This window comes from Providencia sp. PROV201, assembly GCF_028479545.1.
Lineage (GTDB): Bacteria > Pseudomonadota > Gammaproteobacteria > Enterobacterales > Enterobacteriaceae > Providencia > Providencia huaxiensis.
On sequence record NZ_JAMPNW010000026.1, the window covers coordinates 1 to 57671 of the forward strand.

General features: G+C 40.0%; 47 protein-coding genes, 1 pseudogene and 1 other annotated feature (1 of these 49 running past the window's edge). Of the genes and pseudogenes, 18 read left to right on the plus strand and 30 right to left on the minus strand.

From position 1 onward, the window contains the following. Window positions 1-268: 268 nt before the first annotated feature. Together PR809_RS17330 and mak are read right to left on the minus strand one after the other, a co-directional pair. Window positions 269-2218, minus strand: coding sequence for a bifunctional 2',3'-cyclic-nucleotide 2'-phosphodiesterase/3'-nucleotidase (locus tag PR809_RS17330; protein WP_102139001.1), 1950 nt, complete (start codon window positions 2216-2218; stop codon window positions 269-271). A gap of 797 nt (window positions 2219-3015) precedes the next feature. Next, window positions 3016-3921 carry a fructokinase gene (mak, locus tag PR809_RS17335; RefSeq protein WP_166266667.1) on the minus strand — a complete coding sequence of 302 codons (906 nt, stop codon included), beginning with the start codon at window positions 3919-3921 and terminating at the stop codon, window positions 3016-3018. A gap of 203 nt (window positions 3922-4124) precedes the next feature. On the opposite strand from mak, the gene rdgC reads away from it, so the two are divergent. Further along, entirely contained in the window at window positions 4125-5030 is a 906-nt protein-coding gene (rdgC, locus tag PR809_RS17340; protein WP_206277094.1) for a recombination-associated protein RdgC, read from the plus strand. 237 nt (window positions 5031-5267) lie between these two features. Beyond that, on the plus strand, window positions 5268-5783 hold the full coding sequence (locus PR809_RS17345) for a GNAT family N-acetyltransferase (protein ID WP_102138998.1): 516 nt from the start codon (window positions 5268-5270) through the stop codon (window positions 5781-5783). A 139-nt stretch (window positions 5784-5922) separates the two neighbouring features. On the opposite strand, the gene yedF is transcribed toward PR809_RS17345, so the two are convergent. The 4 genes from yedF to exbB form a co-directional block, all read right to left on the minus strand. Then, window positions 5923-6162, minus strand: coding sequence for a sulfurtransferase-like selenium metabolism protein YedF (yedF, locus tag PR809_RS17350; protein WP_004914660.1), 240 nt, complete (start codon window positions 6160-6162; stop codon window positions 5923-5925). Next, complete coding sequence (yedE, locus tag PR809_RS17355) at window positions 6159-7373, minus strand: selenium metabolism membrane protein YedE/FdhT (protein ID WP_102138995.1); 1215 nt, start codon at window positions 7371-7373, stop codon at window positions 6159-6161. Before yedE ends, yedF begins: the two co-directional genes overlap by 4 nt. A 1522-nt stretch (window positions 7374-8895) precedes the next feature. Next, the gene (gene exbD / locus PR809_RS17360; RefSeq protein WP_102138994.1) at window positions 8896-9321 is read right to left on the minus strand and encodes a TonB system transport protein ExbD; all 426 of its coding nucleotides are present in this window, start codon (window positions 9319-9321) and stop codon (window positions 8896-8898) included. A 5-nt stretch (window positions 9322-9326) separates the two neighbouring features. Next, complete coding sequence (gene exbB, locus PR809_RS17365; RefSeq protein ID WP_102138993.1) at window positions 9327-10268, minus strand: tonB-system energizer ExbB; 942 nt, start codon at window positions 10266-10268, stop codon at window positions 9327-9329. Between the two features lie 412 nt (window positions 10269-10680). On the opposite strand from exbB, the gene metC reads away from it, so the two are divergent. Further along, complete coding sequence (metC, locus tag PR809_RS17370; RefSeq protein ID WP_166266661.1) at window positions 10681-11865, plus strand: cystathionine beta-lyase; 1185 nt, start codon at window positions 10681-10683, stop codon at window positions 11863-11865. Between the two features lie 158 nt (window positions 11866-12023). After that, complete coding sequence (locus tag PR809_RS17375) at window positions 12024-12701, plus strand: DedA family protein (protein ID WP_102138991.1); 678 nt, start codon at window positions 12024-12026, stop codon at window positions 12699-12701. 166 nt (window positions 12702-12867) lie between these two features. On the opposite strand, the gene carB is transcribed toward PR809_RS17375, so the two are convergent. The 8 genes from carB to ribF form a co-directional block, all read right to left on the minus strand. Further along, window positions 12868-16089: a carbamoyl-phosphate synthase large subunit gene (carB, locus tag PR809_RS17380; protein WP_166266659.1), complete on the minus strand. Its 3222-nt coding sequence runs from the start codon at window positions 16087-16089 to the stop codon at window positions 12868-12870. A 15-nt stretch (window positions 16090-16104) separates the two neighbouring features. Beyond that, on the minus strand, window positions 16105-17268 hold the full coding sequence (gene carA, locus PR809_RS17385; protein WP_166266657.1) for a glutamine-hydrolyzing carbamoyl-phosphate synthase small subunit: 1164 nt from the start codon (window positions 17266-17268) through the stop codon (window positions 16105-16107). Between the two features lie 444 nt (window positions 17269-17712). After that, entirely contained in the window at window positions 17713-18534 is an 822-nt protein-coding gene (gene dapB / locus PR809_RS17390) for a 4-hydroxy-tetrahydrodipicolinate reductase (RefSeq protein WP_206276842.1), read from the minus strand. 289 nt (window positions 18535-18823) lie between these two features. Then, window positions 18824-19777, minus strand: coding sequence for a 4-hydroxy-3-methylbut-2-enyl diphosphate reductase (ispH, locus tag PR809_RS17395; RefSeq protein ID WP_102138986.1), 954 nt, complete (start codon window positions 19775-19777; stop codon window positions 18824-18826). After that, a complete protein-coding gene (fkpB, locus tag PR809_RS17400; RefSeq protein ID WP_166266644.1) occupies window positions 19758-20228 on the minus strand; it encodes an FKBP-type peptidyl-prolyl cis-trans isomerase in 471 nt (156 codons plus the stop codon). The genes ispH and fkpB overlap by 20 nt, the downstream gene beginning before the upstream one ends. An 82-nt stretch (window positions 20229-20310) precedes the next feature. Continuing rightward, entirely contained in the window at window positions 20311-20814 is a 504-nt protein-coding gene (lspA, locus tag PR809_RS17405) for a signal peptidase II (protein ID WP_102138984.1), read from the minus strand. Next, window positions 20814-23624 carry an isoleucine--tRNA ligase gene (gene ileS / locus PR809_RS17410; protein ID WP_206276841.1) on the minus strand — a complete coding sequence of 937 codons (2811 nt, stop codon included), beginning with the start codon at window positions 23622-23624 and terminating at the stop codon, window positions 20814-20816. Before ileS ends, lspA begins: the two co-directional genes overlap by 1 nt. A gap of 28 nt (window positions 23625-23652) precedes the next feature. After that, window positions 23653-24591 carry a bifunctional riboflavin kinase/FAD synthetase gene (ribF, locus tag PR809_RS17415; protein WP_102138982.1) on the minus strand — a complete coding sequence of 313 codons (939 nt, stop codon included), beginning with the start codon at window positions 24589-24591 and terminating at the stop codon, window positions 23653-23655. 587 nt (window positions 24592-25178) lie between these two features. Between ribF and rpsT the strand changes: the two genes are divergently transcribed. After that, window positions 25179-25439 carry a 30S ribosomal protein S20 gene (gene rpsT, locus PR809_RS17420; protein ID WP_004914688.1) on the plus strand — a complete coding sequence of 87 codons (261 nt, stop codon included), beginning with the start codon at window positions 25179-25181 and terminating at the stop codon, window positions 25437-25439. Between the two features lie 53 nt (window positions 25440-25492). Here rpsT and nhaR read toward each other — a convergent pair whose 3' ends face one another. Next, window positions 25493-26416 (minus strand): transcriptional activator NhaR, encoded by a 924-nt coding sequence (gene nhaR / locus PR809_RS17425; protein WP_102138981.1) that lies wholly within the window; start codon window positions 26414-26416, stop codon window positions 25493-25495. A gap of 194 nt (window positions 26417-26610) precedes the next feature. After that, the gene (gene nhaA, locus PR809_RS17430; protein WP_102138980.1) at window positions 26611-27786 is read right to left on the minus strand and encodes a Na+/H+ antiporter NhaA; all 1176 of its coding nucleotides are present in this window, start codon (window positions 27784-27786) and stop codon (window positions 26611-26613) included. 388 nt (window positions 27787-28174) lie between these two features. Here nhaA and PR809_RS17435 point away from each other — a divergent pair, with 388 nt between their 5' ends. Both PR809_RS17435 and PR809_RS17440 read left to right on the plus strand, forming a co-directional pair. Beyond that, the gene (locus PR809_RS17435) at window positions 28175-29023 is read left to right on the plus strand and encodes an EamA family transporter (protein WP_102138979.1); all 849 of its coding nucleotides are present in this window, start codon (window positions 28175-28177) and stop codon (window positions 29021-29023) included. Window positions 29024-29137: 114 nt separating this feature from the next. Beyond that, window positions 29138-30538 (plus strand): amidohydrolase, encoded by a 1401-nt coding sequence (locus tag PR809_RS17440; RefSeq protein ID WP_206276124.1) that lies wholly within the window; start codon window positions 29138-29140, stop codon window positions 30536-30538. A gap of 67 nt (window positions 30539-30605) precedes the next feature. Here the strand turns inward: PR809_RS17440 and dnaJ are convergent, their stop codons facing one another. Both dnaJ and dnaK read right to left on the minus strand, forming a co-directional pair. After that, complete coding sequence (gene dnaJ / locus PR809_RS17445) at window positions 30606-31739, minus strand: molecular chaperone DnaJ (RefSeq protein ID WP_102138977.1); 1134 nt, start codon at window positions 31737-31739, stop codon at window positions 30606-30608. Between the two features lie 110 nt (window positions 31740-31849). Beyond that, window positions 31850-33760 carry a molecular chaperone DnaK gene (gene dnaK, locus PR809_RS17450; protein ID WP_102138976.1) on the minus strand — a complete coding sequence of 637 codons (1911 nt, stop codon included), beginning with the start codon at window positions 33758-33760 and terminating at the stop codon, window positions 31850-31852. A gap of 335 nt (window positions 33761-34095) precedes the next feature. Between dnaK and satP the strand changes: the two genes are divergently transcribed. Beyond that, the gene (satP, locus tag PR809_RS17455; protein WP_004905651.1) at window positions 34096-34662 is read left to right on the plus strand and encodes an acetate uptake transporter; all 567 of its coding nucleotides are present in this window, start codon (window positions 34096-34098) and stop codon (window positions 34660-34662) included. A gap of 79 nt (window positions 34663-34741) precedes the next feature. Here satP and mog read toward each other — a convergent pair whose 3' ends face one another. Continuing rightward, window positions 34742-35323: a molybdopterin adenylyltransferase gene (mog, locus tag PR809_RS17460; protein ID WP_181489286.1), complete on the minus strand. Its 582-nt coding sequence runs from the start codon at window positions 35321-35323 to the stop codon at window positions 34742-34744. A 190-nt stretch (window positions 35324-35513) separates the two neighbouring features. Continuing rightward, entirely contained in the window at window positions 35514-36467 is a 954-nt protein-coding gene (tal, locus tag PR809_RS17465; protein WP_102138974.1) for a transaldolase, read from the minus strand. Between the two features lie 282 nt (window positions 36468-36749). On the opposite strand from tal, the gene yaaA reads away from it, so the two are divergent. Then, window positions 36750-37526, plus strand: coding sequence for a peroxide stress protein YaaA (yaaA, locus tag PR809_RS17470; protein ID WP_206276125.1), 777 nt, complete (start codon window positions 36750-36752; stop codon window positions 37524-37526). 199 nt (window positions 37527-37725) lie between these two features. Then, a pseudogene (locus PR809_RS17475) lies at window positions 37726-38717 on the plus strand (aldo/keto reductase). Between the two features lie 48 nt (window positions 38718-38765). On the opposite strand, the gene PR809_RS17480 reads toward PR809_RS17475, so the two are convergent. Genes PR809_RS17480 through PR809_RS17500 form a run of 5 tightly spaced genes read right to left on the minus strand, consistent with a single transcriptional unit; the run spans window position 38766 to window position 45420 of the window. Beyond that, window positions 38766-39188 carry a DUF411 domain-containing protein gene (locus tag PR809_RS17480; protein WP_102138971.1) on the minus strand — a complete coding sequence of 141 codons (423 nt, stop codon included), beginning with the start codon at window positions 39186-39188 and terminating at the stop codon, window positions 38766-38768. A 45-nt stretch (window positions 39189-39233) separates the two neighbouring features. Then, a complete protein-coding gene (locus PR809_RS17485; RefSeq protein ID WP_166266632.1) occupies window positions 39234-42371 on the minus strand; it encodes an efflux RND transporter permease subunit in 3138 nt (1045 codons plus the stop codon). Between the two features lie 3 nt (window positions 42372-42374). After that, window positions 42375-43643: an efflux RND transporter periplasmic adaptor subunit gene (locus tag PR809_RS17490; protein ID WP_166266630.1), complete on the minus strand. Its 1269-nt coding sequence runs from the start codon at window positions 43641-43643 to the stop codon at window positions 42375-42377. 17 nt (window positions 43644-43660) lie between these two features. Then, window positions 43661-44002 carry a copper-binding protein gene (locus tag PR809_RS17495; protein ID WP_229597530.1) on the minus strand — a complete coding sequence of 114 codons (342 nt, stop codon included), beginning with the start codon at window positions 44000-44002 and terminating at the stop codon, window positions 43661-43663. An 8-nt stretch (window positions 44003-44010) separates the two neighbouring features. Next, window positions 44011-45420, minus strand: a complete 1410-nt coding sequence (locus PR809_RS17500) for an efflux transporter outer membrane subunit (protein WP_206276126.1) — start codon at window positions 45418-45420, stop codon at window positions 44011-44013. A 154-nt stretch (window positions 45421-45574) separates the two neighbouring features. Here PR809_RS17500 and PR809_RS17505 point away from each other — a divergent pair, with 154 nt between their 5' ends. The 6 genes from PR809_RS17505 (at window position 45575) to PR809_RS17530 (ending at window position 49996) form a co-directional block, all read left to right on the plus strand. Beyond that, window positions 45575-46258: a heavy metal response regulator transcription factor gene (locus tag PR809_RS17505; RefSeq protein ID WP_102138966.1), complete on the plus strand. Its 684-nt coding sequence runs from the start codon at window positions 45575-45577 to the stop codon at window positions 46256-46258. Then, window positions 46251-47642, plus strand: coding sequence for a Cu(+)/Ag(+) sensor histidine kinase (locus PR809_RS17510; RefSeq protein ID WP_102138965.1), 1392 nt, complete (start codon window positions 46251-46253; stop codon window positions 47640-47642). The genes PR809_RS17505 and PR809_RS17510 overlap by 8 nt, the downstream gene beginning before the upstream one ends. Window positions 47643-47749: 107 nt before the next feature. Beyond that, the gene (locus PR809_RS17515; RefSeq protein ID WP_206276127.1) at window positions 47750-48214 is read left to right on the plus strand and encodes a hypothetical protein; all 465 of its coding nucleotides are present in this window, start codon (window positions 47750-47752) and stop codon (window positions 48212-48214) included. 204 nt (window positions 48215-48418) lie between these two features. After that, complete coding sequence (locus tag PR809_RS17520; RefSeq protein WP_102138963.1) at window positions 48419-48613, plus strand: hypothetical protein; 195 nt, start codon at window positions 48419-48421, stop codon at window positions 48611-48613. Between the two features lie 446 nt (window positions 48614-49059). After that, the gene (locus tag PR809_RS17525) at window positions 49060-49281 is read left to right on the plus strand and encodes a hypothetical protein (protein ID WP_102138962.1); all 222 of its coding nucleotides are present in this window, start codon (window positions 49060-49062) and stop codon (window positions 49279-49281) included. Window positions 49282-49342: 61 nt separating this feature from the next. Next, window positions 49343-49996: a hypothetical protein gene (locus PR809_RS17530; RefSeq protein ID WP_102138961.1), complete on the plus strand. Its 654-nt coding sequence runs from the start codon at window positions 49343-49345 to the stop codon at window positions 49994-49996. Window positions 49997-50122: 126 nt separating this feature from the next. Here the strand turns inward: PR809_RS17530 and thrC are convergent, their stop codons facing one another. The 4 genes from thrC to thrL form a co-directional block, all read right to left on the minus strand. After that, entirely contained in the window at window positions 50123-51418 is a 1296-nt protein-coding gene (gene thrC / locus PR809_RS17535; protein ID WP_206276128.1) for a threonine synthase, read from the minus strand. 3 nt (window positions 51419-51421) lie between these two features. Next, window positions 51422-52351, minus strand: coding sequence for a homoserine kinase (gene thrB / locus PR809_RS17540; protein ID WP_102138959.1), 930 nt, complete (start codon window positions 52349-52351; stop codon window positions 51422-51424). Window positions 52352-52354: 3 nt separating this feature from the next. Further along, the gene (thrA, locus tag PR809_RS17545; RefSeq protein WP_166266620.1) at window positions 52355-54814 is read right to left on the minus strand and encodes a bifunctional aspartate kinase/homoserine dehydrogenase I; all 2460 of its coding nucleotides are present in this window, start codon (window positions 54812-54814) and stop codon (window positions 52355-52357) included. Window positions 54815-54838: 24 nt separating this feature from the next. Continuing rightward, window positions 54839-54960: a sequence feature (Thr leader region), on the minus strand. Then, window positions 54899-54967 carry a thr operon leader peptide gene (gene thrL / locus PR809_RS20145; RefSeq protein WP_071548816.1) on the minus strand — a complete coding sequence of 23 codons (69 nt, stop codon included), beginning with the start codon at window positions 54965-54967 and terminating at the stop codon, window positions 54899-54901. (Overlaps the previous feature by 62 nt.) A gap of 1089 nt (window positions 54968-56056) precedes the next feature. Here thrL and arcA point away from each other — a divergent pair. Then, window positions 56057-56773: a two-component system response regulator ArcA gene (arcA, locus tag PR809_RS17550; RefSeq protein ID WP_004905684.1), complete on the plus strand. Its 717-nt coding sequence runs from the start codon at window positions 56057-56059 to the stop codon at window positions 56771-56773. Between the two features lie 112 nt (window positions 56774-56885). Here the strand turns inward: arcA and creA are convergent, their stop codons facing one another. Then, window positions 56886-57362 carry a protein CreA gene (gene creA, locus PR809_RS17555; protein ID WP_102138958.1) on the minus strand — a complete coding sequence of 159 codons (477 nt, stop codon included), beginning with the start codon at window positions 57360-57362 and terminating at the stop codon, window positions 56886-56888. 185 nt (window positions 57363-57547) lie between these two features. Here creA and robA point away from each other — a divergent pair, with 185 nt between their 5' ends. Beyond that, window positions 57548-57671: the 5' end (the start) of an MDR efflux pump AcrAB transcriptional activator RobA gene (gene robA, locus PR809_RS17560; protein WP_195698193.1), read on the plus strand. The gene runs 791 nt beyond the window's last position; the window shows 124 of its 915 coding nt (coding positions 1-124); its start codon is at window positions 57548-57550; the stop codon falls past the right edge of the window.

The following is a 57671-nucleotide window of genomic DNA, read 5'->3' on the forward strand; positions in this document are numbered from 1 at the left end:
AGTAGAGTCTGAGTATGTAAAAGTTGAGTATGATAAACACACTAAGTTACCTATGTTAAATGTCTTTTATGAGTAGATCCATAATGTTTACCTTAATCATAACCGCTCGGAATATTTAATGTAAAAATTGTCTTAATATTCCGAGCGCTATTTCCTTAACACCCCTCTTACTTTGCATTCTCACCTCTAAAATTACTTATCAAACTAATTATTTAGCCACTAAAAAGCCCACCCGTAGGTAGGCTTGAATGATATCAATATGTTTAGATTACTTCTCGGTTAAATCTATTTGATAAATAGCGAAACCAATTTCATCGGTACCGACTTGTTTCATCGGATACTGTGCATTCTCTTTGATGAATTTTGCTGCTTTTTCACTTGGCGCAGTTTCAAAGCGAACATCCAGTTTTTTGTCTGTTTTAATTGGAGTGAATGACCAATTATTCGCGGCTTTAGTCGCAATTTGTCCTTTATCTTTAGACTCTTTAGCAATATAAGCCGCTAAAATAGAACGGTTTTCATCTGGAGATGCAAATGCGACATTATTATCACCTGTTCCCGCAAATTTACCGCCGTAGCCACGGTAGTTATTCGTTGCCACTAAGAAGGTTGCTTTTGGATCAATCGGCTTACCTTGGTAGGTTACATTTTTGATTCGGTTAGCATCTTTGTTGACTGTTTGGCAATCAACATCGTATTTCGCGGGTTGAGTCAGGTCGATTTGGTAATTTACACCACTAATTGTATCGAAGTTATAAGTTCTGAAACCATTCCAATTCAATAAGCTTTGTGGTGCTGTTGATTGTGGATTGATTTGATTGAACATTCCCGCAGAACATTCTAACCATTCAACAACATCGGCGCCTGTCGCTTTCACTACAACTAACGTATTTGGATATAAATATAAGTCAGCGGCATTACGGAAAGTTAAATCACCTTTTTCAACTTCAATAAATTCAGTTGGTGAGTTTTTACGTCCACCAGCTTTAAATGGTGCAGCGGCTGCAAGAACAGGTAAATCAGCCAGATCTGGGTCACCTTGAATAAAGTTTTTGGTGTAATCGACTTGAGCATCATTCACGATTTGTACAGTTGGGTCACTTTGAACCAATGCTAAGAAGCTGTACATGTTTTCGGACGCTTTACCGATATGTTTTCCAACAAACTTGCGGGTATCCTGGTGTTCTTGTTCAATAATTTTCGCCAGTTCGCCATCACGCTCAACCAAGGCTTTCTTATTTGGCTTATCGTAGACAGGGCGTGCGTGAGCGGTTGCATCAACTACTTTCCATGCACCATCATCATTATTGACGACTAAATCAACCACACCTAAATGGTCACCCCACTGCCCTGGCATGACAGCTGGTACGCCATTCACTGTCCCTTTTGCAACATCAACACCTTTGATATCACTGAAATCTTTGCTAGGGAACACGCCGTGTGAGTGACCAAACATGATAGCGTCGATACCCGGAACTTCGCTGAGGTAATAAACTGAGTTTTCAGCCATTGCTTTATATGGCTCTTGAGAGAAACCAGAGTGAGGGATAGCAACAACTAAATCTGCACCCTCTTTTTTCATTTGCGGTACAAATTTTTTCGCAGTTTCAGTGATATCGTTAACTAAAACTTTGCCTTCTAAGTTTGGTTTATCCCAAATAAGGATTTGTGGGGGAACAAAACCAATATAACCAATCTTGATAGTGTGCGTTTTGCCGTCTCTATCTTTAACCGGTGTATCGACAATAATGTATGGGTTAAAGTAGTTTTCACCCGTTTTCGCATCAATAATATTAGCGTTAATGTATGGGAATTTTGCGCCATCAATGGCTTTATGTAAGAATTCTAATCCAAAGTTAAACTCATGGTTACCGAAGTTACCTACAGTGTAACCCATAGTATTTAAAAGTTTATGTGCTGGGTGAGATTCACCGTCTTTTAAACCTTCACCTACTATGTAGTCTGCTAATGGGCTACCTTGGATTAAATCTCCGTTGTCCACTAATACTGAGTTTGTTGCTTCTTGTTTAGCGGCTTTAATTAATGTTGCAGTACGTACATAACCAAATTGCTCTGTCGGCTTGTCTCTATAATAATCAAAGTCAACGAGGTTGCTGTGAACATCTGATGTTTCCATTACGCGTAAATCAACCGTTGCTGCGTTCGCATTAAATGCGACTAACATAGCAAGTGTTGAAAGTTTTAATACTTTATTCATGTAATCCCCTTAGTTGCCATTATTGAGAGAAAATTGCCTCTCAAATCTGAGTACCCATCTTGTAAAATTGAACAAATAAACAACAAAAATAGCATTAAAATTTTACACTATGTGCATGATGTCAATTTTTAATGATAATACACTGCAAACAGTAACCATTTTTTGTGACTAAATCACGGTTTTCATCTTTTTATTGGGCTTGATTTTTATATAGCTCACAAAAATGAATTAATGATGACAAATTCACCTTAATTAACTCCCATTATTCCATTCAGGATTGATGAATATTTTTCGAAGGAAAAAAAGAACTGTGATTTATATCACTTAGCATTACAGAATTTTATTTAACTTAAATCCCCATATTTTATTTCACCAATAAAACACAGGAATTTTTCTTATCCATTTTTATTTTATAAATCCATCTATCAAATTATTTTCAATTAATCTAAATTTAATTTAAGAAATAAAAGATGATTATTTAATCATTAGTTTTCTAAAGATTTCTCACTTGATTAGAAACCAAATATTTTTCCTAAAGAACCTTTATTTGATTAGAAACTAAGTATTTTTTCTAAATAATTCGAGTTGTGGCAAGGCGGCAAAAGAGGGTATCTCGGGGAGCATACACAAATATGTGACCCGAGTAACCGAATGAAGCCAACACCGCTACCATCCCATTGGCTCTATTTTCTAACTAATTTACGCTGTCGCTAGGCAGCAAAAGAGGGTATCTCGGGGAGCATACACAAGTATGTGACCCGAGTAACCGAATGAAGCCAACACCGCGACAGCGTAAATTAGGACGAAAACAACCAAGCAGCTCCGCGAACCCCGCTCGAATCGCCATGCACCGCTTTACGAATTGGTGTATCACACTCCCCACCAAACACCCATTGACGGATCCTTTCAGGCAGCGCCTCATATAAGTAATCAACATTACTCATTCCGCCCCCTAGCACTATCACATCTGGGTCTAACATATTAATGGCTTGCCCGAGGGCTTTTGCGAGGCGATTAAGGTAGTTTTCGAGTGCGATGACGGCATGTTCATCCCCTATTTGCGCTAATTCAACGATTTCCATTCCCGTTTTTTTGCACCCTGACAGTTTCGTGTAGTCAGCCATAAAACCTGTGCCTGAGACAAATAATTCAGTACACCCCGTCAGCCCACAATAACAGCTTTCTGATGCTAGAAATTGCCTATCTTGCTCATCTTGCCATGGTAAAGGGTTATGCCCCCATTCCCCTGCAACGCCATTTCCCCCTGAATGCACCTGACCATTTATCGCAATCCCTGCGCCACAACCGGTTCCGATAATAACAGCAAACACGACTTTCTCGCCTGCTCCTGCGCCATCAACCGCTTCTGAGACAGCTAGGCAATTAGCGTCATTCGCCATTTTTATTTCACGATTTAATAAATAGCTCAAATCAGCATCGAACGGTTTGCCATTAAGCCATGTGGAATTGGCGTTTTTAACTTTTCCTGTCACTGGAGACAAGGTTCCAGGGATCCCAATACCAACACTACCTGACAACCCCGTCGCGGTTTCTGCATCCGCCACTAAACTCGCTATCGCTTTGAGTGTCGCATCATAGTCACCACGAGGTGTTGGAATACGTTTACGAAACAAAGTATTGCCACTGTCATCCAATGCAATAACTTCAATTTTGGTTCCACCAAGATCAATACCGATTCTCATTATGATGTTCTCTACTATTCAGGGTTTTTATATCAGGGTTTCTATCGTTATGATGGCTTGTTTTGAGGCGAATTATCAATAGCTAACTCATCAAATGATAGCAACGCTCAACAACAACGTATTTTTTTTCGCTTAATAACAGACAATTCGCTATCATAGCCCCCTGCTCTAACTGGCTATTTATCAACAAAGGTAGGTTTTTCATGTGGTTCAAGAATATATTAGTCTATCGCCTAAATCGGGATTTGGCACTCTCCGCAGATGATTTAGAGAAACAGCTTGCCGCCCTCGCCTATCACCCTTGTGGTAGCCAAGATATGATGCAAACGGGTTGGTTTTCACCGATGAATGGGGGAGATGCCCTGACGCATGCAGCGGGTAACCAAATTCTTATTTGTGCCAAAAAAGAAGAAAAAATGCTGCCATCTCCTGTAATAAAACAAGAATTACAGGATAAAATTGAAAAATTAGAAGCTGAGCAAGGCCGTAAGCTGAAGAAAACTGAAAAAGATTCATTAAAAGATGAAGTCGTTCATGCTCTCCTTCCTCGCGCATTCAGTAAATTTAGCAAAACCTACATTTGGATTGATACTGTAAATCAATTAATTATTGTTGATGCTGCAAGCGCAAAACGCGCAGAAGACAATTTAGCCTTACTACGCAAAAGTTTAGGTTCTTTACCCGTCGTCCCTCTTACATTTAAAGACCCCATTGAGCTAACACTCACGGAGTGGATCCGTTCTGGTTCATTACCACAAGGTTTTGCAGTTATGGATGAAGCGGAGCTAAAAGCCATCTTAGAAGAAGGTGGTATTATCCGCTGTAAGAAGCAAGAGCTAATTTCTGATGAAATCGCCACCCACATTGAAGCAGGTAAACTCGTAACCAAACTGGCCTTAGATTGGGAAGAACGTATCCAGTTTATGTTATCTGACGATGGTTCTCTAAAACGCCTCAAATTTAGTGATACATTAAAAGACCAAAATGATGACATCGCTAAAGAAGACTATGCTCAAAAATTTGATGCAGATTACGTCTTAATGACAGGTGAACTTAGTGCATTAATCGCTCGCTTGATTGATGTATTAGGTGGCGAAGCCGAACACTAAATTTTTCTTCATATCCCCTATTGCTCTCACAATGGCAACTGACACTTAAGTAAGTTGCCATCACTTTTTAGACCCCGCTTACATAGCCACAATTAAGTCATTGACTGGTCGTGAAATCTCTGGTTGATTGATTTATATCCATATCGCAAATTTCTAATATTTAATTATGTTTAACAACAATAATAAAAATAGCCCATCACTGATGATTATGGTCAATATTCTGTCGAAGGAAATGTTATGAAAGAGCTCATCGAACCCGAATTAGATGAAAATTCACTGGTTACCCTACAAAAAGTCACCGCAGATAATTTTTCTGAAATTTGCTTACTAAGTCATACACTTAGTGAAGCACAGCGTAATATGGTGGCTGACAATGCCTATTCCATGGTGGAAGCCCAGTTTTCTGATTGTGCATGGTACCGAGGCATTTACGCTGATGATGTCCCTGTCGGTTTCATCATGCTCCATTCAGGGCTAGATGATGATGAATTAGAATATGATGGCATTATGCTTTGGCGTTTCATGATTGCAGAGCCCTACCAAAAGCTAGGATTTGGCCGAGAAGCCTTGGTACAAGTCATTCAGTATTTAAAAAGAAAAGGTTATCCACGCCTTTATAATAGCTGTGGTGAAGGGGAAGAGAGCCCATTTGAATTCTACAAGAAGCTGGGTTTTGTCCCAACAGGCGCTTATATGGATGATGAATGTGAGCTAGTTCTAGATATCACTAATTGGCAAGAACAAGAAGAGTAAGTGTATTACCAATACGCTAAATAGCTTGTGCTGTCGCAAGGCGGCGAATGCGTTAGACCCTAGGAGCAAACACAAGTATGTGACTAGGGCTAATGCATGAAGCCAACACCGCGACAGTGCAAAATATGACGCGTATCCGTTATTTTTGGATAAGATAGCGAATAGTCGGCCCATCTTGCTGAATATCCAACACCGTATAACCGTAGTTTTTGGCATCTAGAGGAATATTATTAATCGATTGCGGGCAATCACTTACCACCTCTAAAATTTCGCCTTTTTTCAACGATGGCATCGCTTCTAGTGTCGCGACTGCGGGATATGGGCACGGTTCTCCAACCATATCTAAACGATAATCAGGGATAATGTCTTTCTTACTCATACTACCTCCACGGATACATTAGATGCTTTTTGAGAACGTTTACGGAAAAAGTGTTTTTCCCAGACCAACATCAACACGAATGCTACCGCTAGTAATCCATAAGTGACCAGTAACCCACCTTCTGGCCCAAAGGTTTCCAGTAGATTGACTTTGTCGAAATCAGTCGCTAGCCAAGGGCCTAAATCATCCCAATAATAAGCCAGTACCGTAGCGCCAATAATATTACCAAAACCGACCCACCAATAATGGACTTGGCCCTCTACCGCGCGGTACATCCAGCCCGTTTCACAACCACCAGCGAGCACAATACCAAAGCCAAACAGTAATCCACCAATGACCGCATTCGGCCCAGCCCATAAAATTTTTGGCGTTGCACCTAGCTGGACATAGCTAAAAATACCAATCGCACTGACTGCCATACCTATAATGATAGCTTTCGCCATATGTGTGCGTCCGGTGATCCACAAGTCACGAAATGCAGAGGTAAAACAAATTTGTGCTCTTTCAATTAATAGCCCGAAGCCAATACCACATAAAATGGCGAAGCCCATCACAGGGGAATCTAATAAAGTATAAAAGCCCCAAGCCAGCGCTAATGTGAAAATCACCATTCCCAGTTTAAAGCGTCTTTTTGCCGCATCATGATTTTGTGTTAATGGTGATGCGGTGCTAACTTTTTTCAATTTCACTGGAATGCGGAACATTGGCATTAGTGTGAATTTCGCACCAAAATATGACCCTGCCGCAGTAGCAACAGCAAAATACCACGCGTGTAATGAGAATTGAGGGATCCCAGTAAAGAATGCGGCTAAATTACACCCCATTGCTAAACGAGCACCAAATCCAGCGATAATACCGCCCAAAATAGCTTGAAAAATCCGGATCCTATGCTGAGGCATTCGTAATTTAATATTATTGGCCCATAATGCCGCGGCAAAACAGCCAGCAAACATGCCAATAATCATCACACCATCAATGCGATCTAGTGGTGTACCTTCGAAACCAATAACTTTGAAATAGCCCCATGTCTCTGGTTCAGCGCCAAATAATTGCATGATGTGCCCGCCCCAACGCGTAAACTCACCCGTAACTGCCCAAAACGTGCCAGTCAAACCAAAGTAATAGGTTGATAAGATACCTGCGGCAATAACTGCAGGTAATGGTTTCCAAAAACCGATGAGATAGCGAGATTTAAAATCAGACCAAGTCATTGTTACTTCCAATTCATTCACGCCAGACCTTGGCAGAGAAGCTCGCCGTTGTATAATTATCGTTATAAGTATTTATATCGATCCCCACAGCGAAGAGGCACATCATACTCCGATAAATTTTTTCGTGAAGTTATTTCATCATAAAACGAGAGACAGATTGACCTTGTGCTACTCAAGATCCAAATAGGTAGATTAGAATAAAAAAAAAAGCGTTATCTCAATGATAACGCTGGAAGTGTAGTCTTATTTTATCTATAAAAAAGTATAATATGAAATTGCCGTATTACGGCGACGCTTGCTATGCGTAGTCTGTAGTCAGCCCATTTGACTCCAGTAATAACACTTATATCACGGTATAAATACACTCACTGAGTTACCTGTTAAGTAATTATATCTATTTTTAATTCAAAGACCTAAATATTCACTAACTTTGTATTATTTCCAAATTAGTATTGGCCTTATTGATTCCCTAGCTAAGTAAATTATAAAAATAGATAACTCAATATAATAAAGTATTTAAAAGTGTTTCTAAATGTTATTGATTGCATTATAGCGAAACACCTTTGTTGCGCAAGTGTTTTTTTATTTTCACTTAACAATGCAGAGTTAAATACAAAGTCCATTAAAATCAATAATATAAGGTTAAACCACAAAAAGACAGCAAAATATTTAACCTATCATTAAGTTATTACAAACAATTTACATTGTTCCTAAAAAATAATTCATTTTAATCTTGAAAATAAATTTAATATTAATTGAATATACTAAGTAATTTTACAAATATATTTTCTGAATATAATAAAACCACTTTAACATTAATAATGTTTACATATTATTTAATTATAATTATTAGTGGTATTTACTTAATTTAATTTTATTATTCTAAAAAATCAAAGCCAAAATAACCAGCTCTATGATAAACAATCACTTTTTGATTAATATTCCCACACAAAATAACCACAAAATAAATAATGGAATACACTAAATCGATTAAAAATGATATTTTTTATAAATCCTTATTAGAAACATGGTTTATTTTTCATTAAGTTTCCCATCTTATTGCATCGTTATTGATAAAATAATCAGTATTTATATGCTATTTAACTCGCATTTTAGAACGAAAAAACCAGCGAAATAAATTAATCTAACTAATATATACATAAATAAAAAGGTAATATCCATAGAAGAAACCATGGTGAAAAATGAATAACACACAGCTATTGATTATAAAAATTAATATGATTCATCATTATTTATAGGAAATACAAACAAAAGTATCCAAAATAGTGTGAAAAAATGAATACAATAGCCAACTCATCTTATCAAATAACGAATAAAGAGCGTCAAATAAGAATAAAATTCTTTAAAAAAAATTTAATTAGGTAAATAAATGCGATGGAATATCCAAAAAGAGTGCCGAAAGAGAGTTTAAAAAACGACAGATATAACTTTGGGTACCATTAGATAATAAAAAACGCGTTTTACCCTTAATGATAAAACGCGCTTATAGGATTTAATTAGCTTATTTTGAGGACGTTGCTTCCATTCCGACTAAACCAATCTTCAAGTACCCTGATTGACGCAATGCATTCATTACATCCATCATCGTTTCATAATCAACACTCTTGTCCGCTTGGAAAAAGATTGTTGTTTCCTTATTAGAACTTGTTGCTTGGTCAAGTGTAGAAGCAAGCTGTTCTTTTGTCACAGCTTGGTCACCAATAAAAAGCTGGCTGTCCGATTTCACCGTTAAAAATACAGGTTTTTCTGGACGTGGTTGCGGCTTCGCTGTCGAGGCGGGTAAGTCGACTTTAATATCAACTGTTGCCAATGGTGCTGCAACCATAAAGATAATCAATAAAACCAACATAACATCAATAAAAGGTGTTACGTTAATTTCATGCATTTCACCGCTATCGTCTTGTTCGTCACCTAAACGCATTGCCATAATAATTACCTTGCTTTGCTATTTGCCAGATCAAGATCACGCCCCAGCAACAACGCAGACTGAGCAGCGACATCCCCTACTTGACCACGATAGTTATTAATCATACGAGCAAAAATATTATAAATCACAACCGCAGGGATAGCGGCAATAAGACCAATTGCTGTCGCCAATAACGCTTCTGCAATACCTGGCGCAACAACCGCAAGGTTAGTCGTTTGTGAGTGAGCAATCCCGATAAAGCTGTTCATGATCCCCCAGACAGTTCCAAATAAACCGACGAATGGAGAAATCGCACCAATAGTAGCTAAATAACCATTTCCACGCCCCATATAACGACTAATAGCAGCAACTGCCCTTTCTAGACGGAATGATGTGCGCTCTTTTGTGCCTGATAAATCAGAGCTATTTGCTGATAACGCTCGCTCAGTAACGGCTTCGTTTAATAACATACGAGTAATGCTATTTGCTTTGAAACCTTCTGCGATACTGACAGCTTCATCAAGTGACTTCACCTCAGCAATTGCTTTCGCTTCTGCTTTTAAGCGGCGGCGAGCCACTAAAATCTCTAAACCTTTTGAGAAAAATATTGCCCAAGTAATAACAGAAGCAATCACAAGCCCTATCATGACTGTTTTAACAATGTTATCTGCGCCTTGGTACATTCCCCAAACAGATAAGTCTTGGTCAAAGCCACCCGTTGGTGCTTCTGTTGCAATTTCAATATTTTCATTAACAACAGTTGTGTTCACGGCTTCGCCTTGTGCAGGTTCAGCGGGTACTGATGAAACTTCAGCACTTGGTGTTGTTGTTGGTGCAGCCGGATTTGCTGCTGGTTGTGTTGATGGTGTATTTTGAGACGCAGCTGGTGTTGTTGCAGGTGTGGTTTCAGCGACTGCCGTACCCATCAAGCCGAACGCCAATAGAATAGAAGCTGTTAGTTTACGCATCAGTTGGCCTTTACTCTCTTTTTAGTGTTGTATAAAAAAATTCATATCGATGATTGTGCCATTCATCGACTAACCTTTAAAAGCGAAATTTGACTCGCGCTGTCCGTCTCTTTTCAAAAAGACGGTGCTGATGATATCAAACACAGCGCGAATTGATAGTAATTATCATTAGTATTCGCGATTTTTTTATATTTTTTTGCGTTTAGACAAACATGACCTTCTCTACTATGCGGTTATTTTCCTTAATAATTCGCGGTTCAATTAAATGTTCATTCCCAATCTTACAAATAAAATTTACCTACAGTTTGAAAGTTGAAGAATACTCAAGTTACATTTCTATCAGGATCATTTAACGTCTTAGTATAAATCACCTCTAAGTTTAACCAGTTCATATTCTGTGTAGGGAAAAATCATGGCAGACATAAAACCTGAAACACAATTAGTCCATATTGGGCGGAACCCGAAATACACACAAAAAGGGGTAAACCCTGTTATTCAGCGAGCCTCTTCGATTATTTTTGATTCGCTTGAAGAAAAACGTCATGCAACTCGCCATCGCGCAAATAACGTACTATTTTATGGGCGTCGCGGGACACAAACACATTTCGCTTTTCAAGAAGCAATGACTGAATTAGAAGCGGGTGCAGGGTGTGTCCTTTACCCATCAGGTGCTGCCGCAATTACCAATGCCATTTTGTCCTTTATTTCTGCTGGCGAACATATCCTTGTGACAGGGTCAGCTTATGATCCAACCCAAAATTTTTGCGACAATATCCTTACTAAGCTGAATATCCAAACCACGTATTTTGACCCACTCATCGGAATGAATATTGCTGATTTAATTCAGCCCAATACGCGTATTGTATTTTTAGAGTCTCCCGGGTCTATCACCATGGAAGTCCATGATTTACCTGCAATGGTGAAAGCTATACGCGCTAAATCACCTGAAATTGTGATTATGATTGATAACACTTGGGCAGCAGGTGTTTTACTTAAACCTTTATTATTTGATGTGGATGTGTCAATCCAATCAGCAACTAAATATATCAATGGCCATTCCGACGGAATGCTTGGCCTTGCGGTGGCAAACCAACGCTGTATTGAAACATTACGTGAAAATTCATATCTCTTAGGCCAAACAGCTGACCCAGACACTGTTTATATGGCTAATCGAGGGCTGCACACATTGCCGACTCGATTAAAACAGCATCAAATTAATAGCTTACAAGTTGCGAATTGGCTACAGCAGCGCCCTGAAGTTGAACAGGTTTTTCACCCGGCACTTGAAAATTCTCCAGGTCATGAATTCTTTATTCGTGATTTTACCGGGTCTAATGGCCTTTTCTCTTTCCAGCTAAAATCACGCTTAACCACGGAACAATTTACCGCTTTCCTTGATAATTTTAGCCATTTTAAAATGGGTTATTCATGGGGAGGTTTTGAGTCGCTGATTTTAGGGTACCAAAAAGAAGATTTACTCAATATGCGGCAATATGATTTTTCACCAAAAGAAGGTACCTTCTTCCGAGTGCATATAGGCTTAGAGCACACCGATGATTTAATTCACGACTTACAATTAGCTTTTGAAAGAATTTAAATTAAAAATCAATATATTAATTGCAGGAGCAGCGTTAAATGTTTCCTGCAATTTTTCCACTAAATGATTAATTCTTCAAACAAATCAAACTTGAGCTCTTTTTTTCCTGTAATATAGATGATAAAGAAATTCGCTTTTATGCAGATACAGGAATAATTATGGAAGTCCTACGCGAAATCGTACTGGCGCTTTGGCACCACGATTTCCTTAAACTCTCCAACCCTGAAGTACTTTGGGTTATTTATACCGTACTTTTTGTCGTCATTGTCTTAGAAAATGGCGTTTTGCCCGCTGCTTTCCTACCTGGTGATACCTTGCTGATCCTTTCAGGTGCATTGATTGCTAAGGGAGTCTTACACTTTATTCCGACTATATTGTTACTAACAGTCGCTGCAAGCTTAGGGTGTTGGATAGGTTTTCTACAAGGCCGATGGCTAAGTGAAACTCAGGTTGTGAAGCGCTGGCTTGCCCAAATTCCAGAGGAATATCACACCAAAGCAAACAATATGTTTAACAAGCAAGGCTTATACGCCCTACTTATAGGACGCTTCCTCGCATTTGTAAGAACAATATTGCCTTTACTCGCTGGGTTATCTGAGTTGAGTCATCGCCGTTTCCAGTTTTTTAACTGGCTAAGTGGTTTGCTATGGGTTGGTTTGATTGTCACCTTAGGCTATGCCCTAAACCAAATTCCTTTTGTGAAAGAACACGAGCAAATCGTGATTAGTGCGCTGATGATTATCCCAGTTATCCTACTGATTAGTGGCCTAATTGGTTCAATTGTAATGTATTGGAAACACCGCAAGGCGCTCTCGAGTAGCAAAGAGAAATCATAATATAACCGAGTAATGGCCGCTAATTAGCGGCCATTTGGCTAAAATTCCATCTTATCCATTATATCACCAGATAATTAGCCTCTCGTCAGGAGATGGCTTTAAAGAATGGCCATAAAAAAGCCCCAGTAAATTGGATACTGAGGCTTATATAGATGACGTTAAATAATTACTTAATTAATGCATGCATTTCTTGTACAGAAATCACCGTATCTGTTGGGTCTGCACTGAGCGACATCGTAGTGGCAAACCCGCCATTTAACGTCGTGTCATAATGAACTTTATAACGCAATGCACTGCGGCGAATTAATTTTGAGTCCTCAATGGCTTGGCGGCCAGCAGTAGTATTCACAATGTAGTCATATTCACCATTCTTAATTCTATCTTGAATGTGTGGACGACCTTCATGAACCTTATTGACGAGGCGCGGGTTAATACCAGCCTCTCCTAGCACAATCGCAGTACCGTGAGTGGCATCTAGCTCAAAGCCATGTTTTAACAACTTAGCGGCTAAATCGACAACTTTTGTTTTATCACCTTCACGAACAGACAACAGCGCGCGACCAGATTTTTTCATGGTCGAGCTGCTACCTAACATCGCTTTAGCGAATGCTTCTGCAAATGTCCGGCCGACACCCATGACTTCGCCTGTTGAACGCATTTCAGGCCCAAGAATTGGGTCAACACCAGGGAATTTATTGAATGGCAGTACCACCTCTTTCACAGAGTAATATGGTGGAATAACTTCTTCCGTCACCCCTTGCTGTGTCAAGGTTTGCCCCACCATCACACGCGCGGCAACCTTCGCTAATGGCACACCTGTTGCTTTAGACACGAAAGGTACTGTCCTTGCGGCACGTGGATTGACTTCGATTAAATAAACTTCGTTATTTTTGACGGCAAACTGCACGTTCATCAAGCCACGCACACGTAACTCGAAGGCAAGGTTGCGAACTTGTTCGCGCATCACATCTTGGATTTCTTGGCTAAGTGTATATGCAGGGAGTGAACATGCAGAGTCACCAGAGTGTACGCCAGCTTGCTCAATGTGCTCCATGATACCGCCAATCAGCACCATCTCACCGTCACAAATCGCATCTACGTCAACTTCAATGGCATCGTCTAAAAAGCGGTCAAGTAGTACTGGCGCATCGTTAGAGACACTTACCGCGGTTTGGAAATAGCGACGTAAATCGATTTCGTCATATACAATTTCCATCGCACGACCACCTAACACATAGGATGGGCGAACCACCAGTGGGTAACCGATCCCTGCCGCTTTTTCAACAGCTTGCTCAATCGCTGTGACAGTTGCGTTCTCTGGTTGCTTCAAGTTCAAGCGATTAACGGCTTGCTGGAAACGTTCACGATCTTCTGCGCGGTCAATGGCATCTGGGCTCGTACCAATAACAGGAACACCTGCTGCTTCCAACGCTCTAGCTAATTTTAATGGTGTTTGGCCACCATATTGCACAATCACACCTTTTGGCTGCTCGATACGCACAATTTCCAGCACATCTTCAAGGGTGACAGGTTCGAAATAGAGACGGTCTGAGGTGTCATAGTCAGTTGAAACGGTTTCAGGATTACAGTTGACCATGATGGTTTCATAGCCGTCTTCGCGTAACGCTAAAGATGCATGCACGCAGCAATAGTCAAATTCAATCCCTTGCCCAATCCGGTTTGGCCCACCACCTAATACCATCACCTTCGGTTTAGCATTATTTGGGTTTGACTCGCACTCATCTTCATAAGTGGAATACATATAAGCCGTATCTGTTGCAAATTCTGCCGCACAGGTATCAACACGTTTATATACAGGATGTAAATCATAACCTTGACGTAATTTACGCAGTTCTGCTTCAGAAACCCCTACTAGACTAGCTAAACGGGCATCTGCAAAACCTTTCCGTTTGAGTACACGTAAGAAGTCTTTAGTCAGGCCATTGATACCTAATTCAGCCACTTCTTCTTCTAAACGTACCAGTTCTTCGATTTGTACTAAGAACCAGCGGTCAATATTGGTTAAATTGAAAACACCATCAACAGAAAGACCCGCACGGAATGCATCCGCAACGAACCAAATACGCTCTCCACCTGCATCTTTTAGTTCACGACGGATACGAGTCAGTGCTTCAGGGTCTTCTTGAGCCACTTTCGGGTCGAAGCCTGTTGCCCCCACTTCTAACCCACGTAACGCTTTTTGCATTGATTCTTGGAATGTGCGGCCAATAGCCATCACTTCGCCAACCGATTTCATTTGCGTTGTGAGCCGGTCATTCGTGCCCGCAAATTTTTCAAAGTTAAAGCGCGGAATTTTTGTCACAACGTAGTCAATGGAAGGTTCGAATGATGCAGGGGTACGGCCACCAGTGATGTCATTCATTAACTCATCAAGGGTATAACCGACAGCTAATTTCGCTGCAATTTTAGCGATTGGGAAGCCTGTCGCTTTAGAGGCAAGTGCCGATGAACGTGAAACCCGCGGGTTCATTTCAATAACAATTAAGCGCCCATCTTTAGGGTTAACCGCGAATTGAACGTTAGAGCCACCTGTTTCAACGCCGATTTCACGCAATACGGCCATCGATGCGTCACGCATGATTTGGTATTCTTTATCGGTCAATGTTTGAGCTGGCGCGACGGTGATAGAGTCACCCGTGTGGATCCCCATCGCATCGAAGTTTTCAATGGAACAGACGATAATACAGTTGTCTTTTTTATCGCGGACAACTTCCATTTCATATTCTTTCCAACCAATCAGCGACTCATCAATCAATAATTCGTTAGTCGGGGATAAATCTAAACCGCGAGTACAGATTTCTTCAAACTCTTCGCGGTTATAGGCGATACCGCCACCGGTCCCCCCCATCGTAAATGATGGGCGAATAATACAGGGAAAACCGACCGCATCTGCAACGGCATAAGCTTCTTCCATATTATGTGCGATACCTGAGCGTGCTGTGCCCAAGCCGATTTTTTTCATTGCTTTATCAAAACGTTGGCGATCTTCTGCTTTATCAATTGCATCAGCGGTCGCCCCAATCATGGTCACGCCAAACTCAGCCAAAACACCTTTACGTTCTAATTCAAGCGCACAGTTTAATGCCGTTTGGCCGCCCATAGTCGGTAGAACGGCATCAGGGCGCTCTTTTTCAATGATTTTACGCACAACTTCCCAGTGAATCGGCTCGATGTAAGTTGCATCTGCCATTTCTGGGTCAGTCATAATAGTCGCAGGGTTCGAGTTAACTAAGATTACGCGATAGCCTTCTTCACGCAATGCTTTACACGCTTGAGCACCTGAGTAGTCAAATTCACATGCCTGGCCAATCACAATTGGGCCGGCACCTAAAATCAGAATGCTTTTTATATCAGTACGTTTTGCCATTTCTCTTGCTCCCGATTATTGTGCGTTTTGACGAGGGGTGTTTTGACGGTATTCATTAATTAACTCAATAAAATGGTCGAATAAATTTGCCGCATCATGTGGCCCTGAACTTGCTTCTGGGTGGCCTTGAAAACTAAATGCAGGTTTATCCGTACGGTGAATACCTTGCAATGTTCCATCAAACAGTGACTTGTGAGTCACGCGCAGTGTGTCGGGAAGTGTCGATTCATCAACCGCAAAACCATGGTTTTGCGCCGTGATCATCACCACATCTTTGTCTAAATCTTTAACAGGATGGTTAGCACCATGATGGCCAAACTTCATTTTCATGGTATTGGCTCCGCTAGCCAGAGCAAGTAATTGGTGACCTAAACAAATACCAAATACGGGGATTTCTGTGGTTAAAAAGGTTTCAATTGCTTTGATTGCATAATCACAAGGGGCCGGGTCACCAGGGCCATTCGATAAGAAAATACCATCGGGGTTCATCGCCAATACGGTTTCTGCGGATGTTGTTGCTGGCACCACCGTTAAACGACAGCCGCGGTCAACTAACATACGTAAGATATTACGCTTCGCACCGAAGTCATAAGCGACAACATGTAAAGGGAGTTCTTCCGCGGTTTTCGCGCCTTGCTGGCCATTTTCCAGCGTCCATGAACCTTGGGACCAGTTATAAATCTCTTTAGTGCAGACTTCTTTTGCCAAATCCAACCCATTCAAACCTGAAAAACTACGCGCTTTTTCCAATGCGAGTGCAACATCAGGGTTATCACCCGCAATGATACAACCGTTTTGTGCGCCTTTTTCTCTCAGTAAACGTGTCAATTTACGTGTATCGATATCCGCAATCGCCACGACGTTATGGCGTTTTAGATATTCGGATAACCCTTCTTGCCCGCGGAAGTTACTGTAAACCAATGGTAAGTCACGAATGATTAAGCCTTGCGCATGAACATTTGGAGATTCTTCGTCATCAGCATTAGTGCCGACATTACCAATATGGGGATAAGTGAGAGTAACAATTTGGCGGGAATAGGAAGGGTCTGTAATTATTTCTTGATATCCGGTCATCGACGTGTTGAAAACGACTTCTCCAACAGCAGCGCCTTCTGCACCGATAGCACGCCCGTGGAATTGGGTTCCGTCTTCCAGAACCAATATAGCTGACTTAATCAAAACACCCTCCGGAGAATAATAAATCACGTTTTATGCATATTAATTCAGATTTTGCGATCTAAATCAATGCCAAAATGAGTTTTTAAGCAAATTTTTGGCAAATTGCGCGCATTCTAATGATGAGATGGAGTCTTGTCTAGAAAAAAATGCATTTTTTTCACTTTTATCTTACTTTTTTACTTAACTACCTCATTTTTAGTTGGATGAGCAGTATAAACCATAGTAAAAATGAATAAGTAAACGGTTGCAAAGCAAGATAACTAGTTTATTGATAATAACCCAGCTAGAAGAGGGAGAAAAGGATAATTAACGACCAAAAAAGAAGAGAAAAACACATAAAACATGAATTAATATCGATTTAAAATGAAATAATTTAAATCGATATTAAAAATACAAAAACAAATCACAACTAACTAATTTATAATTGAAAATAAAAATAAAAAACTATAAATCATCCAGATTTAATACATCTTTCATATCATATAACCCACTATTTCTATCGCAAATCCAACCAGATGCCCTGATGGCGCCATTTGCAAAGGTCATACGGCTAGAGGCCTTATGGGTAATTTCTACTCGCTCACCAATATCTGCAAACATTGCGGTATGTTCACCGACAATATCCCCAGCACGAATAGTTGCAAAACCAATGGTTCCAGGTTCTCTCTCCCCTGTATAACCTTCACGGGTATATACCGCACACTCTTTTAAGTCTTTCCCAAGTGCAGTAGCAATAGACTCCCCCATAGCTAGAGCCGTACCTGATGGCGCATCCACTTTATGGCGGTGATGTGCTTCAACAATTTCAATATCAGTGTAATTTCCCATCACTTTTGCTGCTTTTTCCAGTAATTTCAGCACCACATTGACACCAACACTGAAATTTGCCGCAAAGACAATAGGAATGGATTTCGCCGCTTCGGCGATGGCTTGCTTACCTTGCTCATCAAAACCTGTCGTTCCAATTACCATCGCTTTTTGGTTGGCTTTACAAAATGCAAGGTAGTGTAAAGTCCCTTCTGGGCGAGTGAAATCAATGACAACATCAAAATCATTAACAACCTGATTTAGCGAATCAACAATGGAAATACCTAACTTACCGATTCCAGCGAGCTCACCTGCATCTGTCCCGATAAGCGATGAGCCCTCACGCTCAATCGCTGCACCTAATTGAATGCCATCCTGTTGCTGCGCGGCTTGAATTAGCTGGCGTCCCATACGCCCACCTGCACCAACGACTGCAACACGTACCACTGAATTCGCCATGGTTTATCCTTTTTTAATTAATGCAAATAGATAAATTTGAACTGTTGCTTAGGATAAAAAGACTATTTTTACCCACAGTTTAGAAATGATTGTGATACAGATTAACTATCCTGACCATATTCTGCTAGCAAAAATGTATCGTTATTAACAAAAGCGTAGAGAGAGAAAGGATTATCAGTAAAAGTTTTAATTCAGAGGATATTCGAAAGGAACTATTTGAATGGAAAGGTTAAAACAGCCGCGAGATCGGGATCATAAAGCGGCTGTTTCCGTAATTAAAATCAAATGATTAATTAATCTCTTTGACTTCAACCCTTAATTCTTTAGGAACTTCGAAGACGATATTTTCTTCACGGCCTTGCAATTCAACAACAGAATCAGCTCCCAATTCTTTAAGTCTATCAATAACTTGTCGAACTAAAATGTCTGGCGCAGATGCCCCTGCTGTCAAGCCGATAATATTTTTATCCGCTAACCATTCCGTTTTAATATCTTCCGCACCATCAATTAAATAGGCAGGTTTTTGCATACGCGAAGCTAACTCCGCAAGACGGTTTGAGTTCGATGAGTTTTTAGAACCGACGACTAAAACAATGTCAGCACGTTCTGCAAGCTCTCTCGCCGCTTCTTGGCGGTTAGTCGTTGCATAACAAATATCGTCTTTACGAGGCCCAACGATACTTGGAAAGCGAGATGTCAGCGCATCAATGACATCAGAAGTATCATCAACAGAAAGCGTCGTTTGTGTCATGAAAGAGAGATTATTTTCATCTTTCACTTTCAGTTTCCAAACATCTTCTGGGCTTTCAACAAGATACATCCCACCTTCAGGGTTGCTATATTGCCCCATCGTACCTTCGACTTCTGGGTGCCCAGCGTGGCCAATTAAAATGGCTTCTTTGCCTTTGCGGCTCGCTCGTGCAACTTCCATATGAACTTTCGTCACTAAAGGACAAGTCGCATCAAATAACATTGTTAGATCGCGAGAGCGCGCTTCTTGACGAATAGCTTGGGAAACTCCGTGTGCAGAAAAAATCAAGATTGACCCATCAGGGACTTCGGAGATTTCCTCAATAAAGATAGCACCGCGTTGACGTAAATCATCAACAACATAACGGTTATGAACCACTTCGTGACGAACGTAAATTGGAGCGCCATAGATTTCTAATGCCCTTTCTACGATGCTAATTGCGCGGTCTACGCCTGCACAAAACCCACGAGGGTTAGCCATTAATATTTGCATTGTGATTCTCCAATTGCGGATCTACTTCAAGCACTTCGATATCAAAACTAATTTGCTGCTCAGCGAGCGGGTGATTAAAATCAATTGTAATCGACTCGCCTTCAATTGATTTTACTACACCTGGCATTTCACTGCCATTCATCGCTGTGAATAGCATTATCGTACCAATTTCAGGGATGCCCGTTTCTATAAAATCACGCAATGAAAAATATTGAACTAAGTCAGGATTATGTTTCCCAAAAACCGTGTCTCCGGGCAGTGAAAAACTTTTCTTTTCACCTTCACTAAGGCCAATCAATTGGGCTTCCAGTTCTGGCGATAAGGAGTCATTCCCTAAAACAAATAACGCAGGCTTCCCTTGTGCGTGCGAAGAATCAGCCGTAGAGCCATCTTCCAATTTCAATGTGAAATGCAGTAAAACAGAGCTCTGCGTCTGTATTTGAGTAGACATAAAACAAACCTATTTATCATAAAATTCAGCCCAGAAAATCTGGGCTGTGAGTTATTACATTCTAACCTAGTGCGCGACTATGTTATTTGGCTTTTTCTTGCTTTGATTTATCGGGTAAGAAACCTTCAAAAATGACAAGGGCCGCACCAATACATATCGCCATATCTGCTAGGTTGAATGTTGGCCAATGCCAATTACCAACGTAAAAATCAAGATAATCAATAACAAAGCCATGAACTAAACGATCGCTTAAATTACCGATAGCACCACCAATAATCAATGCATAAGCAATATTTGATAGGCGTTTTTGTGCGCTTTGACGATACATCATGACCATTAAGATAATGGATATCCCAATTGCAATACCTGCAAAGAACCAACGTTGCCAGCCACCTTCATCAGCCAAGAAACTAAATGCCGCTCCAAAATTTTGTGCGTACATTATGTTGAAAAATGGCATTATCGGATGTGGCTCGTACAGATTTAGGTCACTAAGCACTAACTGCTTAATGCCTAAATCCGCTACGATGATCACAATGGTCAACCATAACCAACGCAAACCGGTAGAACAAACTGGCGTCTTCATTAAGCAAACTTACGCGTTTCGCCGTTACCGGCTACGTTAGTGACACAGCGACCACAAATTTCTGGTTGCTCGCTCGAAGAGCCAATATCACTTGCGTAGTGCCAGCAGCGAGGACATTTTTCACCCGCAGCTTTACTGAACGCAATTTTCAGACCTTTTAATTCGCTTTCTTGCGCATCTGCAGGAGCTATTGCGATATCAGCGACATGGGCTTGTGATGTCAGTAAAACAAAGCGTAATTCATCACCAAGGCTTTGCAGTTTTTCGGCCAGAGCTTTATCGGCATACAACGTCACAGCAGCTTCTAATGAGCCCCCGATGAGTTTATCAGTACGCGCTTGTTCTAAGACCTTATTCACTTCACCACGAACAGCCAGTAGCTCAGTCCAGAAACTGTTGTTCATTTCATTTGATTCATCTAAACCAAATAAACCGTCATACCACTCTTCTGTAAGAACGAATTGAGCACGTTTTCCTGGTAATTCATTCCAAATTTCATCAGAAGTGAATGACAGAACTGGAGCCATCCAACGCACTAACGCTTCAACAATATGGAATAATGCAGTTTGGCAGCTACGACGCGCTAAGCTATCACTTTTCGCGGTATACTGACGGTCTTTGATGATATCCAGATAGAATGACCCCATTTCAATGGAGCAGAAATGCATTAGTCTCTGGATCACAGACAAGAAGTCGTATTCATCATAAGCTTTAGCAATCTCTTGCTGAGCTTCTAAAGCACGGCTCACCGCCCAGCGGTCTAAAACCACCATATCTTCTGGTTTCACCATGTCGGTTTCAGGATTGAAGCCACTCAGGTTAGCCAGTAAGAAACGCGCGGTATTACGAATACGGCGGTATGAGTCCGCTGCACGTTTTAAAATTTCATCTGAAACTGCGATTTCACCGGTGTAATCCGTTGATGCAACCCATAAACGTAAGATGTCAGCACCCAGTTTATTCATGACATCTTGAGGGCTCACTGTGTTGCCTAAAGATTTAGACATTTTGCGGCCTTGGCCATCAACAGTGAAGCCATGTGTCAATACTTGGCGATAAGGTGCTTTACCTTTCATTGCTGTTGATAACATCAATGATGACATAAACCAGCCGCGGTGTTGGTCCGACCCTTCGAGGTACATATCCGCTGAATTACCATGGAATTCAGGGCGTGCATCCACAACCGCAAAGTGCGTTGAGCCAGAGTCAAACCATACATCTAAGGTGTCAGGTACTTTACGATATGTTTCGGCTTCATCACCCAACAGCTCAGCAGGGTCAAGATCCCACCATGCTTGGATGCCATCCACTTCAACACGCTTAGCCACTTCTTCCATTAATTCTAATGTACGAGGGTGCAGTTCTTCAGTGTCTTTATGAACAAATAACGACATTGGGGTACCCCAAGTACGTTGACGAGAAATACACCAGTCTGGACGGTTTTCAACCATTGACTCAATACGTGCGCGCCCCCAACCCGGGATCCATTGAACAATATCAATTTCTTTCAGAGATTGTTCACGTAAGCCGTTTTTATCCATACCGATAAACCACTGTGGCGTAGCACGGAAGATAACCGGAGTTTTATGGCGCCAGCAGCATGGGTAGCTGTGTTGAATCGCTTGTTTGTATAGTAACGCGCCTTTTTCGTTCAATAATTCAACGATAAGGTCATTCGCTTTGAAAATAAATACGCCATCTAATGTTGGATAAGTATTTGGTAAGAAGCAGCCATCAGGGCCCACAGGGTTCGCTGTTTCTAAACCATATTTTTGGCCAACAACATAGTCTTCAGGACCATGGCCCGGTGCAGTATGAACAGCCCCCGTACCGGCGTCTAATGTCACGTGATCACCCAAAATTGCAGGCACATCAAAGCCCATAAATGGATGCTGGAAACGTAAAAGCTCAAGTGCAGAACCTTCACATTCACCTAAAACGGCCCATGCCTCAACCCCTACCGTTTTCATCACCACTTCGACAAGGTCGGCAGCTAAAATGAGTAACTCACCATTTACTTCGATTAAATCATATTTAAACTCAGGGTTTAAAGAAATCGCACGGTTAGCAGGCAAAGTCCAAGGCGTTGTTGTCCAGATGACTAACGAAGGTGTTTTTTCGCTAACAATGCCAAATTTTTCACACACAGCTTTACCATCTACGGCTGGGAAGCGAACATAGATAGATGGTGAAGTTTTATCATAATATTCAACTTCAGCTTCTGCTAATGAAGAACCACAGGCAGTACACCAGTGAACAGGTTTTGCCCCTTTCACTAAATGGCCGTTTGCAATAGTTTTCGCCAATGCTCGAATGATGTGAGCTTCGGTTTTAAAATCCATTGTTAGATAAGGTTTATCCCACTCACCTAATACACCTAGACGCATGAAATCAGCTTTTTGGCCTTCAATTTGCTCTTTAGCGTATTGACGGCATTGTGCACGAAATTCAGCAGCGGAAACTTTTTCCCCTGGCTTACCAACGATTTGTTCAACTTTGTGTTCAATCGGTAATCCATGGCAGTCCCAACCTGGGATGTATGGGGAGTCATAGCCCGCCAACCCTTTGGACTTAATAATAATGTCTTTGAGAATTTTGTTAACTGAGTGACCAATATGAATACTGCCGTTAGCATATGGAGGGCCATCGTGCAGAATAAAGGTTTTTTTGCCCGATTTTGCTTTACGGATTGCCTGATACAAACCTTCTTTGTACCAGCGCTCTAACATCTGTGGTTCGCGTTTAGCGAGATCGCCACGCATTGGGAACCCTGTTTCTGGTAGATTCAGGGTATTTTTATAGTCACTCATCGATTCTCAGTTCCAATTTTCCGCTAAATTATCTGATTCCTATTGCAGTAAGATACTCTCTCGCTGCAATTACATCATTAGCAATTTGCTCCTTAAGCGCTTCCAACGAAGCAAACCGCTGCTCATCACGTAATTTCTTACGTAACACTACATCGATATGACGCCCATATAAATCCATATTTGCATCAATCAGATGAACTTCTAACTGTGTTCCTTTTCCAGATACAGTCGGACGTGTGCCAATATTTGCCACACCCGGTAAAGGCTTATCACCTAAACCGTAAACTTCTACAGCATACACACCAGTAACGGGTGTGACTAAACGTTTTAACGGTAGGTTTGCTGTCGGAAAACCTATTGTTCTGCCAAGTTGATTACCATGAACCACTCGCCCGCTAATACGATAAGAGTGCCCTAATAGGCTTTCAGCTAATTCAAGATTATTTTCTTGAATTGCCTTACGTATCGCTGTACTGCTGATACGTAGCCCTGAATCACAGAAGCTTTCTGTATCTGCAACTTCAAAACCAAATTCATCACCCGCTTGTTGTAAAAAAGCAAAGTCCCCCATGCGATTTTTCCCAAAGCGGAAATCATCACCTATAGCGAGATACTTTACACCAAGCTTATTGACGAGTAAGTCAGAAACAAACTCAGCAGGTGTTAATGATGCAAAGTGCTGGTTAAATTCAACACATAAGAGGTAATCGATACCACTATCTGCGAGATATTTAACTTTGTCTCGCAGGCGTGTCAAACGCGCAGGCGCCTTGTCACCAATAAAAAATTCAAGGGGCTGTGGCTCAAATATCATCACAACAGTTGGTAGCCCTAACTGAGCCCCCTTAAGTTTCAAATTTTGAAGTAAAACCTGATGCCCACGATGGACACCATCAAAATTACCGATAGTCAGCACGCAACCATGATGGCACGCCCGGATATTCTGTATACCGCGAATTAGCTCCATAACAGGCTCAATACCGAGGAAATTGCAGGATTATACCTTGTACGACGCATAAGGTTAACCTTAGTTCGCAAAAGGTTTCATTAAACCCTATTTTTTTGATCTCTACACGACTTATTCCCCACTATTTTATGCAATTAGTGGGTTATTACGCTCCCCAACAGAGCTATTGCATTCGAACATCAAAAACTTTGGGGTAACCAATGGATTATCAATACAACAAATTTGTTCCAAGGTCTCTAAAAATATTATATTTTTATGTTTTATACTTCAATGGTTATAACCGAACGGTTAAAAAGAACAAAAAACAACCATATCATGATTAATTTTCATACTCGATATTGATTGATAAGCTAAAAATTATTTTTCGTCTTAGTTCTTTTTAAATTTCTGCCATCAATTACGCATTTTTTCACGCGAAGATCTGTATTCTTCTCATATTTGCTGATAGAATCTTGCACCATTCACAGCGCATGAACATCGAAGTACACGATGTTTATTTGCACAAATCCATTGACAAATGAAGGGCGAAAGGGCATATTCCTCGACCTTTGAATTGTCCTCAATAGAATACATTTGGGAGTTGGACCTTGGCTAATATCAAATCAGCTAAGAAACGTGCCGTTCAGTCAGAGAAACGTCGCCAGCATAACGCTAGCCGTCGCTCTATGGTACGTACTTTTATCAAGAAAGTTTACCTTGCTATCGCTGCAGGCGATAAAGAAGCTGCTCAGAAAGCATTCAATGACATGCAACCTATTGTTGATCGCCATGCTACTAAAGGCCTGATCCACAAAAATAAAGCAGCACGTCATAAAGCTAACTTAGTTGCTCAAATCAAAGCAATGTAATTTTGCTTCTTGATTAGCTTAAAAAAACCGGCTTATGCCGGTTTTTTTATTTATTATTGTTTTTTATCTAGGCTATCAAGCGGAACTGAAAATAAATCTGAAAAATCTTTATTACACACTCGCTGTACTGCTGGGTGCTGGATCATTCTCTCTGCAAAAATAACGTAATATTCTTCTTTAACGCTCTCTAAACGCCCTAACTCCACAATATCTTCTCCACCTAAAAGATCAGGTGTATATTGCGAAGGAGCAACAAAAATTGCGTTATAATGCATGCCGAATGCTTTCATAAGTGCGGCATCATCGAATTCACCTAATACTTCAACCTGCAAGTTTTTATTGCGGATCCAAGCGAGTATATGCCTACCTAACAAATATCGCCGACCAGGGATCAATAAGCGACGTTCCTCTAAACATTCAGGAAATGGCTTTTTAGGGATAGGCTGACGGCAAAAGAAACTCATATTACACTCGCCCAATTTCACCGAAAACAAGCCTTCCTGCTGCGATGAGTCAACTGGGCAGTCAGATAAAATCATATCTAATTTATGTTGGCTGAGCTGTTCTAATAGCAATTCATGGGTTGATTCAAAACAACGTAAATGAATCTGTTCATGCTCAACAACCGTAGTTTCTAATATTTTACTTACTAGCTGTTTTGATAGCGTATCCGCAACCCCGACATCAAACAGTAAGTTAGATTCGCGGCTGTAATTGACAATATCAAGCATTTCTTGGCTAAGCATAAACATTTTGTCTGCATAGCGGAAAATTAATTGTCCAAGCTCAGATGGCACTAAACCTCGCCCCTGCCTTTTAAACAATTTGCCACCTAAACGCTCTTCTAGCGCTTTTATTTGCCCTGTAATTGTCTGAGGAGTCAGGTAAAGCGCTTCTGCTGCTCCGACAACAGAGCCCTCTTTACATACATGCCAGAAGTAGTAAAGATGGTTAAAATTAAGATGTGAAACCCGCATATCGATTCCTTTTGTACCGTCGCTAGTCTAGTTATGGTAACTACTATTGACCATACACATTTACCTGTACCCTATATTTTCAGGGCCTTTAAAATGAATACCGTAGTGTATTAATAAACACACTACGGTATATCATAGATTATTAGTTCGGAAATTCTTACTAATAATTTGCAAAACTACACAATAAGCTTGTATTAGATTGGTTCTTTTTGTTTCGGTAACACTACTCTTAACATAAAATACCCTAAAAACGCGGCTAACGTCGAACCAATCAAAATACCTAGGCGTGAATAGGTACTATACACCTCATCAAGCCCATCAAATGCGAGGCCAGTGATAAAAATAGACATAGTAAAACCGATCCCACACAGTACAGAAACTGCAAATACTTGTTTTAAGTTAATCGACTCCGGTAATTTTGCAAACCCAAGTTTTACCGAAACCCAACTAAACAGAAAAATCCCAATAGGCTTACCTAAGATCAAGCCAGCGGCTACCCCTAATGGCAGTGGGCTTAATAAACCGTCAAAAGTCACACCTTGAAGTTGCACACCTGAATTAGCAAATGCAAAAATAGGTAGAATTAAGTAAACAACCCATGGATGTAAGACGTGCTCCAATTCTTCTGAAGGCTTAGTCTGGTTAGTACCACGTAAAGGGATCAAGAAGCCGACAATTACCCCAGCTAATGTGGCATGAACACCAGATTTCAAAATACACACCCACAATATTAACCCAATAACTAAGTAAGCGGCTGTATTCTCTACTCTACGCCAATTCATCATACAAAGGATCGCAATACACAGTGCTGATAACCCCAATGCAACCAAAGAAACTGAGCTGGTATAGAAAAATGCAATAATTACGATAACGCCTAAATCATCAATGATAGCCAATGCCAATAAGAACACTTTTAGCTCTGTGGGTACTCGCTTACCTAGTAACGCCATCACACCTAACGCGAAAGCAATGTCAGTAGCGGCAGGTATTGCCCAACCTTGCTGGGTAACTGCATCTCCACCATTAAATAATAAATAGATTAATGCAGGAGCAATCATTCCACCTAGTGCCGCAATTGCTGGAAATATCGCTTTGTCACGTCCTGCGAGGGATCCTTCCAATAATTCACGTTTTACTTCAAGGCCAACCACCAAAAAGAAAATCGCCATTAAGAAGTCATTAACCCATAATATCAAAGGCTTATCCAAACCAAATTCTGATATTTTAATTGATATAGGGATATCTAAAAATTGCTGATAAGCCCCCTGCAATGGCGAATTTGCCATCACTAAAGCGACTATGGCAGCAATAATCAGAAGTAAGCCCCCTGCTGCTTCTAACCTTAAAAATTTACGAATAATTGCTGTCATATATTTAACCTCAATGTTTTTTTGAATGTTAATACTATGCTAATTATTAATTCGTAAAAAATCGTTTATTTATCGCTTAACACTCGAAATTACCGATCAATTTAGGTTAGAGATCACGGCAAATGAGAAAAAAACGTTAATTTTACTATAGACAATTTTTATAAAAACAAATAATAAATTTTGTGATAAACGGACTTTATAAATTCAATTTTTTTGGTATCAAAAATCTACACTTTTTATCTTCGCAGGCAAAAAACATATATTTCTTTCTTCGATACCTTTCGTAAAAATTTTAAATATGGAAGACTATCCACAAGATATCTGCCAAGCGCTTCGCAAAAAAATGTGTTTGGATTGCTAATAAAATACTAATGATTACAATTTAACAATGACAACTTACGTATTACTTTCTGTGCTGTTTGCAGCTTTCTGCCATGCAAGCTGGAACGCCATAGTTAAATTTGGCAATGACCGTTTTTTCGGCCTAGTCATGATTTCTGTTTTTTCTGGCGTCTTAGCGGTACCCGCAATATTTTGGTTTGGCCTACCGTCACCAGAAGCTATTCATTGGTTAGCCCTATCCGTACTTTTTCATATTGGATACACCTATTTTTTAAGTCAGGCTTATACACACGGTGACTTAAGCCAGATTTATCCAATATCACGCGGGTCCGCCCCATTAATAACGGCACTACTAGGTGTGTTGCTATTTAATGAATTAATTCCATTGATGGGTCTTATTGGTGTTTTATTTATTATTAGTGGTGTCGTGCTCATTGCCTTTGCTGGGAAAAAGTTCACATTAAATATCAATGGGAAAGCTCTAGCTTTTGCCATATCAACAGCCTTCTTTACTGCCTGTTATACCTTATCTGATGGTTATGGAGCCAGAGCAAGTGAAGATCCCGTGACATATACACTTTGGCTATTTTTATTGAACGGAATGGTGTTAGCTATACCCGGTTTTATCAAATACCGAGGTACCTTCATTGTTGGAATTCAACAATACTGGCGTTCAGGGTTACTCGGTGGGCTAATGCAGCTCATTAGCTATGGCATTGCTATATGGGCGATGAGCCAAGCGCCAATTGTCATGGTCGCAGCGATTAGAGAAACGAGTGTACTTTTCGCCATGTTCCTATCCATTGCCTTTCTCAAAGAAAAATTCAACGTAATGCGAGTCGTTGCCTGTGTCGTTATTGTTTTTGGTATTTTATTAGCAAAATTAAGTCATTAATAAAATTATTATTTGAATATTCAATCAGTAAGCAGCAAACTTAATTTTATCAGAAATAGTATTAATATTTTTTACTCATAATTTTTATATTTTCTCACCAGATATGAGGCCAAAATGTCGTTTTTAAAATCTTTACTGGCTGTTTCCATTATTAGTGCTTCTTTTTCTAGCTTTGCAGCTACATCTGCTGACATCATTATTGTCGATGGAACCATCTTAACAATGGATGCCCAGAAACAAATTATTGACCATGGTACTGTTGTCATCAAAGGCAATAAAATCATTGCCGTTGGTGGCCCTGAACTAGCTCAAAGTTATCAAGCACCTAATATCCTGAAGGTTGATGGCGACATTGTCATGCCTGGGTTAATTAACACTCACACACATGCATCTATGACCGTATTCCGTTCTTTGGCCGATGATGTACCAGACCGTTTACACCGTTATATCTTCCCATTAGAAAACAAAATGGTCTCCCGTGAAATGGTACGAGTTGGAGCAAACCTTGCTAATATTGAAATGATTAAAGGTGGTGTCACAACTTACGTTGATATGTATTATTTTGAAGATGAAGTGGCTAAAACCGTTGATAAAATTGGATTGAGGGCTGTCCTTGGGGAATCAGTCATTCAATTTCCTGTCGCTGATGCAAAAAATGCAGATGAAGGTATCAATTATGCAGTGAATTTCATCAACCAATACAAAGATCACCCTCGTATCACACCCGCTTTTGCGCCTCATGCACCTTATACCAATACCACAGAGCATTTACAGAAAATCGCAAAATTGTCTCAAGAACTTAATATGCCAGTGATGATCCACCTGGCTGAAACTGATCGTGAGCAAGAAGAAATAGCCAAACGTACGGGAGGGAAAAGCCCTGTACAATATATGGCTGATATTGGAGCACTGAATAATAAAGTTATTGCAGCTCACGCCATTATGGTTGATGAAAAAGATATGGATCTCCTCAAACAGTATGATGTTGGTGTCGCACATAATATCAGTGCAAACACGAAATCTGCTAAAGGGGTCGCCCCGGTCACAACCATGCTTGAAAAAGGTATTCGTGTTGGTTTAGGAACGGATGGCCCGATGTCGAGTAATACATTAACGACGTTAAATGAGCTAAACTTAGTGGGTAAAATTCACAAACTAGCCAATAAAGATAGAGCCGCAATGCCACCGATCACGGTTGTCGATATGGCAACCATGGGTTCTGCACGCGTGTTACACATGGAAGACAAATTAGGCTCTCTCGAAGCAGGGAAATTAGCTGACATCATTGTTATTGATATTAAATCACCAAACATGGTTCCTATGTATAGCCCCTATGCCGCATTAGTCTATGGTGCAAATGGAGCTAATGTTCGCCATACTATTGTTGATGGCAAGGTATTGATGCAAGACCGCCAGCTGCTGACCGCAGATGAAGGCACCATTATTAAAGAAGCTCAAGATTTTGCTAACAAAGTCCGCGAAACCGTAGTTGCGAGTGGTGAAGTCGTAAAATAAGATAAAAAAATGGCTGACTTGGCAATATGCTCAGTCAGCCATTCTAACATTACCAATTATTAACTAATTATTTATTAGTTAAATCATCAAAGAATTTTTTCACGCCATCTAAAAAGCTTTTAGAGCGCGGGCTATTCTTCTCACCACTCTTTCCACCTAGTGACTCACCAAATTCTTTGAGTAACTCTTTTTGTTTTTCATTCAGTTTTACAGGGGTTTCAACAACAATATGGCACATTAAGTCACCTTGCAAACCACCACGTACCGATTTCACACCTTTTCCTTTCATGCGGAAAATTTTACCGGTTTGAGTTTCTGCTGGGATTTTCAGTTTCACACGGCCATCAAGGGTTGGCACTTCAATTTCGCCCCCCAATGCTGCATCAGCAAAGTTAATCGGAACCTCACAATGCAGGTTATTACCATCACGCTCAAAAATGTTATGAGGTAATACATGAACCTGAACGAATAAATCGCCTGCTGGTGCTCCGTTTTCTCCGGCCTCACCTTCTCCTGATAAACGAACACGGTCACCTGTATCTACCCCTGCAGGAATTTTGACTGACAGGGTTTTATATCTTTCAACACGGCCATGACCATGACATTTGTTGCATGGATCTTTGATAACTTTACCGCGACCATGACACGTTGGACAAGGTTGTTGTACAGAGAAAAAGCCTTGGCGCATATGGACTTGGCCCATACCGTGACAGGTAGAGCACGTATCTGCACTCGTCCCAGGCTTCGCACCATTACCATGACAGACGTCACAGGTTTCCAAGGTCGGAATACGGATTTCTTTGGTCACTCCACGGACAGCCTCTTCGAGAGTCAGTTCCATGTTGTACTGTAGGTCAGAACCACGGCTTGGGCGCTGCTGTCTACGGCCACCGCCAAAAATATCACCGAAGACGTCACCAAAGATATCACTGAAGTCAGCACCACCACCGAAGCCACCGCCCCCCATTCCGCCTTGCTCAAACGCAGCATGACCATATTGGTCATAAGCAGCACGTTTTTGCTCGTCAGAAAGCACTTCGTAAGCTTCTTTAATTTCTTTAAATTTATCTTCTGACTCTTTATCTCCCTGATTACGGTCAGGGTGGTGCTTCATCGCTAAACGCTTATAAGCACGCTTAATATCTTTCTCAGAAGCATTTCTCTCGAGGCCTAATACCTCATAAAAATCTCTTTTGGCCATTTAATTTACCCTTAACATGCGGAACGGGCGTAGAGTTCCCTCGACGCCCGTATCCGGTATCAGTAACCATTAACTATCATTTGCTACAGCTACTGCGCCCGCTAAGGGCATTATTTTTTATCTTTGTCGTTAACTTCTTCGAATTCAGCGTCAACAACGTCATCATCTTTCTTCGCTTCTGCGCCAGCTGCACCGCCCGCTTGAGCTTGTTGCTGTGCGATTTCCAACAGTTTTGCAGATGCAGTGACTAAAGCTTGGATTTTCGCTTCGATATCCGCTTTATCTTCACCTTTTGATGCCACTTCTAATTCAGAAGTTGCTTTTTCGATATTCGCTTTATCTTCAGCTGGTAATTTATCACCGGCTTCTTCGATTTGTTTACGAGTACCGTGAACTAATTGGTCAGCTTGGTTACGAACCTGAACTAGCTCTTCAAATTTACGGTCAGCTTCAGCGTTTGCTTCTGCGTCACGTACCATTTTTTCGATTTCCTCATCATTCAGGCCTGAAGAAGCCTTAATGGTGATGTTTTGCTCACGTCCACTATTTTTATCTTTAGCAGACACATGCAAGATACCATCAGCATCGATATCAAAAGTCACTTCGATTTGTGGCATACCACGTGGAGCAGCTTGAATACCGTCTAAGTTAAACTGACCCAGTGATTTGTTATCACTTGCACGTTTACGCTCACCTTGCAGAACATGGATAGTTACCGCTGCTTGGTTATCTTCCGCTGTTGAGAACACTTGGCTATGTTTAGTTGGGATAGTGGTGTTCTTCGAGATTAACGAAGTCATCACGCCACCCATGGTTTCGATACCTAAAGACAGAGGAGTTACGTCAAGTAACAGAACGTCTTTAACATCACCGGCTAAAACACCACCTTGAACTGCTGCACCCATTGCAACTGCTTCATCTGGGTTCACGTCTTTACGTGGTTCTTTACCAAAGAAATCAGCAACAACTTTCTGAACCATTGGCATACGTGTTTGACCACCAACTAAGATAACGTCGTTGATTTCGCTCACGCTTAAGCCTGCGTCTTGCAGAGCAACTTTAACTGGCTCCATAGAACGCTTAACTAAATCTTCTACCAGTGACTCTAATTTCGCACGAGTCACTTTGATATTCATGTGTTTAGGACCTGTTGCATCTGCTGTAATATACGGCAGGTTAACATCTGTTTGTTGTGCAGAAGACAGCTCAATTTTCGCTTTTTCTGCAGCTTCTTTCAGACGTTGCATTGCTAACGGGTCGTTACGCAGGTCAACACCTTGTTCTTTCTTAAATTCTTCAACTAAATAGTTAATTAAACGTGTATCAAAGTCTTCACCACCTAAGTGTGTGTCACCATTAGTAGCCAGAACTTCATAGGTTTTTTCACCATCAACTTCATCGATTTCGATGATTGATAAGTCAAAGGTACCACCACCTAAGTCATATACCGCGATAGTACGGTTACCAATTTCTCGGTCTAAACCATATGCTAATGCCGCAGCTGTTGGTTCGTTAATAATACGTTTTACTTCTAGACCCGCGATACGGCCAGCATCTTTAGTTGCTTGACGCTGAGCATCGTTAAAGTAAGCAGGAACAGTAATAACCGCTTCTGTTACTGGCTCACCTAAATAGTCTTCTGCTGTTTTCTTCATTTTTTTCAGAACTTCAGCTGAAACTTGTGGTGGAGCCATTTTTTGGCCTTTCACATCTAACCAAGCATCGCCGTTATCAGCCGCAATGATTTTATATGGCATGATAGAAACGTCGCGCTGAACTTCTTCGTCTTGGAAACGACGACCAATCAAACGTTTGATTGCAAATAAAGTATTTTCTGGGTTAGTCACAGCCTGACGTTTTGCTGGCTGACCAACTAAAATTTCACCATCTTGAGTGTACGCAATGATGGAAGGAGTCGTTCTATCACCTTCGCTGTTCTCCAGAACACGAGCTGTAGTACCATCCATAATTGCAACGCATGAGTTAGTTGTACCCAAGTCGATACCAATGATTTTACCCATCTAAAACGCCTCCAAAGGAATTCTTTTCACTATGATTTCGATATCAATCTATATGAGGCTCAATATTTCATTTTCAAGGGAGTTTTCACTCAGAGCCTAAATTATTTTTCAATACGCAATAATTTGGATTGATATCAGTTTATGCTTTTAAGATGGGGTCACAAATTCATTCATCAAGGGGGAGAATCAAAAAAATTTGCATTTATTGCAAAAAAACCTGTCTTGTGATCATTGTTTAAACAATTAAAACTGCGTATGATGCGCCGCCGCTGTCACTTTGGCAAAACTTTTTGTTTCTTATCTATTTGAATTATTTATATTTTACCAGAGGTTATATGCAGTCTAGCTCTCTTGCAAATCCAGGCCCACTTGGTTTACTAGGCTTTGGTATGACAACCATCCTGCTGAATATTCATAACGCAGGTTTTTTCCCTCTTTCATCCGTTATTTTAAGTATGGGCATTTTTTATGGTGGTATTGCTCAATTTATTGCGGGTCTGATTGAATACAAAAAAGGCAATACATTCGGTGCAACTGCATTTACCTCTTACGGTATGTTTTGGATTGCATTAGTGGGTTTATTATTTTTACCATCAATGGGATTAGCCGAAGCAACTTCACCTGAATTTTTAGGTGTTTTCCTCGCTATTTGGGGAATTTTTACCTTTTTCATGTTTTTAGGAACGTTCAAAGCTAATTTTGTTTTGCAATTTGTCTTCGGTAGCTTAACTGTATTATTCGCTTTATTAGCAATCGGTAACATTACAGGAAATGCAGCATTACTAAAATTTGCAGGTTTTGAAGGAATTATCTGTGGTGCTAGCGCATTTTATTTAGCAGTTGCGGAAATATTAAATGAGCAATATGGCAAAACAGTATTACCGATTGGCCAGCGTGGTTAAATTTAACTAACGTATGTGATTTTATGCATTAAATATTATTAATCAGGTGAGTTAAGTCTCACCTGATTACATTAAAAGACTACTCAGGGCGAATAGCCGATTTAGGCCTGAACGCTTTCACAATTGTAGGGTCTGTTTCTACATAAGGGCCATCAAGTAATTGAATGCAATAAGGAACACTGGCAAAAATACCAGAAACTACCACATTCCCTTCTTTGTCTTTTAAACCTTCCAGAGTTTCCGCAATCGCTTTAGGCTGTCCAGGTAAATTTAAAATCAGAGCTTGGTTGCGTATTACCCCCACTTGACGTGATAGTATCGCAGTAGGGACGAATTTCAGGCTAATTTGGCGCATTTGCTCACCAAAACCCGGCATCTCGCGGTCAGCAATCGCAAGGGTTGCATCAGGCGTGACATCGCGACGAGCGGGCCCTGTGCCACCAGTAGTGAGGACTAAATGGCAAGCAAATTCATCCACCAGCTCACATAATGTTTGCTCTATCATGATTTGCTCATCAGGGATCAGGCGAGTTTCGATACGAAAAGGGGTTGTCAGCGTTTTTGCTAACCACTCTTCTAGTGCTGGAATACCTTTGTCTTCATAAATACCACTCGAAGCACGATCAGAAACAGAAACCAGACCTATGCGCAATTCATTCATACAAACCTCAAAAAATTGATCAATTCAGAAACTGTCTACTAATGGATAAACAGGAGCATTATCATAGCATGATGCGCTTTTGCATACAGCGACCTCAATTTTATATCTTGAAATTGAGAACTAACTCAATGAAAAATAGGTATAAAAAAACCCAACCAACTGGCTGGGTTTTAAGAAAAAACGAAATAAACTACAGTAAATCTGCAATCATTTTTTCCAGTTTTTCTTGGTCTACTGCAAACTTACGGATACCGTCAGACAGTTTATCAACCGCCATTGGATCTTGGTTGTGCTGCCAGTAGAACTCAGCTTCAGTTAACTTAGCGCCTGGCTCTTGAGTTTTACCTGTATCAGTCAGTTTACGGACTAATTCACCTTGTGACTCAGACAGTTCTTTCAATAAGCCTGGGGAGATAGTTAAGCGGTCACAACCTGCTAACTCAATGATTTCACCCACGTTACGGAAGCTTGCGCCCATAACCACAGTTTTATAACCGTGAGCTTTGTAGTAATTGTAGATTTCAGTAACAGAAACTACACCTGGATCTTCATGTGGTGCGAATTCTTTTTTATCTGTATTCGCTTTGTACCAGTCAAGGATACGGCCCACAAATGGAGAAATCAGGTATACACCTGCTTCCGCACAAGCGCGTGCTTGAGCAAAAGAGAATAATAAGGTCAGGTTACAGTTAATGCCTTCTTTTTCCAGTTTCTCTGCAGCACGGATACCCTGCCAAGTCGAAGCTAGTTTAATCAGAATACGGTCATTACTGATGCCTGCATCGTTATACATTTTAATTAAGTGACGCGCTTTAGTAATACAAGCTTCTTCATCATAAGAAAGGCGCGCATCAACTTCAGTAGAAATACGACCCGGAACTAATTTCAGAATTTCCAGACCGATATTAACAGCCAGTTTGTCACAAGCATCAACAATTTGTTGCTCACGATTACTGCTTTGCTTACGTGCCCATTCTACCGCTTCATCAATTAATTTACGGTACTCAGGAATTTGTGCAGCATTTAAGATCAGCGATGGATTTGTGGTCGCGTCTTGTGGTTTGTAAAGCTTCATCGCTTCGATGTCGCCAGTATCAGCAACAACGGTTGTCAGACTACGTAGTGAGGTTAGTTTATCGGTCATTTCTTTAATCTCGTTGTTATAAAGGAATTGTGGCTATCGCCGCACCGTCTACAGATAATATCATGCATCCATATTGCTGCAAGCAAGTAAATCTAGTCAAAAGCAACTATTTGATTGGCAATCGGTTTCGCTAGCCAATTAGAAACTGAATCCTTTTAGCAAGTTATACTGCGCCCTTATTGTAATAAAGAATAATATTGGTTTGGCTTATCGTATCAATTACCCAATTAGGAAGAATTTTTGCTAAAGTAAGCAGTATCATTCTTTATAAAGGGTCAAGTCATGCTTATTACAATTTCACCTGCAAAAACATTAGACTACGAAAGCCCACTTGCGACGCAGCAATTTACTCAGCCTGAATTACTCACTGAGTCTCAAAAATTAATTAATGTCTGTCGTAAGTTAACCCCTGCGGATATCGCCAGTTTAATGAAAATTAGTGACAAACTTGCAGGGCTCAACGCTGCTCGTTTTGAAGAATGGCATGCGGACTTTACCCCAGAAAATGCACGCCAAGCGATCCTCGCTTTCAAGGGGGATGTTTATACTGGAATGCAAGCTGAAACCTTTTCACAAGACGATTTTGCGTTTGCCCAATCCCATTTACGCATATTATCAGGTCTTTACGGTATTTTAAGACCGCTAGATTTAATGCAGCCTTATCGCTTAGAAATGGGAATTCGTTTAAAAAATACCCGTGGAAAAGATTTGTATGAGTTTTGGGGAGACATTATCACCAAACAGTTAAATCACGCCTTAGCAGAACAGAAAGACCAAATATTGATCAACCTAGCTTCTGATGAGTACTTCAAATCCGTGAATACGAAGAAATTGGATGGTCAAATCATCAAACCTGTTTTCCTTGATGAAAAGAATGGTAAATATAAAGTTATCAGTTTTTATGCAAAAAAAGCACGGGGTTTAATGAGCCGCTTTATTATCCAAAATAAATTGACGACAACAGACCAACTGGCTGATTTTAATTTGGAAGGCTATCAATTTGATGAAAGCCAATCTAAAGGTAACGAGCTGGTATTTACTCGTTCAGAACAAGCTTAATTCTTAATACATAAAACGTGGGGACTGGCGCACAACCGATACCCACGTATTTCAAAATACTTCATTCTTTTTTCCAGCTCTATCACAGTTTATTTATAAACTTTCTAGCCAATAACAAATTAGCATTGATTCCTCAGCCTGCTTTTTAGCTTTATGACAGTATAAGTTGAGGTTTTACCCACTATTTTGGAGGTGAAGTATGCCTTATGTTGCATCATCAAAGCGCTATAACGAAATGGAATATCGTTTATGTGGCCGTAGCGGGTTACGATTACCACTCATTTCATTAGGGTTATGGCACAACTTTGGTAATAACAAACCCGTTGATAACTGCCAAGCCATGCTTCGTCATGCTTTTGACCTTGGGATCACCCATTTCGATCTGGCTAATAATTATGGGCCACCTCCTGGATCTGCCGAGAGTACATTTGGCCAAATCATGCAACAAGATTTTCTGCCTTATCGTGATGAAATGATCATTTCATCAAAAGCGGGTTTCACTATGTGGGATGGCCCTTATGGTGACTGGGGAAGTAAAAAATATTTGGTTGCAAGCCTTAACCAAAGCTTGAAGCGAATGGGCTTGGATTATGTGGATATCTTTTATCATCATCGACCTGACCCCAATACCCCATTAGAAGAAACCATGGGAGCGCTAGATCTCATTGTTCGCCAAGGAAAAGCCCTGTATGTAGGGATTTCTAATTACCCAACCAATTTAGCCAAAGAAGCAATTGGTATTCTCAATGAATTGGGGACCCCTTGCCTGATCCACCAACCTAAATACTCCATGCTAGAACGCACTCCCGAAGAAGATTTACTCGATTTACTGGAAGAAGAAGGGGTGGGCTCTATTGCGTATTCTCCGCTAGCCGGTGGAATTTTAACTGATCGCTACCTTAATGGCATTCCTGCTGATTCACGCGCGGCAGGCAACCCTTCTTTACCCCCGAAAGGCTCACCTCAACCATTTTATCAAAAGTTAAACAATTGAATGAATTGGCGGTAAAAAGAGGGCAGAAGTTAAACCAAATGGCCTTAGCCTGGTTACTTAGACATGATAGGATCACTTCCGTTCTCATCGGTGCAAGCCGTATTAGCCAAATTGATGATGCAATGGGGATCCTAAAAAATCGTAATTTTACGCAAGAAGAACTCAAAGCCATCGAATTAATATTAGAAAGCGAATAAAACCAATAAGTTGCAGATAACCCTGCAACTTAATAAATTTTATCTTAATTAACGATATTCCCCATTTGCTTTAAACTGCACCACAGAATAAGGCTGAGTACGGCCATCCGGCTGCTCCATCCCTAGGCTACCAATTGGCATACCCGGAACAGAAATTCCTACCACATCCGCCGGTAAGGTATCAATCGCATCAAGACTGCTGACAGGAACATGACCAACAATCACCTTACCTTTGTATTTAGCGATATGGCAACTGCGTAAGTTGTATGGCACATTCAGCTCATCATTCAGTTTGTTCAAGTCATCATAACTGATTTCATTGACCACAACGTCATACCCTGCTTTTTTAACCCCTTCTCCCCATAATTGGCAGCAGCCACAATTTGCATCTTTATACAATTGCACGCTCTGGTTTTGAGAAAATGCAGAAAATGAGAGTAAAAACATTCCACCTAAAATTATCTTTTTCATTGCTATTTACCTTATCAATAATAATGACGAGTACTTAAAAAGTGTCTATTTTTTATGGCGTAACTGGCAGATTAATTTATAAGCTGCTGGAATAATAAATAGGGACAATAATGGCGCGGTGATCATACCGCCAATCATCGGTGCTGCTATACGGCTCATGACTTCCGAACCGACTCCTGTCCCAAGTAATATTGGCAATAAACCCGCTAAAATTACGGCAACTGTCATGGCTTTAGGACGGACACGTAAAACAGCACCTTCATATAATGCATGGTCTAAATCTTGGTTTGATAACTTGCTTATTCCTTGCTGTTTTTCTTTATCTTCGATTGCATGGCGTAAATAAATCAACATAACTACGCCAAATTCAGCGGCTACACCTGCCAATGCAATAAACCCTGTCCCTGTTGCAACCGATAAATTAAAGTTCATCCAATAAAGGAACCAAATAGCGCCCACTAAAGCAAAAGGTAAGCTTAATAAAATCAGTAATGCTTCACTAAATCGTCTGAATGCTAAATAAAGCAGGACAAAAATAATCAGTATGGTAGCAGGAACCATTAACATTAATTTTTGGTTGGCTCTTTCGAGCAATTCAAATTGTCCCGTAAAGGAATAACTCAAGCCCGGCTTCATTTGGATGTTATCTTTTATTGCGGCATCAATATCTTTAATAACAGAGACCATATCGCGATCACGCGCATCAATATAAATCCAGCTAGTCGGTCTTGCGTTCTCTGTTTTCAACATTGGAGCGCCCATATTCACGGATACATCAGCAACATCACTAAGTACAATTTGTTGTTTGCTCGGCGTTAAAATTGGTAATAACTTCATCGCAGATACGCTATTTCGGTAATCTTGAGGATATCTTATGCTAATTGGGTAACGCTCAATCCCTTCAACCGTTTCCCCGATCATTTCCCCACCAGTCGCCATTGAAATATAAACTTGTACATCACTGATACTCATGCCAAAACGTGCCGCTTTTTCTCTGTCAATTTTGACATCAATATAACGCCCACCAACCAATCGCTCAGCCAAAACAGAAACAACCCCGGGAACCGATTTTGTCACTTTTTCAATTTCTTGGGCTAATGCATCGATCTCATCAAGATCTCTTCCTGACACTTTGATGCCTATAGGGCTTTTGACTCCCGTAGATAACATGTCAATACGATTGCGAATAGGCGGAACCCATAAGTTTGCAACCCCGGGCAAACGCACGGTTTCATCAAGCTCATCAATAATTTTTTCAAGTGTCATCCCTTCTCGCCACTCTGCTTGCGGCTTCAAACGTATCGTTGTTTCAATCATCTCCATAGGGGCTGAGTCCGTTGCCGTTTCAGCTTTACCGACTTTACCAAATACCGTATCGACCTCAGGAATAGTTTTGATTAGCTTATCTGTATTTTGTAGTAAAAATGCCGCTTGGGCAGGCGAAACTCCCGGCAGTGTTGAAGGCATATAAAGTAAGTCACCTTCATTAATCGCAGGAAGAAATTCCCCCCCTAAATGTTTTAATGGCCATATCACGGTAAATAAAGATAAGAAACCAATTAATAAGGTGGTCTTCGGCCATGCTAATACCTTAATTAGAATAGGACTGTAGAGAGCAATCAACCAACGATTCAGTGGATTTTTATTTTCATTTGGAATATTACCGCGGATCCAATACCCCATTAGGATTGGAATCACAATTAACGCTAACGCTGCAGCCCCCGCCATGGCATAGGTTTTTGTAAATGCGAGTGGGCCAAATAAACGGCCTTCTTGTCCTTCCAACGTAAAGATAGGAATAAAAGACAATGTGATAATTAATAAACTGATAAATAATGCCGGCCCAACTTCAACAGCAGAGTCAGTAATAACTTTCCAACGCTGGGCATTATCAATGGCTTTACCTTCATTTTCATGTTGCCATTTTTCTAATTTTTTATGCGCATTTTCGATCATCACAATGGCGGCATCTACCATTGCCCCGATAGCAATTGCAATCCCCCCCAATGACATAATATTTGCATTTATTCCTTGATAACGCATGACAATAAAGGCAATAAATAATCCGAGAGGCAAGGAAATAATTGCGACTAATGCAGAACGGAAATGCCATAGGAAGATAGCGCACACCAATGCGACAACAATAAATTCTTCTAGCAACTTATAGCTTAAATTATCAATCGCGTTATCAATAAGAATACTTCTATCATAAGTTGTAATAATTTCGATGCCTTCCGGTAAACTGGCACTTAAATCTTCAAGTTTCTGTTTTACATCATGGATCACATTGCGTGCATTTTCACCTGAGCGAAGCAAGATAATACCACCAACTACCTCGCCTTCCCCATTTAGCTCAGCAACCCCACGACGCATTTCGGGGCCTTCCTGTATTCGAGCAACATCTTGTAGGTAAATTGGCACGCCATTTTCGGGAGTTTTTAGGTAGATTTTATTGAAATCATCAATAGATTGAAGATAGCCACTCGCTCTAACCATATATTCAGCTTCAGCAATTTCAATCGATGAGCCACCCGCTTCTTGGTTAGCCATTTCAACTGCCTGTTTTATTTCAGGTAATGTCACAGAAAATTGGCTGAGCTTGAGCGGGTCAACTAAGATTTGATAAGATTTAACCACACCTCCGACGGTTGCAACTTCGGAAACATTTGGCAAAGCCTTCAATTCATATTTCAAAAACCAATCTTGTAATGAGCGCAGTTCAGCTAGATTATGCTTTCCTGTTTTGTCCACTAAAGCATATTCAAAAACCCAGCCAACCCCTGTCGCATCAGGGCCAATAGAAGCTACCGCACCTTTTGGCAATTGGTTTTGGACTTGATTTAAATATTCTAAAACGCGTGAACGAGCCCAGTATAAATCTGTATTATCTTCAAAAATAACATAAACATATGAGTCACCAAATGCAGAAAAACCCCGTACCGTTTTTGCTCCCGGCACAGATAACATCGTCGTCGTTATTGGGTATGTGACTTGGTTTTCGACCAGTTGGGGCGCTTGCCCTGGATAAGTGGTTTTGATGATCACTTGTACATCAGATAAGTCAGGTAATGCATCAACAGGTGTACTGCGGATACTCCAAATACCTGCAATAACTAAAAACATGACTCCCATTAGGACTAAAAAGCGATTAGCGACTGAGCGTCTTATAATCCATTCCAACATACTCTACTCCTGAGATTTATGTGATGAATGATTAGATGACGCTGAAGGTTCAGGAAGTGCTTCCATCTTGGCTAATGCTCCCGCAATATTCGCTTCGGAATCAATCAGGAAAATCCCCTGAGTCACAATATGCTCACCCACTTGTAGCCCTTCAGATATTGCCGTCATTTGTTGAGATTCACTGAGCACTCGTACTCTTTTCGGAATAAATTCACCATTCTCACCAACAGCAATAACATGTTGTTCTTTCCCTGAATCCACAATGGCTTGTGAAGGGATCAATAAACTTTCATTACCTTCTGCAACTAAATTCAAATATGCAGTCATACCCGGTTTTAATAAATGGCTAGGGTCCGCAATTTCTGTACGAATATTAATTGTACGACTTGCTTGGTCTGCGCTAGGTAATATCAGCCAGTTTTTTACAGTAAATAACTGTGAAGGATAAGCGGGAATAGAAACTGTAAATTCTGTTTGTTTATTCAGTAATTCAGCAACTGACTGAGGAACAGAGGCATTAATCCATAATGGATCTGTTCCTTGTATTTGTGCAATAACAACTTCTTTAGATACGTTCATCCCTAAACGTAGATTAAGTGCAGTAATTACCCCTGAAATAGGTGCTTGGATCGTAAAACGTGATTGGACTTTTCCTGTTTTAATAAACTGAGAAAGTGCTCCCTCTGGCATGCCATTTAAACGTAAACGCTCAATGACGCTATTAAGATCTTGCTGGCTCGCATTCATCTGCTTGAGTGCAAGATATTCACTTTGCGCTTCAACCCATGCAGGGATCGTTAGATCAGCAATAGGAACCCCTTTTTGGATCCTCTCACCAACGGTGAATGGGTAAACTTTTTCAACGAAACCATTTTCTCGCGCTTGCACGATAGCGAATTGATGATCATTAAATGCAATTTCGCCTGGAAATGTTAAGTCATAGCTTAATTTCCCCCACTTTACATCCACCGTTTTAAGTCCTAAATTTTGTGTCTGTGTTGGGTTAATTGTTATCCCTTTGCTATTCGCTGAAGCCAAGTTTTCATCCGCATATTTAGGAACAAGATCCATGTCCATAAACGGGGATTTCCCTGGTTGATCAAACTTGGTATTGGGATACATCGGGTCATACCAATACAATACGGTGCGTTCTTGTTTTTCAACTGGTTGGCTATTATTTTCTACAACGAAAAAATATCGGTAAAATAAAATTGAAATAACGCTCGATAAAATAATTACCAATAGCAATTTGGTCAGGTTAACTAATGACATAACATCTCTCTACCTATTTAGTTTATCTTTTCGACGGATTTCAACATTGAAAGATTGCCTTGTTGTACAAATGAAAATTTTAATTCATCATTTTCTTGTAAGCCGTTAATCATATTTTCATCTTCATAGGTAAAACGCATCGTCATTGGTGGCCAGCCAATACTTTGAATTTCTTTATGATTTATTGTTAACTTTTTATTATCTTTATCAATCGAGATTAGCGTTCCTTCGGTATTGATTGTCGGCTCTGCGACTTTTTCTGGATAAATAGAGTGGTTATGTTCAGCAGCATTTGCATAACTAGTTGCTGTTAACATCGCCATTGAAATTGCAAAAAATACTGTATTTAATTTTTTCATTGTTACCCTCATGATTTTATTAATCCGCCACCTAATGCAGAGAATAAATTTATTTCATTCTTCTGCTGTTCTATTTTCAACATCAATAAATTTTGTTGTTCGGTAAATAAGCTACGCTGTGCTTCAAGAACATCGAGATAGCTCAAACTGCCATATCGATAACTCGCTTGTTTCTGTGTTAAGACGTTTTGCAGCGTGTTGACATATTGCACTTGGGAGATGAGTTGTTTTTCTAAACTCGATTTGATCACTAAGGCATCTTTCACTTCTCGAAATGCTACTTGAATACTTTTTTCGTAATTAGTAATCGCTTTATTTTTTCTAATATTTGCTAACTCTAAGTTTCGGCTATTTGTACCACCAGTAAAAATAGGTAGCGTAATTTTAGGAATAAAATTCCAAATACCATTTGAAGAGTCAAATAACCCTGTTAAAGAATCATTACTGTTTTCAATTCCTGTATTAAAGGAAATAGAAGGAAAGAAAGCGGCTCTTGCTACACCTATATTGGCATTCTCAGAAATAATATTTTGCTCCGCAGCCATAATATCTGGGCGTTTTAATAATATTTCAGAGGGAATATCTGAAGGAGTTGTAATTAAAGGATAGTTTGGCTCGTAGCGTCCTAGATCTAAATTTATTTTTGTTGCGTAGTCATTTGTCAAAAAATTCAGTAAATTTTCATTTTTTGCAATTTCACTTTCAATTTTTTCGATATTAATAGAAATAGACTGTACTTGCCCTTTAGCTTGTTCTAGGTCTGATAGCGCGGCTTTTCCTGCCGCCACTTTTTGCATTACAATCGATTGACTATTGAGGTAGCTTTGCTTCGTCTCTTGCGAAATTAATAATAATTTCTGGTTATACACCACATCTAAATACGCCTCTGCTACCGTTTTGATTGTGATAATTTGTGTCGCACGCTTCATCTCTTGAGAAGCAATAAACTTTGCTTTATCGGCATCAGATAAGTTTTTAATACGCCCAAAAAAATCCAGTTCATAACTGATATCAACGCCTGCACTGTATTTCTTATTGAAGGATGACCCAGACTCTAATGATTGGCCATAATCGCCGCTCATCGATGAACTAATTTGAGGATATTTTTCTGCTCCTGCTAGCCCAAAACGCACACGAGCTTCTTCTACATCTAAGGCCGCAAGATATAAATCACTGTTTTTCTCAAGCGCAATTTCTATCACGCTTTTCATTTGTGGGTCTTGAATAAATTGAGACCAACTTGGTATTGCTAATTCTGTTTTATTCCGCGCTGTTTTATCCCGCGTTACTACATCAGAAACATTGCCACTGAATTGATGAGGCAAATTAAAATTAGGGCGTTGATATTCAGGGGCAAGCGAAACACAACCAGTCAAAATTAGGGCATAAGCTATTATTAATATTTTAGGGGAATACATGGTATAGCCATGCCTCTAGTGATTAAAATTGTCACTATAGTAAAAAAGGCCTCCTGTTAGATTCATGACATGAAAATGACAAATTTGTCATTTTACATTTCGTTGCCATAGTGCTTAGAATGATTACATTGTTTTCCTGACTGCAGGGCCTGAGATGAAACTACTTATTGTTGAAGATGAACATAAAACGAGAGAATACTTATCTAAAGGCTTAAGTGAGTCCGGGTTTATTGTTGATGCAATCGAAAATGGCATTACAGGCCTGCATATGGCGACAACTGAAGACTATGATTTAATTATTCTTGATGTGATGTTGCCAGATATTAATGGCTGGGAGATTGCTAAAAACTTACGCAATACAGGAAAAAATACGCCAATCCTCATGCTTACTGCTTTAGGTAATGTTGAACATCGAGTCAAAGGGTTAGAGATAGGTGCTGACGATTATCTTGTTAAGCCATTTGATTTTTCTGAGCTACTTGCTCGAGTAAGAACTTTATTACGCAGAGGCAATAACAGCATCCAAAAAACACAATTTACCATTGCTAATTTGCATGTTGACCTGATCAAACGACGCGTTACACGTGAAAATGATAAAATTATACTCACCAGTAAAGAATTTTCATTATTGGAATTTTTTATTCTTCACCAAGGCGAAGTTCTTTCTCGTTCTCTTATCGCCTCAAAAGTTTGGGATATGAATTTTGATAGTGATACCAATGTCATTGATGTTGCAGTTAAAAGGCTGAGGGCTAAAATAGATCAAGGCTATGAACCTAAATTGATTCATACCATTAGAGGGATGGGCTATTTACTCGAGATCCCTGAAAATGATTAAGCTGTTTCGATCTCCTGTCTCTATTTCAATTCGTCTTATTGTTTTGATCAGTATTACTCTCTCCCTCGCCTTACTATTATTTAGCTCGATCATGATCAACTCAGTTATGTTACATTTTAAGCAGCAAGATGAATACACACTTAACCAGTTGAATTTAACGATCCGAAGCTTATTAAATGGCAATTCAGATCCACAAAGTGAGCAATACGCACGAATTAAAACCATTATTAATGAGCATCAAGATGCTACCATTTATCTCATTGATAATAAAGGAAATACATTAGTATCTCCCAATGCAACAGATAAACTTATTACGCACTTAAAAAATTATGATCCTGATAAAAATAACCAAGACGTAGAGCTCAAAGATTATCGTCTATCAGAAAGTCTTATTCAGGTGGGCCCTCCTTCAGAGCCTAAACAATATCGATTAGTTACTGCGCTATCATTAAATTTTCATCATGATTATCTGAGCTCATTAATAAACAGTTTGATTATCAGTGCAATTATACTGTGCTTATTTACTATTCTTGTCGTTTATTTCCTTGTGATAAAGGGATTAAAACCCCTTAAAGATGTAAGCGATGAAATAAAAAATGTCACATCCGAAAACTTAAGCGTCCGTTTAGATCCTGATTCTGTACCTAATGAATTGAAGCAATTAACAAAATCATTTAATCAGATGTTAGTAAAAATTGAAGATGTTTTCGTAAGGCAAACAAATTTTTCGGCAGATATTGCTCATGAAATGCGTACACCAATCACTAATTTAATGACTGAAACTCAAATATCTTTGAGTAAAAACCGCAGTAAAGAAGAGCTAGCTGAAGTGTTATATTCTAATTTGGAAGAATATAACCGACTATCACGAATGATCTCTGATATGCTTTTTCTTGCTCAAGCAGATGATAATAGGCTTATCCCAGAGAAAAAAATCATTAATATTAAAACTGAAATAGAGCTCATATTTGATTATTTTGAATATCTCGCTGAAGAGAATGAAATAAAACTTAAGCTAATTGGGGACACTAGTCCTATTATGGCCGATAAAGACATGTTAAGAAGAGCGATTACTAATTTATTATCAAATGCTATCCGCTACACCCCAAGGGGTGACTCTGTCAGCATTAACATTTCAAATGTAAAAGAGGGTATTGAATTAATCATCAGCAATCCCGGTATAAAAATACCCGAAGAACACTTAGAAAAACTCTTTGATAGATTTTATCGAGTAGATAAATCAAGGCAAAGAAAAAATGAAGGAAGTGGAATTGGGTTGGCAATCGTCAAATCAATTATATTAGCGCATAAAGGCAGGATCTCTGTAAAATCAGATGATTTTTCAACACGCTTTACTGTATTTTTACCTATGAAACCAAATTGAATGTCTACCATAAATGGCAATTTTGTCATTTTGTTGTCAGTATTCAGACAGAAATAAAGCCTTATTATAGTTATAAGATAAACTATTTAACTTAATAAGGGTTCACAATGAAAAAATTTATTTTTTCTTTAACACTTGTAGCTGTAACAGGACATGTATCTGCCGCTCAAACTGAAAAAGAAATACATTATAATGCTGCAAATGCATTAAATTTCACTGAAAACAATACTTCCTATTCTAATTTAAAATCGATTAATAGCCATTTAAGTAAAGCGGGTATTTCGACCAATAATGATATCAATTCAACTCAGTCATTCCTTGAGTTAGATGAACACGCCCAAGCTGCTGCTGCATTGAGTTTTACGCAAAACAATACATCACCAATAATGCAAAGTATGATCAGTCGCCACCAAAGCCTATCACCTAACTATAAACAGCCGGCAGTAAAAGTTGCGAAATCATTTTCCGAAATGAATGAAAATGAAAAAGCAGTCACTATGTTAAGCTTTCATAAAAACAGCTCATCAGAATCGATTCAAAGTAAAATAATAGAAAATTTAAAAAATAATTAATTGAAATTTTAAAACCATATTATCAAATAACTAATTAATATGGTTTTAAATCAATCAAAATAAGCCTAACCCACTCGCATTCAATTTTATCAAACCCATTTCATTTTTTATTAAAAACAAATGAAACTATTTATTGAACATCAAAAAAAATAGTTTATTATTTCTAGGCAGTTCATTTGAATATTAACTTTAAAAGGCGATTATATGTTTAAAAAATCAATCATACTTGCATCTTTATTATTTCCAGCACTCTCTTTGGCTACCCCTATTCTTCCCTTCCCGCCAGAGCCACCTATCCTAAGTATAGACTTAAAAATAGCCTATAACGGAGATGATGATGATGTTTGGTTTCAAGTAAAAAATGGAGATGATGATGATGTTTGGCTGAACATCGAATAAAAGCAATAAGATACCAAATAAAATTTAAAGAATATTTCCCTCATAATGTATAGCCCTATATCCATTTAATATACTCTCTTCGGAAATACTGGTCTATATGCGGTTAAATCAAAAGTAAAGTGGGACCAAATTTAAAAAGCCCCACTTTACCCTTTTTTTCAAAAAATACCCCAAACACAACTATAAAATTAATTAGAAAATAAAATATTACATCATCAATTGCTAATTAATTACTTTAATCACTAAGGGTTTATTAGTTATATAACTAATTAAATATTTGTTATTAATATAAAACAAAAAAATAAAAAAAAGCCATAATACTTTATATTTATCGTAAAATAAATTTAATTACACACATAGATAAATAACTAATTGCTTATTCAAAACCATGAATTACAATTTCATTGCAGTTCATTTTAATTTAAACTTTTAAACGAGGATCTTATATGTATAAAGCATCTATTGTCATAGTATCTTTATTATTCCCAATTCTATCATCTGCAACTTCTTTCCAAGAAAAACATTCTGACAATATTTCTACTTATTCTACTGTTTACGAACAAAGCCATGGAGGAAATGGTGGGAATGGCGGTCATGGTGGTAATGGTGGCAATGGTGGTAATGGCGGCAACGGCGGTAATGGCGGTAATGGCGGCAACGGTAGATAATTTAACTAGTCACTAAATATTTCCCTCCTCACTCGATGAGGGGGGAACGGAGGAATTTATAATGTATAAAAATTACATCTCACTTGGTGTCTTATTAATGAGTTCTATTTCATTTTCAGCATACTCTCACTCCTTATTTAATACTGCATCTAATTGTTTATTAAAAAATGAATTTAATATTAATGAAATTAATAATAAGGTATGTTCGAAACTCCATGGCCAATATTACTATTCTAAATTTTTTAGCTTTGTAAGCTATGGACAAAATGGGAATTCGGGCCAAGCTGGAAATGATAGTCAAGGTGGTCATGGTGGCCATGGGGGTCACGGTGGCCATGGGGGTGATGGTCAAAATGGTGGAAATGGCGGAACGGGATCAAATAACGGTAATGGTAGCAATGGTGGTAACGCAGAAGAAGGCAGTAATGGCAATGGAGGAAATGGCGGCAATGGCAGTATAACTGGAGGTGATGGTGGAAATGGCGGTGATGGCGATGGTGGTGGTAGTGGTGGGAATGGCGGTAATGGAACGGTAAATGGCAATGGGGGTAATGGAGGGCATGGTGGAACTAATGGCGGTAACGGGGGTAATGGGGGCAACGGCTCTGGTAGTGGTAATGGCGGCAATGGGGGTAATGGTAGCCAAGGAGGAAAAGGAGGACGCGGTGGACCTGATGGCGGTAGAGACGGGCACGATGGCATTAGCTCAATGTGACAAACCAATCCGTTAAAAGTGTATAAGTGATGTGGCAATATGAAACCCTATAATTATCTTAATAAAAGATGGTATTACCAATAAAAACGGAAGCTTTCGCTTCCGTTTTTTGTACTCTAGCAATATTTACTGCTTAGGTGCTAACTTCATTAAAAATGTGCGTAATTGTACAAAATCAGAGGGTAAAAAGTGTGAGAGTAGTGGTAGTTCCGCACGCTCTGCTAACTCTTTAGGTAAAGGTATTGCCTTATTAAGAATTTCTTCAACACTCTCTTTAAATTTAGCCGGGTGTGCCGTACCTAAAAACAGCCCGAACTCGCCTTCTTGCAATTGGTCACGAAGCACACGATAAGCAACTGCAGCATGTGGCTCAGATAAATACCCTTTTTTATCTAATTCACGTACTGTTTCTTTAGTCACTTCGTCACTCACAGCCCCATGCCCTAATTCATCAAGAGACCAACCTTTACGACGGAATAGCTCTTCTATACGAGGCCAGTTGTTTGGCTGACTAACATCCATCGCGTTCGATAGGGTTGCTACCGTTTGTTTTGGCTTCCATTGCCCATCAACGAGGTAACGTGGCACAGTATCATTGACGTTAGTAGCTGCAATGAAGCGCTTAACAGGTAAGCCCATTGATTTAGCTAATAAACCCGCTGTAAGATCGCCAAAATTACCACTCGGAACCGAGATCACTAATTGATCCCGTTTTTCTGCTGGGATCTGTGCGACAGCTTCAAAGTAATAACAAATTTGCGCTAATAAACGGCTGATATTGATCGAGTTAGCCGAATTTAAATACAGCGCTTTTTTTAGTTCTTCATCATCAAACGATTGTTTTACTAATGCTTGGCATGCATCGAAGTCATCTTTAATCGCAACCGTATGAATATTTTCACCCAGCGTGCAGAAGAGTTTTTCTTGCAGCGGGCTAATTTTTCCTTCTGGGTAGAGAATGACAACTTGGACGTTCTTAAGACGATAGAATGCGTGTGCAACAGCTGCTCCTGTATCCCCAGAAGTGGCAGTCAAAATGGTCACTGGCTGCTCACCAGCGACTTGCCCCAGTGCCTGAGCCATAAAGCGACCACCGAAGTCTTTAAATGCGAGTGTTGGCCCATGATATAGCTCCAGTGTCGCGATATCATCTTCAACCTTAGAAACTGGCGCAGGAAAAGCAAACGCGGCTTCGACCCTTGCAGCGAGCTCCTCATGAGGGATCTCATCACCAATAAAAGCACTTAAAATACGGCTGCTACGAGTGACAAAATCTAATTTTAATAATTCGTCGATTTCAGTCGCAGTGAATTCAGGTAAGTCTTGAGGAAAAAATAAACCTTGTTGCTTGCCTAAACCTTGCTTAACCGCTTGCGCAAAACTTACTTGTTCGTTGTTATCTTTTAAATTATACAGTTTCATTATTTACCCTATTGTCCTTGCCCCGGCCAGATCCAAACGGCAGATATGCACAAAGCCTTCATCATTCTGAATATAATGTTGTTGCAAGTAGCTCGCCATTTTTTCAGCAATATGCTTCTCATCGCAAATAGCAAACAGTGTTGGCCCAGAGCCAGAAATGCCACAAGCTAATGCACCGATTTCTTTTGCATTCTGGCGTGCTGCCGCAAAACCGGGTAATAGTTGTGTACGATAAGGTTCAGCCACAACATCTTGGATCATCGTTGCTGCAAGTAACGATTGGTTTGTATGACAAGCATGAATGAACCCTGATAGGTATCGACCATGATTTACAATATCATGGCGGGGATAGCTATTAGGAAGGATCGCACGCGCTTCCGCTGTCGATACTTTAATGCCAGGATAGGCCATGACCCAATACCAGTTTTCGAATGCAGGCACAGGCTGAGAAATAATGCCATTTTGTTCGATAATCAGCTGTAAACCACCTAAAAAGCACGGTGCGACGTTATCATAGTGCACACTTCCTGAAATACGCCCCTCTAACTCCCCCATCATGCCAAGCAATTGGGTATCATCGAAGGGTTTCTCTGCAAATTCGTTTAGCGCCATCAGTGCTGCAACAACAGAACACGCACTAGAACCGAGCCCTGAACCAATTGGCATATTTTTTTCGAGCGTCATAGCGACATTTAATGGTCGACCAAGGCGCTCACAAAACAATTGCCAACACTGGTAAACAATATTGTGTTCATTTTTTTTCGGAAGTTTAGCAACGAATTTGCCTTTATTCGTCAACGAAAAAGTGTCCGCCGCTTCAACTGTTACACAATCACCTAACAATGAGCCATCCGCTGGAGAAACTGCAGCGCCAAGAACATCAAACCCGACGCTCACATTACCAATTGAAGCCGGTGCATAAACTTTAATCACTTATTAAACTCCCAGTTTCCATGAAAGGGTACGCAGCACATCCGCAAATACACCAGCTGCAGTAACATCATTACCTGCACCATAACCTCTTAATACTAAAGGAATTGGCTGGTAGTAACGTGTATAGAAGGCCAGTGCATTTTCACCATTTTTAACCTTGAAGAGAGGGTCATTACCATCCACAGCAACGATTTTCACCCGACAGCGCCCTTCTTCAATTAACCCAACATAGCGTAACACTTTTTCTTCCGCTTCTGCGGCTTTTATACGCTGTGCAAATTGTGCATCCAGTTGTGGTAAACGAGCCATAAACTCAGGAACAGAACCACTGCTATCAAAATCAGCAGGTAAAACAGGTTCAATTTCAATATCTTGTAGTTCTAAATTGTAACCCGCTTCACGGGCTAAAATTAATAATTTACGCGCCACATCCATACCTGATAAATCATCACGAGGGTCTGGCTCTGTGAAACCTTTTTCTTTAGCCAGTGTTGTGGCTTCCGATAAAGACATGCCCTCGTCTAATTTCCCAAAGATGAATGATAAAGAACCCGATAAAATTCCGCTAAAGTGAACTAGTTCATCCCCTGCATTCAGTAAGTTTTGTAGGTTCTCGATAACGGGTAAACCTGCACCTACGTTGGTGTCATAGAGGAATTTACGTTTCGATGTTTCACTTGCCGCACGTAACTGATGGTAGTAATCCATCGACAAAGTGTTGGCTTTTTTATTCGGTGTGACCACATTAAAGCCATCTTTCAAGAAATTGACATACTGCTCTGCAATTTCCTGATTTGATGTGCAATCGATAATGACAGGGTTCAAGAAATGGTATTCACGCTCTAAACGAATTAAACGGCTTAAGCTAAATGGCTCTTTCGCTTCCGCCAGTTCCGCTTTCCAGTTACCTAAATCGATCCCTTGCATATCCGTGAGCATTGCACGTGAATTCGCAATACCACAGACACGTAAGTCAATATGCTTTTGTTTTAGCCATTGTTGCTGGCGATGAATTTGTTCAATTAACGCATTACCAACCCCACCAACACCGATGACAAAGGCTTCAATAACTTGTTCTGCATTAAATAGCATTTGGTGGCATAAGCGTACCGCAGTTGTGGCTGCGTCATTGGCAATAACGGCAGAAATAGAACGCTCAGAAGACCCCTGCGCAATAGCGACAATGTTAATGTTGCCACGAGTTAACGCAGAGAAGAAACGAGCCGAAATGCCTTTCAAAGTACGCATACCGTCGCCCACCACAGAAATGATCGCTAACTGCTCCATCACATCCAGTGGCTCAAGTACGCCATCTTTCAACTCTAAGTAAAACTCTTCTTCCAGTGCTGCACGGGCTCTGACTAACTCATTTTGTGGGACACAAAAACTAATACTGTATTCTGATGAAGATTGCGTGATCAGAACAACCGAGATCCCTCGACGAGACATGACGGAGAAAATACGTGCAGCCATACCGACCATCCCCTTCATACCGGGGCCAGATACGTTGATCATCGCCATATTATTCAGGTTGGTGATCCCTTTCACTGGCGTGCTGTCGTCAGTTTGGCCATCACCAATTAAAGTGCCAGGCGCGCTTAAATTAGTGGTGTTTTTTATCAGGCAAGGGATTTGGAATTGAGCAATTGGGGCGATGGTACGAGGATGGAGAACTTTGGCACCAAAATAGGATAACTCCATGGCCTCTTGGTATGACATGCCTTTCAATAAACGAGCGTCAGGCACTAAACGCGGGTCACATGTATAGACGCCATCAACATCAGTCCAAATTTCACAACAGTCGGCACGTAAGCAAGCCGCTAGCACTGCGGCTGAATAATCAGACCCATTACGGCCTAATACCACTAATTCACCCTTCTCATTACCTGCGGTGAAGCCTGCCATTAGGACAAAATGATCTTTCGGTATATTTAAATCAGAAATGCGTTTTGTTGACTCATTTATATCAACTGTAGATTCAAGGTAGTGGCCTTTCGCGAGTAAGCTCTCAACAGGGTTAATGACGGTCACATTATGACCGCGTGCTTTTAGCACAGACTCCATAATTGCGATAGAGAGTTTCTCACCACGGCAGATAATTGATGCGTTAATGCTGTCTGGACACTGTCCGAGAAGAGTAATACCATGCAGTACTTGTTTGATTTGCGCGAATTCGTGCTCTGTCAGTTTTTTTAACCGGTCATATTCAAAACCAGGTTGTTTTTCTTTTAATCCTTTTAAAAGGTTAGCAAAAATCATTTCAGCATCATTAACATGCGTGATGACATCTTGTCCTGCAACCGTTTTTTCAATCATAGCAACCAAATGGTTAGTGATTTTTGCTGGCGCGGATAACACCAAAGCCACTTGTCCATCTGCTAATTTGCCTTCAGCGATGTCAGCAACATTCAGTACTCGTTCGTCATTTGCAACCGAAGTACCGCCAAATTTAAGCACACGCATGGTATTTCTCTCCTGAATTAACACCAAAAAAAAGCCCGCATCGGTTAAGTATGCGGGCTTTTTCATTTTTATTTTTTGGATGCGTCAGCCCGCCCCGTTTCCTGTGGTTACGGTGGTGGTGGTAATAATAATAGTCAGGCTGATATTACGCATAGATTCTGTCTGTCTCTTAGATTCTTTAAGTTTCTCCCTATACGGTTAAAGCAATTGGTATATTTTGTCAAATTTATTTGTAAAACATCCCTTTTAAAACCCTTTTTTTACTTGATAAATTATCTACCAGCATGAAAAACACCTCCCCAAAAAGATATCCATCACACCAATATTGGTTTTAAAAACTAAAATAATTAAAATTTCAAGATGAATAATTTTTTAACCAACAAAAAACGAAATTGCCTATAAAACAGACAACACAGATGACCTTTAGCCATTTCTTGTGAAGAGAACCAAGGTGAAAAAATGCGTAAAAATGACCCACTCACCCCACGTATTTAGCTCATATATTTCTTACCACTTACCATTCATAGTCATCAGCCTACAACCACTAATGCAATAAATTGCAAAGTAAGTACTTACACTTAAAACCCATACTTCTTCATCTGGTTAAATTACAAACAAATGCTAGGTGATTGTTAAAAACCACCCGCGACAAAATAAAATAAGTATCTTTCCTAATTAAATAACATAAAAGCTCACAAACTGAATATTTGCATCCCGTTATCGCTAACAAGATAAATTTTTCACCTTTTTTTGTATTAAAATAACATTTCGAAATCGGAGGTAAGTCACAAATTAAACATTATTTATAATGGTATATTTAACTCATTGAAGACTATATTCATTAATACCAATCCGAAGCATCCCCTATGCATCAACTGCTCCCTTTTTTTAGACGCTATCTGATTCCTAAACACCGCATTAATTTATATAATTATCTACCTAACAATTTTTGTTAACGTGCTACAATTGATTTTGATATGTATCAACAAAAGTTAGTTTTTTAGGTGGTAAATGCAGTATTAGCTGTTATATTGCTGTTAACAGTACAATATTGGGAAAGTGCTTATATTTTGACTTGTTGTTAAAGTCTTTTGCCTGAAATGGCAACATAATGTCACTGTTGAATTTCAAAACAAATTTATACTCATAAACGTGTTTTTCCAGAGAACAATATTAATAACCACCTAACTGGAAACGGATTGTGAGTTCAGTATTCTTATTTTAATACTTTAGGTAGCAACTATGCAGACCCCACACATTTTGATTGTTGAAGATGAAATTGTCACACGCAATACGCTGAAAAGCATCTTTGAAGCGGAAGGCTATGTGGTTCATGAGGCAACTGATGGCGAAGAGATGAATAATGTTCTCTCTGAACATGACATCAATTTAGTCATCATGGATATTAACTTACCAGGTAAAAACGGTTTATTACTTGCTCGTGAACTTCGTGAGCAAGAAAGCATTGCGTTAATGTTCCTAACAGGACGCGATAACGAAGTGGATAAAATCCTTGGCCTTGAAATTGGTGCTGACGACTATATCACTAAACCATTTAACCCACGCGAACTGACTATTCGTGCGCGCAACTTACTGTCCCGTACAATGAATTTAGCGGGCGGTACTGAAGAGCGTCGTTTAGTAGAAAGCTATAAATTTAATGGTTGGGAATTAGACATCAATAGCCGTTCATTAGTCAGCCCTGCGGGTGAGCACTACAAATTACCCCGTAGTGAATTCCGTGCGATGCTGCATTTCTGTGAAAACCCAGGAAAAATTCAGACTCGTGCAGACCTGCTGAAGAAAATGACTGGCCGTGAATTAAAACCACACGACAGAACTGTTGACGTCACGATCCGTCGTATTCGTAAACATTTTGAATCGACACCTGACACACCAGAAATCATTGCAACCATCCACGGTGAAGGCTATCGCTTCTGCGGTGATTTAGACGAATAATTAGCAAGCTAATTATTTACTGATTATCAAAATCCGTTGTCTTTTAGGCAACGGATTTTTTATTGGCGAGCCATTTTTATTGCGAGTACATCGACTCAACCGTTTTTTGTTATCACCAAGGCATAATCGGCACTGCACTTAGCGCATTCTTTGGTGAACCGTCGATCATCTTGTCTGAATAAGTCAAATAAATTAATGCATTACGTTTTGGATCGTAAAAACGTACAACTTGTAATTTTTTGAAGACTAAAGACGTTCGTTTTTGAAAGACAACTTGCCCTTTCGTCGGTTTGCGTTTGACACGGTCGCTTAACTCAATCGGTCCAACTTGCTGGCATGAAATTGCAGCATCAGAGGTGTCTTCCGCTAACCCTAAACCCCCTTTGATCCCCCCTGTTTTTGAACGACTTAAATAGCAAGTGACATTCTCAACATCAGGGTCATCAAATGCTTCAACGACAATTTTATGGTCAGGGCCGAAAATTTTAAAAACAGTATCGACTGAACCGATTTCTTCAGCAAATGTCATGCTCGGCAACGCTAATAATAATGCTGTAAGTGCGATATTTTTTAATCTGGAACAACGCATACTGAATTTCCTATTCAACTAAAAATCGGTAAAACCTCGTAGTAAAACAAGACTTATTATTCACTTTCTTAACTAATTATCAAATACAACTCATTTACTATAAACGAAAAAGATAACTTGATATAGAATAGCCATTCATTGATAGATTATATCTGTTCTATAAGTCGCATTGGCTGGGGATATACATGGATCAAACTAATATTATTCGCGACTTGCTTCGCTGGATAGATGACAACCTAGATAAACCACTCTCGCTAGATAATGTTGCCGCAAAAGCGGGCTACTCAAAGTGGCATTTACAACGAATGT

Coding starts and splice junctions, on each gene's coding strand:
- PR809_RS17500 (WP_206276126.1), bottom strand. CDS start 45,420: ATGTATTCCCCTAAAATATTAATAATAGCTTATGCCCTAATTTTGACT.
- PR809_RS17490 (WP_166266630.1), bottom strand. CDS start 43,643: ATGTCATTAGTTAACCTGACCAAATTGCTATTGGTAATTATTTTATCG.
- PR809_RS17510 (WP_102138965.1), top strand. CDS start 46,251: ATGATTAAGCTGTTTCGATCTCCTGTCTCTATTTCAATTCGTCTTATT.
- dnaK (WP_102138976.1), bottom strand. CDS start 33,760: ATGGGTAAAATCATTGGTATCGACTTGGGTACAACTAACTCATGCGTT.
- PR809_RS17525 (WP_102138962.1), top strand. CDS start 49,060: ATGTATAAAGCATCTATTGTCATAGTATCTTTATTATTCCCAATTCTA.
- rdgC (WP_206277094.1), top strand. CDS start 4,125: ATGTGGTTCAAGAATATATTAGTCTATCGCCTAAATCGGGATTTGGCA.
- fkpB (WP_166266644.1), bottom strand. CDS start 20,228: ATGTCTACTCAAATACAGACGCAGAGCTCTGTTTTACTGCATTTCACA.
- lspA (WP_102138984.1), bottom strand. CDS start 20,814: ATGAAGACGCCAGTTTGTTCTACCGGTTTGCGTTGGTTATGGTTGACC.
- PR809_RS17440 (WP_206276124.1), top strand. CDS start 29,138: ATGTCGTTTTTAAAATCTTTACTGGCTGTTTCCATTATTAGTGCTTCT.
- ribF (WP_102138982.1), bottom strand. CDS start 24,591: ATGGAGCTAATTCGCGGTATACAGAATATCCGGGCGTGCCATCATGGT.
- exbD (WP_102138994.1), bottom strand. CDS start 9,321: ATGGCAATGCGTTTAGGTGACGAACAAGACGATAGCGGTGAAATGCAT.
- PR809_RS17515 (WP_206276127.1), top strand. CDS start 47,750: ATGAAAAAATTTATTTTTTCTTTAACACTTGTAGCTGTAACAGGACAT.
- PR809_RS17495 (WP_229597530.1), bottom strand. CDS start 44,002: ATGAAAAAATTAAATACAGTATTTTTTGCAATTTCAATGGCGATGTTA.
- PR809_RS17435 (WP_102138979.1), top strand. CDS start 28,175: ATGACAACTTACGTATTACTTTCTGTGCTGTTTGCAGCTTTCTGCCAT.
- PR809_RS17330 (WP_102139001.1), bottom strand. CDS start 2,218: ATGAATAAAGTATTAAAACTTTCAACACTTGCTATGTTAGTCGCATTT.
- yaaA (WP_206276125.1), top strand. CDS start 36,750: ATGCTTATTACAATTTCACCTGCAAAAACATTAGACTACGAAAGCCCA.
- PR809_RS17480 (WP_102138971.1), bottom strand. CDS start 39,188: ATGAAAAAGATAATTTTAGGTGGAATGTTTTTACTCTCATTTTCTGCA.
- dapB (WP_206276842.1), bottom strand. CDS start 18,534: ATGGCGAATTCAGTGGTACGTGTTGCAGTCGTTGGTGCAGGTGGGCGT.
- satP (WP_004905651.1), top strand. CDS start 34,096: ATGCAGTCTAGCTCTCTTGCAAATCCAGGCCCACTTGGTTTACTAGGC.
- nhaA (WP_102138980.1), bottom strand. CDS start 27,786: ATGACAGCAATTATTCGTAAATTTTTAAGGTTAGAAGCAGCAGGGGGC.
- thrA (WP_166266620.1), bottom strand. CDS start 54,814: ATGCGTGTGCTTAAATTTGGCGGTACTTCGGTTGCAAATGACGAACGA.
- ispH (WP_102138986.1), bottom strand. CDS start 19,777: ATGCAAATATTAATGGCTAACCCTCGTGGGTTTTGTGCAGGCGTAGAC.
- creA (WP_102138958.1), bottom strand. CDS start 57,362: ATGCGTTGTTCCAGATTAAAAAATATCGCACTTACAGCATTATTATTA.
- PR809_RS17505 (WP_102138966.1), top strand. CDS start 45,575: ATGAAACTACTTATTGTTGAAGATGAACATAAAACGAGAGAATACTTA.
- PR809_RS17520 (WP_102138963.1), top strand. CDS start 48,419: ATGTTTAAAAAATCAATCATACTTGCATCTTTATTATTTCCAGCACTC.
- arcA (WP_004905684.1), top strand. CDS start 56,057: ATGCAGACCCCACACATTTTGATTGTTGAAGATGAAATTGTCACACGC.
- PR809_RS17485 (WP_166266632.1), bottom strand. CDS start 42,371: ATGTTGGAATGGATTATAAGACGCTCAGTCGCTAATCGCTTTTTAGTC.
- thrC (WP_206276128.1), bottom strand. CDS start 51,418: ATGAAACTGTATAATTTAAAAGATAACAACGAACAAGTAAGTTTTGCG.
- metC (WP_166266661.1), top strand. CDS start 10,681: ATGGCAGACATAAAACCTGAAACACAATTAGTCCATATTGGGCGGAAC.
- PR809_RS17530 (WP_102138961.1), top strand. CDS start 49,343: ATGTATAAAAATTACATCTCACTTGGTGTCTTATTAATGAGTTCTATT.
- PR809_RS17375 (WP_102138991.1), top strand. CDS start 12,024: ATGGAAGTCCTACGCGAAATCGTACTGGCGCTTTGGCACCACGATTTC.
- carB (WP_166266659.1), bottom strand. CDS start 16,089: ATGGCAAAACGTACTGATATAAAAAGCATTCTGATTTTAGGTGCCGGC.
- mak (WP_166266667.1), bottom strand. CDS start 3,921: ATGAGAATCGGTATTGATCTTGGTGGAACCAAAATTGAAGTTATTGCA.
- PR809_RS17345 (WP_102138998.1), top strand. CDS start 5,268: ATGAAAGAGCTCATCGAACCCGAATTAGATGAAAATTCACTGGTTACC.
- mog (WP_181489286.1), bottom strand. CDS start 35,323: ATGAATGAATTGCGCATAGGTCTGGTTTCTGTTTCTGATCGTGCTTCG.
- yedF (WP_004914660.1), bottom strand. CDS start 6,162: ATGAGTAAGAAAGACATTATCCCTGATTATCGTTTAGATATGGTTGGA.
- nhaR (WP_102138981.1), bottom strand. CDS start 26,416: ATGCGGGTTTCACATCTTAATTTTAACCATCTTTACTACTTCTGGCAT.
- yedE (WP_102138995.1), bottom strand. CDS start 7,373: ATGACTTGGTCTGATTTTAAATCTCGCTATCTCATCGGTTTTTGGAAA.
- ileS (WP_206276841.1), bottom strand. CDS start 23,624: ATGAGTGACTATAAAAATACCCTGAATCTACCAGAAACAGGGTTCCCA.
- dnaJ (WP_102138977.1), bottom strand. CDS start 31,739: ATGGCCAAAAGAGATTTTTATGAGGTATTAGGCCTCGAGAGAAATGCT.
- tal (WP_102138974.1), bottom strand. CDS start 36,467: ATGACCGATAAACTAACCTCACTACGTAGTCTGACAACCGTTGTTGCT.
- exbB (WP_102138993.1), bottom strand. CDS start 10,268: ATGCGTAAACTAACAGCTTCTATTCTATTGGCGTTCGGCTTGATGGGT.